This is a genomic window from Phenylobacterium sp. Root1290, assembly GCF_001425305.1.
GTDB lineage: Bacteria > Pseudomonadota > Alphaproteobacteria > Caulobacterales > Caulobacteraceae > Phenylobacterium.
In genome coordinates this window covers 54,179-109,273 of sequence record NZ_LMEE01000005.1, presented here as the reverse complement: position 1 = coordinate 109,273, position 55,095 = coordinate 54,179, and the positions used below count along the sequence as shown (strand labels likewise).

Genomic DNA, 55,095 nt, shown 5'->3' with positions numbered 1-55,095 from the left:
GCTATGAGCCCTCCGACCTCGCCAAGGTCGCCGGCGAACTGGCGGGCCAGGGCTATGGCCTGACGCTGGGGGTGCACTCGCGCATCGACGCCTTCGCCCGCGAGGTGCGCGGCCTGGTCCCCGCCGGCAACGTCTACGTCAATCGCTCGATCATCGGGGCCGTGGTCGGCGTCCAGCCCTTCGGCGGCGAGGGCCTGTCGGGCACCGGCCCCAAGGCCGGCGGTCCGAACTCGCTGTCGCGCTACGCCATCGAGCGGGCGGTCAGCGTCAACATCACCGCCCAGGGCGGCGATCCGGCCCTGCTGAACCTCAGCCTCTGAGCCACGCCGGGAAAGCAAAAAGCCCGGGGCGACGCCCCGGGCTTTTCTGTCTGGCGATGGTACCACCTCTCGGATTCGAACCGAGGACCTCTAGAGCCACAATCTAGCGCTCTAACCAACTGAGCTAAGGCGGCGCATCGCAAGGCGGCTCTTCTAGTCGCACAGCGCCACGCGATCAAGGGTCCGTGCCTGCGGCCAAGCGAACTTCCGAAAGATTTTCGAGGCCCTGCTCGAACGGGCAAAGAAAAAGCCCCGGAGCCGAAGCTCCGGGGCCTGATCTTTAGGTCGGGTCCTGAGGGCTTTAGCCCTTCGGAAGCACGAAGCGGATCGGGATCCGCACGGTGCCACCCTCGACGGGCGCGCCGTCTTGGGTCTTCGGACGCATCCTGAACAGCTTGCTCAGGCGGATAGCGGCCGATCCGAAGTCCTGGTCCGCCGGCTCTTCCGAGACGACTTCGCAGTTCTCAAGGCTTCCCTTCGCCGTCACCGAGCAGCTGAGCGTGGCTCGGCCCTCGATGTTCATCCGCATCGCACGGTCCGGATAGTACCGCGCGATGTCCTCGCCCGAGGGACGACGAGCCCAGTCCGGGTTCGTAATCACCGACGGACGCGGCGGGGCCGGCGGGGCGGCCTTCGGCGGTTCCGGCGTTTCGATCCGCTTCTCAACCGGCGGAACCGGCAGAGGGGGGATCTGCGGAATGTCAGCCGGCACGTTCACCGGAGGCCGCGGTTGCAGCTTCGGCGGAGGCGGCGGCGGCGTGTTCGGCGGCGGCGGCGGGGGCGGCGGAGGCGGCGGCGGCGCGGGCTTGATGATAGCCACGTCCGTCACATCATCCGAATACTCCCGATACTTGGGCTCGAACCTCGACTTGTACAAATAGTAGCCAAGTGCGGCGTGCACGATGATGGAGCCAACAATGGCGATGGTGACGCCAGTGTTACGCTTCTTCTTCGGCTCGTCGAAGACACTGCGCTCGTGATGTTCGTGGGTAGTGTCGGTGGTTTCAGCCATTCGTCACCCCCTTCTAGTTCTTGTCTTCGCCGATCAGGGCCACGCTGTAGAAACCGTTGTCCTGAAGCATATTCATGACGCCCATGAAGTCCCCGTAGAGGACGTCCTTGTCGGCGCGAATGAAGATGCGTTCCTTCTCCGGATTACGTTGCCCGATCGTGCTGCGCAGATTGTCTCCGATATCCGACATCTCCACGCGGGTGTCACCGATGTAGATGGTGCCGCCAGCCTGGATGCTGATGTAGACGGGTTTCGGAGGGTTCGTAGATGGTTTGGCGACCGCGGGCGGAAGATTAACTTGCACGGTCACGGCGGCCATGGGCGCCGCAACCATGAAGATGATCAGGAGCACCAACATAACGTCCACGAAGGGCGTAACGTTGATTTCGCTGTTAGCGTCGACCGCGTACCTGCCACCCCCAGAACCTGAGAGTTTGGCTCCCATGTGGGTTACGCCCCTTTGTCGAGCTGCCGCGAGATGGCGTTCATCAGTTCAGCAACGAAGCCTTCCGTACGCGCGCCGTAAGCCGAGATGCGGGTCTGGAAGTAGTTGTAGAAGATAACGGCCGGGATAGCGGCGAACAGACCAATACCGGTGGCGAGCAGCGCTTCGGCGATGCCGGGGGCGACGACGGCCAGGTTGGTCGTGTTGGTGTTCGCGATGCCGATGAAGGAGTTCATGATGCCGTAAACGGTACCGAACAGACCGATGAACGGACCACCCGAGCCGACCGAGGCCAGGAACTGCATGCCGCTCGACAGACGCTTGCCGAGGTTGGCTTGAACCGCGCCGACCGCGGCTTCAGCCCGGTGCAGCGTCGTTTCGCGGTGCGTGGTGTTGACGGCCAGGCCAGCCTGACGCGACAGCTCGACTTCTTGGGTCGCCGCGGCGGCCATGTCGGCCAGCGGGTTGCCTTCGAATTCGTCCGACAGGGCGATACGGCCCATTTCGTTGACCGACTTGGCGCCGCGGAAAGCTTCGACGAAGCGGTCCGAGGATTTGTTCAGCGAGCTGAACTCGAGCAGCTTGGTGACCAGCAGGGTCCAGGAAAGGATCGAGGCCAGGACCAGGCCGATCATGACGACCTTAACGACCGGTTCGGCGTCAAGGAACATCTGCATGACGGTCAGCTTGCCGGCATGTTCGATTTGAGCCGGGGCGACGTCTTCGCCCGTGGCGGCGGCGGCGTCGGCGGCCGGAGCAGCCGTAGCAGCGGCGTCAGCCGCGGGGGCGGCCGGAGCGGCCGCAGCGTCGGCGGCGGCCGGAGCGGCCGGAGCGGCGGCTTCCTGCGCGAACGCCGGCGCGCTCGCCATCAGCGCAACGGCGCCAATGAGAGCGATGAAAGGGGTCTTTCGTTTGTTGTCGAGCATCTGTCGCCAGTTCCTGATTGGTCTAGCACGTTTGGACCGAAGGGTCGTCGCGCGAGAGCGTCTCCCACCCTAACTAAATAGCCCGTCGCCCTGTCTGGTCGCCCAGTCAAAGCGCGAGAGCCGCTTCGCTGCGCCCGACCCTGGCGCCGTCTTCCACCTGCGTGAAACCGGGCGTTCGGATACGGGAGCGAGATCGAGCTTCCCGAGGGGAACCCGAAATCTTACCGCAATGTTAGACGTGCGGCAGGGGTCCTTTGGCAACCCCTATTCCAAGCGTCAAGAGGCCATGCTGAGGGGTGCGACCCCAAGAAGTCTGGGGGAATGCGCGGTATGTTGCGCCGCACAACGCGCTAGCCAAGTAAAGCGCGGCGAATTTCTACTTCTGGCGCACAAATAATGCTGCATCGCAGCATGCGCGGCGGAACGTCGGTCTTAAAATAACCGTCGGCAGCCCGGTCATTCGGCGCCGGTGCGCTTCAATTTCAGTCATCGACCTGTCGCGCCGGGGAGATGAGAGTCAGCGCCTCCCGAGTCAACCAACGTTCGGCGTTTGCAGGCCTAAGACCCGCCAGGCGTGTCGCCGGCGCCATGGCCCAGCCGTCAGTCGGCGCTGGCCCGCCCGATGCAGATTCGGCCCCATAACCGCAGGGCTTGGCCCCATTCCGAAAAAGAAGCGGCCCGCGCGGCCGTCGAAACGCAAAAAATGGCGGCGAAATCGCCGTCGCGGCCTTCCAGACCGCATCGGAGGGGGAATCGCCGCCGGCTGGTCCAGGCGCCGCGCCTGGGCGATCATGGGCGCCATGCCCGCGCCTCCAGCCGCCCCTCGCAAGGCCTCCTTCGCCCCCGTCGCCGACCAGCGCACCCGCCTGCTTGTGCTGGGCAGCCTGCCCGGAGAGCGCTCGCTGGCCGCGGCCCAATACTACGCGAACCCGCAGAACCAGTTCTGGCGGCTGATGGAGACGGTCGTCGGCGGCCAGCTCGTCGCCCGCCCCTATCCCGAGCGGCTTGAGGCCCTGCTCGCTGGGGGCGTGGGGCTCTGGGACGTGGTCGGCTCGGCGGTCCGCGCCGGCAGCCTCGACACCGCGATCCGCGACCACCAGTCGAACGCCCTGCCCGAGCTCTGCGCCCGCCTGCCCGCCCTGCGCGCGGTCGCCTTCAATGGCGGCAAGGCGGCGAAGCTCGGCATGACGATCCTGGCCGGCCGCACGGACCTCGCCCTCATCGCCCTCCCCTCCAGCAGCCCAGCCCACACCATCGGGTTCGCGAAGAAGCGTCAGGCCTGGGAGGTGCTGGGCGGCTATCTATCCTGAGCGCCCCAGTGCGACGTCGAAGGCCTACGCCTCCAGCGCCGTGATCATCTCCACCCGCGGCGCATGCCGACCGCCCTCGAACTGCGCGGTCAGGAACGCACCGACGATATCGAGCGCCAGCCCCTCGCCGACCACGCGCGCGCCGATCGACAGCATGTTGGCGTCGTTGTGCTGGCGGATCATGCGGGCCGAGAAGGTGTCGGCGCAGACGCCGCAGCGGACGCCCCTTACCTTGTTGGCCGCCATCATGATGCCCTGGCCCGTGCCGCACAGGATGATCCCGAACCGGCAGTCGCCCGACACGACCAGCCGCGCCGCCGCTTCGCCGTGCTGGGGATAGGGCGTGCTCTCGGCCGTCGCCGGGCCGATGTCGACCGCCTCCCAACCCAACGTCGCAATGTGAGCGGCGATCGCCTGTCGGAGCTGAATGGCGCTGTGGTCGCTGGAGAGGACGATGCGATTGTTGGCGGTCATCGAAGTCGTCCCCTCTGGCGCAGCGGTCAACCGCTCGGCCGCCTTGGACCAGACAGCCTAAGCGCAGTCAATTTCCGGACGCGCGCAGATAGATCCCAGACAGCAAGCCACGTGCTGCGTGAACCATCGAAATCATTGAGGGGAAAGTGGTGCCTGGGGGCGGATTCGAACCACCGACACGCGGATTTTCAATCCGCTGCTCTACCAACTGAGCTACCCAGGCCCGAGCCGTTCCGATCAAATCGGAGGGCGAAAGCAGGTCCCGCCTGCGCGGGAGCCGCGTCTATAGAAGAGGCGTCCGCGCCTGTCCAGCGGCGGATTCAGTCTTCTTCGCTTCCGTCGCCCTGCGCGTCATCGTCCGCCGACGGAATGGCGTAGCGGCCGCTCAGCCAGCGCTGCAGATCGACGTCCGCGCAGCGCTTGGAGCAGAACGGGCGATACTCCTGTTCGGCGGGCTTGCCGCAGATCGGACAGGGCGCACTCATGCCGCCCTCACCTCGATCCGGGTTCGGGCCAGGCCCTCCTGCGGGGAAATCTTGAACCGCGCGCCGATCTTGCCGGCCAACTGTTCGGCATACGGCGCGGCCGCCTTGGCGACCGACGGGGCGCAGGTCGCCTCCAGCCGCGCGCCTGGCTGGCTGGCGCCTTCCGTCTCGATCGCGCGGATCAGGCGCAGCGCCAGCGTCAGGTCGCTCAACGCCCCGCTGGCGTCACAGAGAATATCGGTCAGCGGCGGGGTGCGCCGCGGAATGGTCATCTCCATGGTGCCGAACCGCCCGACCGGACCGATCGCGACACCTGGATTGTCGGGCCCGAACGCCGCCCGCGCCGCGGTCAGCAGCGCATTGCCGTCGTGGCCGCGCCCGACCAGGTCGAACACTACGATGCCGCCCAGGCCTTTCAGCCGCAGCAGCCGTGCGCCCTGCGCCAGCGCCGCATGGTTCGCCGCGCGAGTGACCCGCTTGACGTCGTTGCCCTTGCGCTCGCCGATATCGACGTCGATGGCGACCAGCGCCCGCGTCGGCTCGATGGCGATATCGCCGCCGCCGGGCAGCTTGTGAACCACCTGCAGCGCCTCGTCCTGCGCCTCGTCGGCGGCCAGCCGGGCCTGCCGTCCTTCGATGATTTCGACGTCGCGGGCGAAGGCGGCGAGCTGTTCGGCCAGGCTCGGCGCCGCGCTCAGCAGCTTGGGCGGGCCCTGCGCCGGGCCGATCGCCCGCACGGTCGCCAGCTTGCCGTCGCGCGGCTCGCTGCGAATCTCGACCTCCAGCGAAGCGCCCTCGACCGGCCGCGAGTCGGGCTTGAACGACAGCAGCGCCTCGACGCCGCCCAGGTCGACGAAGGCCGACGCAAAGGCCGGCTCGACCTTGCGCACGCGTCCAATGTGCCGCGCGCCTAGCCGGGTGCGCGTATCGCCGCCGTCGCGCTCGATCAGCAGCCGCTCGGGCGCGCCGTCCAGCATCACCACGCCGCGGCTCTCGCCAATCCCGCGATCAAGAAAGAGGGTGCGCTCGCTCATGCCCGCACAAATCCCACGCCGCGCAGAAGGTTCAGCGTCTCATAGAGCGGCAGCCCGACGACCGCCGGATACGATCCCTGGATCGACATCACGAATGCTCCAGCATGGCCTTGGATGCCATAGCCGCCGGCCTTGCCCAGCCCCTCGCCGCCGTCGAGATAGGCCTCGATCTCGGCGTCGGTCAGCCGCTTGAAGTGCAGGCGGGTCTCGACCAGCCGGCTGGCGGACTTGCCGCCCGGCCCGTGCGCGGCCACGCCGGTCAGCACCTTGTGGGCGCGGCCCGACAGCAGCTCCAGGCAGCGGCGGCCCTCTTCGCGGGTCTCCACCTTGGGCAGGATGCGGGTCCCCACAGCGACCACCGTGTCGGCGGCCAGCACAAAGTCGTCCGGGCGAGCCTGCGCGACCTTCGCGGCCTTGGCGACCGCGAGGCGCAGCGCCGTCAGGCGCGGGGTCTCGGTCTTGAGCGGGGTCTCGTCGATCTCCGCGGCGATGATCTCGTCGGGCTCGAGCCCGACCTGGCGCAGGAGATCCAGCCGCCTGGGACTTGCTGAGGCCAGCACCAGGCGCTGCGGCGTCATCTTGGCCAAGCGGCCTCTAGCGGACGCGGAAGGTGATGCGGCCCTTGGTCAGGTCATAGGGCGTCATCTCGACCAGCACCTTGTCACCGGCCGAAACGCGGATGCGGTTCTTGCGCATCTTGCCGGCGGTGTGGGCGATGATCTCGTGGTCGTTCTCGAGTTTCACGCGGAAGGTCGCGTTGGGCAGGACTTCACTGACCACGCCCGGAAACTCCAAAAGCTCTTCTTTAGCCATGCAGGCTCCCAAGTGGTGTTTATCGAATCACCAACGGCCCGCGCAGTGTGTCTCGGCGCGAGCCGTGGCGTGCAATCCAATTATAGCGCAGAGGCCTTTACGCTCTCAGCGCCCAGAAGGCTAGCGCGGGAAGCGCTCGGCGATTCTCTTGGCCAGGTGGTCGCGCACCTCGCGATAGGCCGCCATCCGCGCCTCGCGCGAACCGTCGGCCAGCGTCGGATCGAAGGTCGGCCAGTACTCGATCTCGGCGGCGCGGCCCCGCGTCATCTCCACGGCCCGGTGCTGCGCTTCCGGAGTCAGCGAGATCACCAGGTCGAACGAAGCGTCCTCCAACTGGTCGAAGGTCTTGGGCGCGTGGCTCGCCAGGTCGACGGAAATCTCTTCCATCACCGAGCGTACGAAAGGGTCGGCCCCCTCGCCCGGCTCGCCCGGCTCGCGCTTCAGGCCGCAGCTGTCGACATAGACCCGGTCGCCCACCGCCCGCTTCAGCAGCGCCTCGGCCATCGGGGAGCGCACCCGGTTGAAGTTGCAGGCGAAGAGGACGGCGCCCGGAAGCGGGGCGCGCGGCGCTTGCGAAGCCATCCAGCCTAGCCCCGCCAGTGCAGCGCGCAGATCAGCGTGAACAGCCTGCGAGAGGTGTCGAGGTCGGTCTCGACCTTGCCGTTCAGCCGCACCCTGAGCAGCTCCGAGGCTTCGTTGTGCAGGCCCCGGCGGCCCATGTCCAAGGCCTCGATCTGCTGGGGTGAGGAGTTGCGGATCGCCTGGTAATAGCTCTCGCAGATCATGAAGTAGTCTTTGATCAGCCCGCGGAACGGCGACAGCGAGAGGATGTGGCGCTTCTCGTAGGTCGGGCCGTGCACGTCCAGCACCAGCCGGTTCTCGATCAGCCCCATGCGCAGGTCATAGGGGCCGCCGTCCGCGCCCTCTGGATGGAAATAGTTTTCCTCCAGCAGGTCGAAGATTGCGATCTGCCGCTCCTGTTCCTGGTCGCGCGAAACCGCAGCGAGGGACTCCTCGTCGATCTCAACGGACTGCAGGCGGTGCTTGATACGGTCTTCGTCGGCCATGGCGCTGCGAGAGAGGCTTGCCGGAGCTTTATTGCAAACCGCCCCCTAACGTCATCCTGCCAAGTGCGATCTTGCGCCCTGCGCACAAGAAAAGACGCCCGGCGTGTTCGCCGGGCGTCAGTGGCTCCATGTTTCTGGGCGCCTCAGCCCTTAGTAGCGGGCGTACTGGTATCCAGCGGGCCGGACATAGGCGCCGTGGACATAGCCTACGCCGACGCCGCCCTGGCCGACCAGGATCCATTCGGTGCCGCGCACCCGGGCCAGGGCCTGGAAGCCCTCGCCGGCCCGCAGCGACCCGACGCGGGCCGAGTTGGTGGTCGGCGCGGCCCGCAGGTTCAGCGTCGAGCTGGCGACGAACGAGCCGCCGTCACGCTGGAAGGTCGCCGGAGCGATGTCCCCGTTCAGGCGATAGCCGTTCTGGGTATAGGTCGCCGGGCGATAGCTGGGCTGCTGGGCGTAGCCCTGGGCCGCCTGGTCGCGCTGCATCTTGCAGCCGACATACGAACCGGTGGCCGCGCCGGCGACGGCGCCGATGGCGGTGCCGGTTCCACGGTCGTTCTTGGCCAGGTTCGAACCGGCCGCCGCGCCCAGCAGGGCGCCGATCAGCGCGCCGCCGACCTGCTTGTTGCCCTGCGCGTCGCAGCTGACGATCGAGCCGACCCCGCCGCCGGTCGGCGTGCGGTATTGCTGGGCGTTGGCGGTTCCGACCGCGCTCGCCGCGATCACGCCGGACAGGGCGACCACAGCCAGCTTGCCGTTCATCAGATTGCGCATTGCTGGTCTCCGTCTTTCATCTCTTGGAGGCCGGTGCGGCCCCGATGACGGACAACTTACAGAGCGCTACCTGAACGGCCTCCGGGACGGAATTGACAGGAACTGTTCAGCTTCGGGAACGGCGCGAAGCGCTACTGCCCCAGCCGGATCGCAGCCGAACGCGCGTGGGCCGGCAGGCCCTCGGACTCGGCCAGCGCCACGGTGTGCGGCCCCAGCACCGCGAACGCGGCGGCGTCGCACTTCACGATCGAGGTGCGCTTGATGAAGTCGTACAGCGACAGCCCCGACGAGAACCGCGCCGCGCGGCTGGTCGGCAGCACGTGGTTCGATCCGGCCACATAGTCGCCGATCGCCTCGGGCGTCACCCGGCCCAGGAAGATCGCCCCGGCGTGGCGCACGCGGTCGGACAAGCGCTCGGGATTGTCCATCGCGAACTCGACGTGTTCGGGCGCGATCAGGTCGACCAGGCGCGGGGCCTCGTCCAGCGGCGCGATCACCACCGCCCCGTGGTCGCGCCAGGACGCCGCGGCGTCCTCGCCGGTGGTCAGGGTCGCCAGCTGCTCCTGCACCTGCGCCTCGACGGCGGCGGCGAAGGCCTCGTCGTCGGTGATCAGGATCGATTGCGCGGCCGGGTCGTGCTCGGCCTGGCTCAGCAGGTCGGCGGCGATCCAGTCGGGGCGGTTGGCCCCGTCGGCCACCACCACGATCTCCGAGGGCCCGGCCAGGGCGTCGATGCCCACCGTGCCATAGACCCGCCGCTTGGCGGCCGTGACATAGGCGTTGCCCGGCCCGACGATCTTGTCGACCGGCTTGATCGGCCCTGCGCCATAGGCCAGCGCCGCCACCGCCTGCGCGCCGCCTACGCGCCAGATCTCGGTCACGCCGGCTTCCTTGGCCGCCGCCAGCACCGCCGGCTGCAGGCGTCCGGGCGGCGTCACCATGGCGATGCGCTCGACGCCGGCCACCCGCGCCGGCACCGCGTTCATCAGCACCGTCGAGGGATAGGCCGCGCGGCCGCCGGGCACATAGATCCCGACCGCCTCCAGCGCGGTCCAGCGCCAACCCAGCTCGACCCCGGCCTCATCGACGAAGGCCGCGTCCGCCGGACGCTGGCGGGCGTGATAGGCGGCGATGCGGGCGGCGGCGAAGGCGATGGCCTCGCGCACGGCCGGCGGGCACTGGGCCGCGCCCTCCTCGATCTCCTCCGCCGTGACCCGGATGTTGCTCTCGTCGATCTCGACCTTGTCGAACTGCCGGGCGAAGCGCAGCAGCGCCTCCAACCCCTCGGCCCGCACAGCGGCCAGCACGTCGCGCACGGCGGCGTCGACCTCTTCAGGCGTCTCGCGACGCTCGTCGATGAAGGCGGCGAAAGCGGCTTCGAAGCCGGGCTCGGAAAAGGAGAAGCGGCGCATGCCGCGCTCTTTAGACGCCGCGGCGTTGCGGGGCTAGACCTACGCCTCGTGCCTCGGCGTCCGGGGCGTCGGCCAGGGGGCGCTGACGTCGGCCAGCACCACGTCCAGGCACTCCACCTCGGCCCGCAGGTCGCCGCCGCCGGCGAAGGTGAAGGTCACCGCCCCGCCGGGCGCCTCGCCCGGCTCGAAGGCCACGTCCAGCAGCTCGACCACCGCGTCCTTGGCGTTTCGCCGCAGCTTGCGGGCCTGGACCCTCATCACCCCGCCGACCTGGACGGCCGAGCGCACCCGCTCGCCCCCCTTGGCTTCCCAGCGATAGCGGTTGAACGCCAGGGTCAGCCGGCGGCCGGCCGGCTCATAGGAGATGTCGCCGATCTTGCCGACGGCGTCCTGCAACGCCGCGGCGATCACCTTCAGGTCCTCGGCGTCCTGCGCCAGCAGCCGCATCGCTTGCGTCATCTCAATCCTCAGGCTCGCCGTCGCCGGCGATCCGGCGCACGCTCGCGCCACAGGCGCTCAGCTTCTCTTCCAGGCGCTCGAAGCCCCTGTCCAGATGATAGACGCGGCTGACCATGGTTTCCCCACGCGCGGCCAGGGCCGCGATCACCAGGCTGACCGAGGCGCGCAGGTCGGTGGCCATGACCGGGGCCCCCTCCAGCGTCTCGACCCCGCGCACCCGCGCCTCGCCGCCCTGCACGGCGATCTCGGCCCCCAGCCGCGACAGCTCGGGGGCGTGCATGAAGCGGTTCTCGAAGATGGTCTCCTTGATCACGCTCTCGCCGTCGGCCAGCGTCATCAGCGCCATGAACTGCGCCTGCAGGTCGGTGGCGAAGCCCGGATAGGGGTCGGTCTCGATCTCGACGGCCCTCAGCCGCGATCCGTTGCGCTTGATGGTCATGCCGTCGTCGTGGCGCGTCACCTCGACCCCGGCCTCCTCCATCTTCACCAGCAGGGCGTCGACGAAGTCGCAGCGGGTGTTGGTCAGCCGTACCTCGCCGCCGGCCATCGCCGCGGCCAGCGCATAGGTGCCCGTCTCGATGCGGTCGGGAATCACCGAATGCGTCGCCCCGTGCAGGCGCTGGACGCCCTCGATGACGATGGTCGAGGTCCCCGCCCCCGACACCTTCGCGCCCATGGCGTTCAGGCAGTCGGCCAGGTCGCCCAGCTCCGGCTCGCAGGCGGCGTTGGTGAGCACGCTCGTGCCCTTGGCCAGCACCGCGGCCAGCATCGCGTGCTCGGTCGCCCCGACCGAGACGAACGGAAACGCGATCTCCGCCCCGATCAGCCCGCGCGGCGCCTGGGCGTAGACATAGCCCTCGTGCAGGTCGATCGACGCCCCCAGCGCGCGCAGCGCCTCAAGGTGCAGGTCCACCGGCCGCGCGCCGATCGTGCAGCCGCCCGGCAGCGAGACCTTGGCGTGGCCGGTGCGCGCGATCAGCGGCCCCAGCACGTTGAACGAGGCCCGCATCTGGCGGACCAGGTCATAGGGCGCCAGCGCGCTGACGATCTCGCGGGTGTGCAGGATCGTCTCGGGGCCGTTCTCCCCGTCCTGCTCGACGACCTCGGTCCCCAGGCGGCGCAGCAGCCGCGCCAGCAGCCGCGTATCGGCCAGGCGGGGCATGTTGGTCAGGCGTAGCGGTTCGTCGGTAAGCAGACTGGCCGCCATCAGCTTGATGGCGGAATTCTTGGCGCCGCTGATGGGGATCTCGCCCATCAGCCGTGCGCCGCCGGTAATGGCGATGCGATCCAATCGTGTCCCTCGGCGGGTCCTGGCGCGATGGTCGCGCTTGTCGAACCCTTTGGGCGCTATCTATCGCGCTGCTGCGGCGCCGAAAAGCGGCAGGCCCGTCACGAGCCCCGCCCTCACGAAGCCTTGTCCGAATCGTCCGTCGCGGGAGCAGGCTTGTCGGCCGGTTTGGGCGCGGCCTTGCGCCGCCGGAGGTTGGCCCGCAGCGCCGCCGCCAGCTGCGCCTCGCGCTCCTGCGCCGGGGTTTTGTCCTGCTTTCCCATGAAAACGGGGGGTGCGGCGAGACAGCCCACAGGTCAAGCGCAGTTTCTGCATATTGGGGCTTTCCACCGGCTGCGGGTTTGGCTATAGCCCCCGCCTCGCCTTTCGCCGCCGTAGCTCAGTGGTAGAGCGCATCCTTGGTAAGGCTGAGGTCGGCAGTTCAATCCTGCCCGGCGGCACCATGTTTCCCCAACGCTTTCAGGGCGTTGGGGAAACACCACTCCCCCCACATCGCCAGACGAACCGCCGCCGCAAGGCGCAAGCCGCCACGCTTGGGCCGTTCGGCCGCACGCGCAGCATAACGACGATCGCTTGAGCCGATCACGGGTCGGGCGTAGAAGGCGTGATGCGAACGCCTCGCATTCCCATTCGCACCTCTACCGGACAAAGCTCTTGCGCGATCCCGCCCGCATCGTTTCCCCGCCGGCCCTGGCCGCCGGACTGGCCGGCGTCGGCGGCCGCGCCGTGACGTGCAGGGCCTGATGGCCGCCGCTTCCGCGAACGCGGGCGTCGCCTACCGGCTCGCGGTCGCCTGGCGCGCCGTCCTGGCGGTGGGGGCCAACTATGGCCTCTGCGCGCTCGCGGCCACTGCCCTGGCCCGGCTGCTGCCGCTCGCCGGCGTGAGCCGCGTCGAGGCGGCGGTCGCCGGCACGCTCGTCGCCATCATCGCCATGCCCGTGCTCCCAGTCTTCGTCTTCGCCGCCCGCAGCGCGTGGAAGCCGACCCTGGTCATGGCCGCCGGCGCCGCCCTGCTCTGGACGGGCGCCTGGCTTGCGGGCGTTCCGGCATGAACGGCGGCCTGCGCGCATCGATGAGTTGGCTGCATACCTGGACCGGCCTGATCTGCGGCTGGCTGGTGTTCGCCATCTTCGCGACCGGGACAGCCACCGTCTTCCGGCACGAGATCGAGGCCTGGACCCGCCCCTCGCTGAGCGCTCGCTCCGACCCGGCCGTCGGGCTGCAGCGCGCCTACGACCATCTGCTGGTCGCCGCGCCCCAGGCGACCCTGTTCGGCGTCCAGGCGACCAACGGCCAGGAACGCGACATGCTCGCCTTCTGGTCCAACCTCGACGGGACCTACGGCCAGGCCGACCTGGACCCGGCCACGGGCGCCCCCGCCGTCGATCCGCCCACCGGCGGCGGCGAGATGTTCTACCGCTTCCACTTCGAGCTGATGGCCCCCTATCCCTTCGGACGGCTGGCCGCCTGCCTGGCCGCGGCGTTCTTCGCCAGCGCAGTGGTCAGCGGGGTGATCACCCACAAGCGGATCTTCTCGGACTTCTTCACCTTCCGACCAGAGAAGGGCGGCCAGCGCGCCTGGCTGGACGGTCACAACGTGCTCGGCGCCCTGGCCCTGCCGTTCCACCTGTTCATCGCCCTGACCGGGATCGTCACCCTGGCGACGACCTTCATGCCGTTCGGCATGACAGGCGCCTATGGCCAGGACGCCGCGGCCTTCTACGCCGACAGCGCGCCCGAGACCCGCGGCATGCCCGAGCGCGCCGGCAAGCCCGCCGTCATGGCCCCGCTCGCCCCGATGATCGCCACCGCCGAGCGCGAGCTGGGCGGCAAGGTCGGCCGACTGACCGTCAACAATCCGGGCGACGCCTCGGCCCGCGTCAGCCTGCACCGGGACAATCAGGGACGCCTCAGCCGCCCGGTCAGCGGCGCGGTCTTCGACGGCGTCAGCGGCCGGCTGCTGGCGGTCTCCCCGCCGCCCGGCCCGGCCATGGCCACCAACGACCTGCTCTATGGCCTGCACATGGCCGAGTTCGCCGGCCCGGCCCTGCGCTGGCTCTACTTCTTCGCCGGCCTTTCCGGCTGCGGGCTGATCGCCTCGGGCCTGGTGCTCTGGACCGTCTCGCGCCGCCGCAAGCTGGCGAACCCGGCCAAGCCCTATTTCGGCTTCCGCCTGGTCGAGGTGATGAACGTCGGGGCGGTGATGGGCCTGCCGCTGGCCATCGCCGGCTTCTTCTGGGCCGACCGCCTGCTGCCCGCCGGCCTCGCCGATCGCCCCGCAGTCGAGGGCCGCATCTTCCTGGCCACCATCGCCGCGACCATCGTCTACAGCGCCCTGCGCCCCCAGAAGCGCGCCTGGACCGAGACCGCCTGGCTCGCCGCCTTCGCCTTCGCCGCCATCCCCCTGCTGTCGGCGGCGACCGGCGGACGCAATCTCGCCGCCAGCCTCGCCGCCGGCGACTGGGCCATGGTCGCGCTCGACCTGACCTTGGTGGCGCTGGGCGGCGGCTTCCTGTTCATGGCCCGCCGGGCCGGCCGCGTCGCCGCCCCGGCGCCGCGCCGGGCCGCGCGCACGGCGGCGGCGGAGTAGCGTCATGGAACTGCTCGGCTTCGTCAGCGCCCCGCTCGCCTTCGCCGCCTTCATCAGCGCGGCGCTGTCCATGGACCGCCACCATCGGCAGGTGACCGGCCACGCCTGCCCGGCCGAGCGCCGCGCCCGGCTGCGACTGTCCAGCAAGGCGCTGTTCGTCCTGGCGATCCTGGTCGGCGTCATCGGCGGCGGGGTCGGCCTCGTCGCCGGGATCCTCGGCGCTGGTCTGGCCGCAGGCGCCGTGGTCACCACCCTCACCGTCCGCCCCGCCCTGCTCGCGCGGCTGCTGGCGCCCCGCGCCTCCTAGCCCGCCGCGAGGTCCTTGATCCCCTAGGGCGGGAACCGCGGGACCTCCTGGCGAGTCGTCTTGCGGGGCGCCAAGGAGGTCCGATGTCCCGCGAGCTTCACTACATCGGGCGCGCCGATCACGAACCGATCGACGACGCCCGCCACTTTCATGTCTGCGCCACCTGCGGCCAGCCGGTCGACAGGCGCGACGTCGGCGCGGCCGTCCAGCACGCAGCCCGCGGCCATCAACCGTGGATCGTGACGCCGGCCCCCACCGAGGTGGTCATGACCTCGCACCAGACCTGAAAATAGCGGCGCGGACCGTGTCGAATTCCTTGTCGGCGAGACCATGTGAGCATATGCTCAGTGCATATCCCCCGGTCTTGCACCGCGCTCGCGGTGATCGGGGTTGCATGCGCATCTACTCCTTCTCACTGGTCAATCACCTCGGCGAGCGGTTCCGCACGCAGACGGCGCAATGCGACGACGACCAGGCTGCGATCGCCCTGGGCAAGCGCTTTGAAATCGACGGCTACCCGGTCGAGGTTCACCTCGACGGTCGGCGCGTGGCGCTCTCCTCCCTACCGCCCTGGACGCCCGAGCCCTGGCTTCGCCACCTGCTCTAGCGCTCTATCGTCGCTACCGGCAGGTTGGCGGGCCCAAACCTGCCGGTAGCGACGATAGAGGGCCCGCAAACGCCCAACTTCGCCCCCTATCGCGACAGTACCTGGAAGCCGGGCCCGAAAACCTGCCGCTCGGCTAGGCCGGACGCAGCAGGATCTGCACCTGGCCGTTCGGCAACCGGGCCACGCCGCGCGCCCCGCCCGCCAGCAGCAGCGCCTCGTCCAGCGCCGCCGGATCGACCAGCCGCGCACTGACCCGGCCCGCCTTCAGCCCGGCCTCGACGACGTTGCCCGCCCCGCCCAGACCGGCCAGCCAGGGGCCGACGTCGAACGCTGCGCCCGGCGCCGGCGTCGCGGCAACGACCGGCGCGGCAAGCGGTGCGCCGGCCATCGCCGCCCGGATCTCGCCGGCCACCTGATCGGCCACCGGCCCCAACACGACCTGCAGCGCCTTGTCGGACGGGCGGACCATCCCGCGCGATCCCAGGGCCTTCAGCCCCGCCTCGTCGACCGCGGACTGGTCCGCCACCACCAGCCGCAGCCGGGTCGTGCAGGCGTCGACGCTGACGAGATTGCCCGCCCCGCCCAGGGCGGCGACGAAGTCCTCGCCGCGGCGGCCGCTCAAGGGCCGCGGCGCGGCGGCGTCGGGCGCGGCCTCGGGCTCGCGCCCCGGCGTCTTGAGGTCGAACCGCGCGATAGCCCAGCGGAAGACGCCGTAGTACAGCCCGAAATAAGCCAATCCGATCGGCAACAAATACAGCGGGTTAGTCGCCTTTCCGAAGTTCAGCGCATAGTCGAAGAACCCGGCCGAGAACCCAAAGCCCAGCTTTACGTCCAGCAGGCTCATGACGATGAACGACAGCCCCGTCAGCACCGCATGGATCGCGTACAGGACCGGCGCCAGGAACATGAAGCTGAACTCGATCGGCTCGGTCACGCCGGTCAGGAAGGTGGTCAGCGCCATCGAGGCGAGCATCCCGCCGACCGCCTTGCGCCGGTGCGCGGGGGCGGCGTGGTACATGGCCAGGCACGCCGCCGGCAGGCCGAACATCATCACCGGGAAGAACCCGGCCATGAAGGCTCCGGCGCTCGGATCCCCGGCGAAGAACCGGTTCAGGTCGCCCGTCGCGCCGTGAAAGTCCCCGACGATGAACCAGGCGATGTTGTTGAGGATGTGGTGGAGCCCGGTGACGATCAGCGCGCGGTTCAGCACGCCATAGATGAACAGACCCGCCTCGCCCGAACCGACGATGGCGCGGCTGGCGCCGTCCATGCCGGCGTCCAGCCCCTCATAGGTGAAGCCGACGAAGCCGCCCAGGGCCAGGCCCGCCAGGCCGGCGACGATCGGCACGAACCGCCGGCCTCCGAAAAAGGCGAGATATTCCGGTAGCTTGATGTTCGAGAAGCGATTGTAGAACTGGCCGCCCACAAGGCCCGACAGAATGCCAATGGGCACCGAGACCTTGGCGATGGCCTTCTCCTTGAAGGCCGCGGCAGCCAGGCCCACGGCGTCGCCGGTCATGCCCTTCAGCGCCTCGGGCGGCACGTGCAGCAGCACCTCGGCGCTGCGCGAGGCGATCAGGAAGCAGACCACCCCCGCCAGCCCGGCGGCGCCGTTGTTGTCCCGCGCCAGCCCCACCGCGACGCCCGCCGCGAACAGCAGGCCGAGGTTGGCGAAGATCGCCTCCCCCGCCGCGGCGATGAACGCCACGTCGAGCAGGTCGGGCTGCCCCAACCTCAGCAGCAGACCGGCCGCCGGCAGCACGGCGATGGGCAACATCAGCGCCCGGCCAAGGGATTGCAGCGCTTCGAGGGGCGAGGCCATCAGGCTTCTCCGGTCAGGAAGGTGTTCGAGAGCGCCCGCACGGCTTCGGCGGACGGCTGGGCCAGCGCCCGCCGCGCCAGGTCTGCGCACGGCTCGGGCGACAGGGTTCGGATCAGGGCCTTGGCCTCGGGGATCGCCGCCGAGGGCATGGAGAGCTCGCTGACGCCCAGGCCGATCAGGATCGGCACGGCGGCGAGGTCGCCGGCCAGGCCGCCGCAGACGCCGGTCCACAGCGCGTGCTTGCGCCCGCCCTCGCTGGCCTGGGCGATCATCCGCAGCACCGCCGGGTGCAGAGCGTCGATCTCGCCGGCTAGGTCCGGATTGCCGCGATCCATGGCCAGCGCGTACTGCGTCAGGTCGTTGGTCCCCACCGAAAGGAAGTCGGCCTCGGCCGCCAGCAGATCGGCCGTGGCCGCCGCCGCCGGGGTCTCGATCATCACGCCAAGGTCGGTGCGCCCGACCCGGCCCATCTCGCGCCGCGCCTCATCCAGCGCCGCGCGGACGGCCCGCAGCTCGGACAGGCTGGCGACCATCGGGATCATGATCTTGGCGTGCGGCGCCCCGCGCAGAATGGCCCGGAGCTGGGTCTTCAGGACCTGCGGCCGGCGCATCAGAACGCGCACGCCGCGCACCCCCAGGGCCGGATTTTCTTCAGGCCAGATAGGGAGATAGCTCGCAGTCTTGTCACCGCCGACATCGAGCAGGCGGATGATCATCGGCCGCCCGCCCATGGCCGCGGCGATGGCTCCGTAGCGCTCGGTCTGCTCGTCCTCGTCGGGCGCGGTCTCGCGCTCGAGGAACAGAAACTCGGTCCGCAACAGACCGCAGCCCTCGGCCCCCGCCGCCTCCGCGGCCTCGGCGTCGACCAGCGAGCCGAGGTTCGCATAGACCTTGATCCGCGTGCCGTCGGCCATGCGGCAGTCTTCGCGCGACGCGGCCCGCGCCGCCACCCGGCGCTCGGCCCGAACCGCCAGCGTGGTCTGCGCCGCCTCCAGCGCCTTGGCGTCGGGCGCCACGTGCAGCAGTCCCGCGTCGGCGTCGAGGATCAGGCTGGTCCCCTCATTGATCGCCGCCACGCCCGCCCCGGCGGCCACCACCGCCGGGACCCCCATTGAGGCGGCCAGGATAGCCACGTGCGAGGTCGGACCGCCCTTGGCCGTGCAGATCCCGGCCAGCCGCGCGGCGTCCAGGCCCATCAGCTGCGAGGGCAGCAGCTCCTCGGCCAACAGGATCGCGCCGGGCGGCAGGTCGGGGCCCCGGTCCTCCTCGCCGGCCAGGATCAGCAGAACCCGCCGCTCGAGGTCCAGCAGGTCGTCCACGCGCTCGGCGATCCGGCGGTCGCCCAGGCCGCGCAACGCCTCCACATAGGCGCCGATGGCGCTGCGCCAGGCGAACCCCGCGCTCTTGCCCTCGCCGATCAGCCGCGCCGCCTGGCCGGTTAGTTCCGGATCGTCCAGGAACGCGGCGTGCGCGCCCAGGATGGCGCGCCGCGCCTGACCCTCGCCGCTCTCGGCCTCGCGCGCGATCTTGGCGCTGACGGCGGCCAGCGCCGCCTCCAACGCCGCGCGCTCGTGCGCAGCGCCCTGGCCCGCCTCGACGACCTGAAGCTCTTCGACAAACAGCCGCACGGCCTTGCCGACGGCCAGGCCCGGCGAAGCCATCACGCCCTTCAGCTGCGCGAGCGCCGCGCGCTTGGCGAGCGCGATCTCAGGCGCAGGGGGACGGATCGGCGCGCCCTCGCCCATCCCGCCCTCGATCAGCTCGGCCAGCGCCTCCAGCGCCGCGGCGGCGTCGGGACCTGCGGCGGCTAGGGTGGCGGCATCGCCGTGCCGCAGGCCCAGCGACATGATCCCGACCGGACTGCGTGCATTGGCGCGGCGATTGAGCGCCAGCAGCGAAACCTCGGCCTGGAAGCGTTTGGCGACCTCAGCGACGCGCGCCGCGGGACGCGCGTGCAGGCCGTGGACCAGCGGCACGACGATGGCGCGGGTCAGTTCGGGGCCGGCCACAGGGGCCGTCTCGGCCACACGGGCCGGCGGCGACAGTGTCAGCAGCCGATCGCCGACCTTCACCGCCGCGCCTGTGATCCGCGTTGCGATCGTGCGGCCTGCCGCATCGGTGACGACGATCGGCGTGATCAAGCTCTTGGCGTGCTCGGCCAGCACCGCAAGATCGAAGGAAATCAGCCGCTCGCCGACCCGCACGGCCTGGCCTTCGGCGACGTGGACCTCGAAGCCCTCGCCGCCCAGGGTCACGGTGTCGAGCCCGACGTGCATCAGGATCTCCACGCCGCCCTCAGCCCGCAGGCTGACTGCGTGACGCGCGGCGTGGACCGAGATGATCGTGCCGTCACAAGGCGCATGCAGCACCGAGCCGGTCGGATCGACCGCCACACCGTCCCCCAGCATGGCCTGGGCGAACACCGGATCGGGGACCTCGGCCAGCGGCGCGGCCCAGCCGTCAAGCGGCGAGAGCAGGACCAGTTCAGCGGTCATGACCGGCTCCGTGGACCAGGGTCACACGATCGATCACCCACATCGGCTCGACGGCCTTCTGGGTGAAGCTGAAGCACAGTTTGCGGGGGCCGGCCGCGCCGGCGATCTTGCCGGTCAGGACCGTGACGCCTTGCGAACGTGTCGCCGGCGCCAGCGGCAGCGTGGCGACAACCGCGCCTTCGCAGGAATCCTGGCGAACCTCCAGCTCGCCCTCGGGCGTGGCCGGCGGGCGGAATTTGATCTTCTCGACGTCCTTGCCGATCTGGAAGTTGAACGGGATCTGGCCGACCGCGACTTCGATCTGCGAAACGCCCGTCAGATCGGCGCCTTCGTAGATCCAGCAGGGGTTCATGATGTCGACGAGGAAGCGGGCCCGGTCACCCTGGAGCGGCGCGTCGTCCTCAAGGTTCAGCACCAGCGCACCCTGGCAGACCTTCAGTTCCTGGCTGGCCCGCGTGCGGATGCTGCGCGCGTCGATCGTGAGGTCTGACGCTGCCGCCAACGGCTGGCCGCCGCGGAAAGCCTGCGCGCGGACCCGCGTCCCCAAAGGCGCCGCGAACGGTTGGCTGTAGAGCATCGCCCCGGCGCCGGGCGCAGAGCCGTCCAGCGTGTAGCGGATCTCGCCGACCTCCTCGGCTCCCAACAGAGCGACGCGCGCGCCCCCGCCTTGCGGTTCGCTCAGCGCGCGCACCTTGAGCGGCGTCTCGTCGAAAGTCAGGCCGAGCGCGCGATAGCGTCCGAGTTCGGCCGGCAGGCGGTCTGCAAAACTCTTCCAGTCCTTGGCCGCGGCGGGCGACCAGGCCGTCTCGGCCACCGCCGCGACGCGCGGGAACAGCATCTTGGAGACGCGCTCCTCGGTCCGCGCATGTTCGGTCCATATGTTGGCCTGGACGCCGAGCACATGGTGGCGCTCGTCGGCGTTCAGCGCCGTGGGCATCGGCTCGTAGCCATAGACGTCCTTCAGCGTCACGACCGCGCCACGGCCCGGCGGTTCGTCCGGCGCGGCGCTCTGGCGATTGTTGAGATACATCATCGGCTCGGGGCTCAGGATGGTGTCATGGCCCAGCTTGGCGGCGATGATCGCGCCGTCGATCCCGCGCCAGGACATCACCGTGGCGCTCTCGGCGACGCCGCCCTCCAGGATCTCGTCCCAGCCGATCAGCCGCCGGCCCTTGGCCTCCAGCATCTGCTCGACCCGGGAGATGAACCAGCCTTGCAACTGGCTCTCGCTGCCGATGTGAAGTTCCTTCATCCGCGCCTGGACAGCGGGATTTGTCTTCCACTGATCCTTGACCGCCTCGTCGCCGCCGACGTGGATGTAGGTCCCGGGAAACAGGTCGACGACCTCGGTCAGCACGTCGTCCAGGAAGGCGAACGTCCGCTCATCGACATTGTAGAGATAGGGAAAGACGCCCCAGTCCGAGGAGGTGGCGGTCGGCGGCGTGGCGGCGGAACCCAGCTCCGGATAGGCGACGATCGGCGCATGGGCGTGACCGGGCGTCTCGATCTCCGGGACAATGGTGATGTGGCGCGCGGCCGCGTAGGCGACGACGTCGCGGACCTGATCCTGCGTGTAGTAGCCGCCGATGACGCGCGGCTTGCCGGTCGCGGGATCGAAGTCGGCCGCGGGGGCCGGCCCAGCCGGCACGCGCCAGGCGCCGACCTGCGTCAGCTTGGGGTATTTCTTGATCTCCAGTCGCCAGCCCTGATCGTCGGTCAGATGCCAATGCAGGGTGTTGAGCTTGGCGAGCGCCATCCGATCGATGAGGCCCTTCACGTAGTCGACGCTCTGGAAGTGACGGGCGCTGTCGAGCATCACCCCGCGCCAGCCGAACCGAGGGGCGTCGTCGATCTGGCGGGCCCAGATCACCGCCGGCCCCCTGCCGGGCTCGGCGGTCGCAAGCTGCCAGGCGCTGACCGCGCCATAGAACAAGCCCGCATCGCCCGCCGACGCGATGGTGATGCGCTGGCCGTCGACGTCCAGTTTGTAGGCTTCGCCAGTCGGTCCCTGGCGGCTCAGGACGATCGCCCGCTCGCCGGCCTTTGGCGCGCGGACCGCCAGCTTGAGGCCGCGGCTGCGCAACAGCAGATCGGCGAGATAGCGGGCGCTGGCCTGGGCCTGGGCGTCGTTGGTCGGCGCGCTGATCACCGTCCGCTCGTCGAGCTGGAACGCGCCCTCACGCGGGGTGTCGGACACCGGCGCAGGAATGATGGGAGCCGCCGCCCAGCTCGCGCTGGCGAACATCGCCGCTGCGACCGTGGCGAGGAGAAGAGAACGGATCATCGGCCGGACTCGCACAAAATAAGGGCGGAGCGGCAAGCCGCCCCGCCCAGTGGCCTCGACGAGGCGGGGTTGCGGGGAATCTCGGCGCAGCGGGTCATCATGGAAGCATCCTGGACCGGCCTGCGCAGTATGCGAAGGCGCGGACGAGGTCCCCGGGCATGGGTCCCTCGTCCGCCGCGGGCGCAGCTCAGGAGCTGAGCTGTTTCCACGTTCGGCTTCGCGTTCGCGCGGATCAGAAGCTCAGGCTGACCGTCGCCATGTACTTGCGGCCGGTGCGATAGGCGCCGCGGGGCAAGGCCTCGGTGTTGGCGTAGGCGTAGTACTCGGCGTCGGTGAGATTCATGCCCGCCAGGGTGACGCTGACATTGTCGGTGAAGTTATAGGTTCCCGAGATGTCGAGGTTGTCGGAGTCCTTGACGTACATGTTGTCGCCGCGGTCGATGCCGGTGAAGTACTCCGAGCGCCAGGTGTAGGTCGCACGCAGCTGGATCGGGCCGTTCTCATAGAACGGGCTGACGTTGATCTGGTGCTTGGAGTTGTAGGGCAGATCCTGACCGTCGCTGCCGTTGCCGTCAGCATAGGTGTAGTTGGCCAGAAGGCCGAAGCCGTAGGCGTAGTTTTGCTGATAGGCGATCGAGACGCCTTTGATGTCGGCCGTGCCGGCGTTGTGCGGACGGCTGATCTGGTAGGTCGTGACCCGGTTCTGCGACTGGTTGAAGTACTGCTCCGGCGCGGTCTGCTGCAGGATGTAGTTGCTGATATCCTTGTAGAAGAACTCGACCGCCACGATGGCCTGCGGTTGGAAGTACCACTCCGCCGCCATGTTGAAGTTGCTGGACTTGTAGGGGTCGAGGTTCGGGTTGCCGCCCGAACCGGTGAGGATGCCGTCCGACAGCTGGAAGAAGTTGGTCATGTCGGCGTAGTTCGGCCGCGCGATCACCTGGGCGGCGGCGAAGCGCAGCAGCAGGTCCTCACGAACGCTGTAGACCAGGTTCACGCTGGGCAGGAAGTTGTCGTAGCTCTTCTGCGTGGACTTCCAGGTCCAGTCGGACGGAGCCGCGCAAGGCGAGCCGGGATTGCAGACGTAACCGGCGCTATCGACGTCGGTGTAGACGTAGCGGACACCGAAGTTGCCGCGCAGTGCGCCAGCGTCGATCTCGCCCTGAGCGTAGAGGGCGTTGATGTCCTCCTGGATCGCCCAGTTGCCGGCGGTGAACTCTGGCGCCGCAAAGATCGACGGCGTCGGCATCGCCCGTCCGGGCGCCAGCCAGGTGCCGCCCTCGACGTAGCTGACCATCGCCCCGCCATCGATGCGGAAGCGGTTCGTCATCTGCTGATTGGAGCCGAAGCCGTCGAGGTAGTTGCCCGGCACGGTGCTGGGGCCAAACAGGCTGGCCGGCGCCGCGACCCCGGTGACGGCGATGCCGGCATACTCCTGGGTCGTCTCATGACGGCGGAACTTGTAGCCGACCTGGACGCGCTTGATGACGCCGTCGAGGTCCATGCCGAAGTCGGCCTGGGCGTACTTCTCTTCGTCGGTGGTCGGCTTCTCCACCAGGTTGCCGCTCCAGCCCGGATCGGTGGCGAAGGCGGCCGGATCGCCCTGGACGTTGTTGGCGTAGGTCAGCTGGCCTGGGTTGCCCGGCGCGCCGCTGATGTCGACCGTGTAGTCACCCCAGTTGAGGAACTCGAGGAACACCTGCTTCTTGGTGCCGCCGTCGGCCTTCGAGAAGCCGACGTTGCCGGACACGTCCCATCCGTCGCCCTGGTACTTCCCGCGGAAGTCATAGGTGTCGGAATTCATCTCGGCTTCGCGGGACTGGACATCCAGGACGCTGAGGGCGTTGCGGAAGGTTGCGGAGGTGACGACGCCGTTGTTCACCGTCAGTCCGGTGAGAGCGCCCAGGCTGTTCCAGGTGTTGCCCTGGAAGGCGTACATCGACTGGTTCAGGTTGTCGTAGTTCGCCTGGATCTTCAGCCAGTTGAACTCCAGTTCGACTTCCTCGGTCGGGCGGAACTGCAACGAGGCGGTGTAGCTGGTGCGGTCGCGCTCCTGCTCGAAGAACGAGGTGCCAAAGGCGTTCGGGCTGCGGGCGTTGAGGTTATTGCCCAGCGTCGTCGCGCAGGTCCCGGTGCATCCGAAGTTGCGCGAGTCGACCGGGTTGTCGGCGTTGCCGCCCGCCCAGTTGCTGGCCGCCATGGTGCCATAGGTCTCGATGCCGTCGCGGCGCAGCTGGTCGGTGGCTTTCTGGACAGATAGGGCGATGCCGAAGGTCTCGGCCTCGTTCTTCCAGCTGCCCATGAGAGCGCCCTGAAAGTCGCCCTCCTCCGAGCGGTCATTGTAGAGGTAGCCGATCGAACCGGCGGCCAGCATCGGCTTCATGTCGAGCGGACGGCGGGTGATGACGTTGACCGTGCCGCCGATGCTGCCTTCGTCGATGCGCGCTTCCGGCGTCTTGTAGATGTCGACGCGGCCGACGATCTGCGGCGCCAGCAGCGCGTAGTTGAACGTCCGGCCCGGCGAATCGAGGATGAACCAGTCGGCGGACGCGACGGTCTGGCCATTGAGCAGCGTGCGGTTCAGCGCCGGGTCGGTGCCCAGGATGCTGACCTTCTCGCCTTGGCCGAACTGACGGTCGACTGTGACGCCGGGAACCATGGTCAGGGCTTCGGCGACGTTGGTGTTCGGGAACTTGCCGACATCCTCGGCGGTGACCGAGTCGACAATGGCGTCGGCGGCGCGCTTGGTTTCCAGCGACTGCTGCAATGAGGCGCGGATGCCGGTGACGACGAACTCGTCGACCTGGGTGTCCTGCGCGAAGGCCGGGCCCGCGACGGCGACGGCCAGAAGACTCGCCGAAGCGATCAAAATGGATTTGCGATGTTGGTTCACTCGGCTTCTCCCCTATTTCCGGGCCTTGTTTCCCCCGGAGCCGACGCGAGCCCAATGTGATACCAATTCTTCGCATAGACCTGCGAGACCGGCGTTACATTGACCCTGCGGAGCCGATCTGTGCGCAGTTTCACAAAATTGACAAGCCCAAAAAGAGACCAATTGCGCTACTGGTACATATTGGTATCTAAATGGTCTCAAGACACGTCGGCGGTGCACAAGCCGGCGATCGACGCGGAGAAACGCCTTTGACCTTTTCCGAGCGCATCGGCCAGTTGGACGCGAAAGATCACGCGCCGCTGTATCGCCAGCTCCAGCGGGTGCTGCGCGATGCGATCGCCAACCGCCTGCTGGGGCCTGACGACGCACTGCCGGCCGAACGAGACTTCGCCGAAGAGCTGGGCGTATCCAGAATCACCGTGCGCAAGGCGCTGGACGGCCTGGTCAGCGAAGGACTGCTGGTCCGCCGCCAGGGCGCGGGCACGTTCGTCGCCGCGCGGGTGGAGAAGAACTTCTCCAAGCTGTCGTCTTTCACCGAGGACATGATCGCCCGCGGGCGGATTCCCCATTCAGCGTGGTTGTCGCGAACCGAGGGCCAGGTGACGCCTGAGGAGTCGCTGACACTGGGCCTGTCGCCGGGCGCGCCGGTCTATCGCTTCAACCGGATCCGCTATGCCGACGGCGCGCCGATGGCGCTGGAGTATTCGACCTTGGCGGCGTTCTGCATGCCCAGCCCCGACTTCGTGGAGACCTCTCTCTACGAAGCCCTGGAGAAGACCGGCCATCGCCCGGTCCGGGCGCTGCAGCGGCTGCGGGCCGTCCTCTTCACGCCCGAGCAGGCCGAGTTGCTCGCTGTAGCGCCGCGCGACGCGGGACTGCTGATCGAGCGGCGCGGCTTCCTGAAGGACGGGCGGACGGTGGAAGTGACCCAGTCGTACTATCGCGGGGACGCCTATGACTTCGTCGCCGAACTGAACGCTCTTTAAGACAAGACCTGTGCCCCGGAGAAAACGCGTGACCCTGAAGCCCCCTGCCCTGCGCCCCGAGGCTACGCGCATGTTCCAGGAGGCCGCCGAGGCGCCCGCCGTCGTCGCCCGGATGCTGGCCGCCAACCACGAGGCGGCCCAGGCGCTCGGCGCGGAGCTGCGGGCCCATCCGCCCAGGGCGGTGGTGACTTGCGCCCGCGGTTCCTCGGACCATGCGGCCACCTATGCCAAGTACCTGATCGAAACCGGCACGGGCGTCGTCACGTCGTCTGCGGCGCTGTCGGTCAGCTCAGTCTATGCGACCGAGCCGAAGCTGGACGGCATGCTCTATCTGGCGATCTCGCAGTCGGGGAAGAGCCCAGACCTGCTGGCCGCCGTGGAGGCCGCAAAGCAGGGCGGCGCGCGGACCGTGGCGCTGGTCAACGATGAGGCTTCCCCGCTGGCGGCCATGGCCGACCGGGTTCTGCCGCTACACGCCGGCCCTGAGGTCAGCGTCGCCGCGACCAAGTCCTATATCGCCGCCCTGGCCGGCATCGCCCAGTTGGTCGCCGCCTGGACGCAGGACGCGGCGTTGGAAAAGGGCCTGCACGACCTGCCGGCCATCCTGGAGAAGGCCTGGCCGCTGGACTGGAGCCCGGCCGCCGAGCGGCTGAAGTCGGCGCACAACCTCTATGTCCTGGCGCGCGGGGTCGGCTTCGGCGTCGCTCAGGAGGCGGCCCTGAAGTTCAAGGAGACCTGCGGCCTGCACGCCGAGGCCTTCAGCGCCGCCGAGGTGCTGCACGGCCCGATGGCGCTGGTGAAGGAAGGCTTCCCGGTGCTGGTCTTTGCGCAGGACGACCAGAGCCAGGAGAGCGTCGTGGCGCTCGCCAAGGATCTGGCCGATCGCGGCGCGGACGTGATGTTGGCCGGCGGAGGCGGCGATCTGCCGACCCTGAGCGCCCATCCGATCCTGGAACCCATAGTGCGGGTGCAAGGCTTCTACCGGATGGCCAACCAGCTCTCGATCCTGCGTGGCCACGATCCCGACCGGCCCCCGCACCTCAACAAGGTGACAGAGACCGTCTGATGACCACCGCGTTCGTCAACGGCCAGGTGCTGACCGAGCAGGGCCTGGAAACCACCAGCGTCGTCATCGACGGCGAGCGCATCGTGGCGCTTGGCGAGACCGCGGCCGACGTGACGATAGATCTCGAAGGCGGCTATCTGTTGCCTGGCTTCATCGACACCCAGGTCAATGGCGGCGGCGGGGTGCTGTTCAACGACGCCCCGACGCTCGAGGCGATCGCCACGATCGGCGCGGCGCACCGCGCCTATGGCACCACGGGCTTCCTGCCGACCCTGATCAGCGACGACCTCTCGACCGTCGCCAAGGCCATCGCCGCCGTAGACGCGGCGATCGAGGCCGGCGTGCCCGGCGTGCTGGGAATCCACATCGAAGGCCCGTTCCTCAGCGAGCAGCGCAAGGGCGTGCACGACGCTTCCAAGTTCCGCACGCTGGACGAGGCGGCGCTGGAGCTGCTGACCTCGGCCAAGCGCGGCCGGACCCTTGTGACCCTGGCGCCCGAGACCACGACGCCGGAGATGATCGGCCGGCTCGCCAAGGCCGGCGTGACCATCGCGGCTGGCCACACCAACGCCACCTACGAGCGGATCACCGAGGCGCTGGAAAGCGGCGTGACCGGCTTCACGCATCTCTTCAACGCCATGTCGCCGCTGACCAGCCGCGCGCCGGGCGCGGTCGGGGCGGCGCTGGAGAACCAGGACAGCTGGTGCGGGGTCATCGTCGACGGCCGCCACATCCATCCGGCCGCGCTGCGGATCGCCTTCGCCGCCAAGCGGCGAGACCGCTTCATGCTGGTCACCGACGCCATGCCCAGCGTCGGCATGGTCGACAAGAGCTTCACGATCCAGGGCCGCCCGATCCGCGTCGTCGACGGCGTCTGCGTGGACGAGAACGGAACGCTGGCCGGCTCGGACCTCGACATGGCCGGCGCGGTCGCCAACGCGGTGCGGATGGCGGGCCTGAGCCTCGCAGAGGCGGCGCGCATGGCCTCCGCCAACCCGGCGGCATTTATCGGACTAAAGGGAGGATACGGGGCGATCGCGGCGGGCGCGCGGGCCGACCTGGTCCTGCTGGATCAAGACCTCAAGGCGCGGCGGACCTGGATCGCCGGCGCCGAATGACACTGCGAGTCGCTCGCAACTGCCTCTGACGCTTGGACAAGAGTTCGCTAAATCTGGGCTATTGGCGCCAAGGCCGGGCCCTGGACTAGTCCTCGTCCGCGAACGCGCCGAGCAGGTTCAGCCCCTCGATCCAGGTCGCGCCTTCCCGCTTGGTCACCGTACGGACCTTGCCCGATCCGGTCGCGGCGATGGCGTCGGCCAGCGGCTGGGAGTGGGTCACCAGCCACACCTGCGAACGCTCCGCCGCCTGGGTCACCAGGCGCGCGAGCGGAACCATCAGGTCCGGATGCAGGCTGGCCTCGGGCTCGTTGAGGGCGATGAACGGCGGCAGCCGATAGGCCAGCAGCGCCCCGGCCAGGCCGAGAAACCGCAGCGTGCCGTCAGACAGTTCGTCCGGCTCGAACACCCGCTGGGGGAACTCGGAAAACACCATGCCGAAGGTCGCCGCGCGCTCGGGCCTGGGCACGATAAGCTGCGCACCCGGAAACGCCGCGCCGATGACCGCGTCCAGGTCGTGGGTGTCCTGGCGGATATGGGCCAGGGTGGCGAACACCGCCGCCAGGTTAGCGCCGTCCGAGGCCAGTGTCGGGGTCGCCACCGCCGGGCATGGCCGCCGCATCGGCGACCCGGCGTCGGTGCGCAGGTCGTGATAGAAACGCCACTCCAGCAGCGTCCGCCGGACCATGTCGAGCATTGGGAAGCGGCTGGGATCTTCGAGCCGTCCCAGCACCGTCTCGGAGGCCAGCAGGTCGATGTCGATCTCGACCGGCCGCCCCGCCTCGTCCCTGACCATCACCGAGGGACCGCGACGATCCACCAGCCGGACCTGACGCCCGCCGCCGTCATAGGAGAGCCACTCCTCCTTGATCTGCGGTTCGGCGGCGAAGGCGGCGGCGGTCGGCTGGGGAAAGCCGACGGAGACATGATAGCGATAGGCCCCGCGCGCAGCGCCCCTGGCCTGGGGATCGGAAAGCCTCACCTCCAGCTCGATCCGGGGTGAACCGGACCCACGGCGACCGGCCCAGAAGGCGGCCTCCATGCCCTCCTGGGCAAGCTCCAGCCCCAGACTGTTGGTCGCCGCCGCCCGAACCAGCTCCAGCGCCCGATAGAGGTTGGTCTTGCCGACCCCGTTGCCGCCGACGAACACCTCCAGCTCTGAGACCGGGCAGGTGATCTTCCGCAACGAACGGTAGCCGGTGGCGGAGAATTCTCGGACGCGAAGCAAAGGCATTCCCGGGCGGCTGGCGAGGCTCCGGAAGCCTAGCCACTCGCCGTTTCGAAGTCTCCCGAGACTTGTGGCGGGGAAAGCCGTCGGGTGGCTACTCGCTGAACACCGCCGCCATGTCGGCCGCCAGGGCGTCCACGCGGTCCATGTCCGCATCCCAGGAGAACATGAACCGGGCTCCGCCGCCGATGAAGGTGTAGAAGCGCCAGCCTCGCGAACGCAGCGCATCGAGCCGATCCTCCGGCGCGGCGACGAAGACGGCGTTGGCCTGGACCGGGAACATCAGCGAGGCGCCGGACAGCCCCTCGATCTGGTCGGCCAACCGGCGGGCGCAGGCGTTGGCGTGGGCCGCGTTGGCGAGCCAGGCGCCGCCCTCCAGCATGCCGATCCAGGGCGCAGCCAGGAACCGCATCTTCGAGGCCAGTTGCCCGGCCTGCTTGCAGCGGTAGTCGAAATCCTCGGCCAGGGCGCGGTCGAAGAACAGGATCGCCTCGCCCACCGCCATGCCGTTCTTGGTTCCGCCGAAGCAGAGCACATCGACGCCGGCCTTCCAGGTGATGTCGGCCGGATCGCAGCCGAGGTGGGCGCAGGCGTTCGCGAAGCGCGCGCCGTCCATGTGCAGGCGCAGGCCGAGTTCGCGGCACACAGCCGAGATCGCCCGCACCTCGTCGGCCGAGTAGACCTGTCCGGTCTCGGTCGGCTGGGTGATCGTGACGACGCGCGGCTTGGGATAGTGGATGTCGCTGCGCTTGCCGGCGATCTCGCGGATGGCGGCGGGGGTCAGCTTGCCGTCCGGGCTGGGCGCGACCAGCAGCTTGGAGCCGTTGGAGAAGAACTCCGGCGCGCCGCACTCGTCGGTCTCGACGTGGGCCGACTCCGCACAGATCACGCTGTGATAGGACTGGCAGAGCGCGGCCAGGGCCATGGAGTTGGCCGCCGTGCCGTTGAAGGCGAAGAACACTTCGCAGTCCGTGGCGAACAGGGCGCGGAAAGCGTCGGCCGCGCCCTGCGTCCACGCATCTTCGCCATAGGCCGGCGCGTGGCCGCGATTGGCGGCGTCCATGGCCGCCCAGGCCTGCGGACAAATGCCGGCGTAATTGTCGCTGGCGAACTGCTGGATATTGGACATGCGCCCCTCGGGAATGCGGTTTGCGCATCGGGAGGCTGAATGACGCTGAGGCTTCGTCCCGTTTGGTTGCCGGACCGGCCACATCCCTCCTTGCGGAAGCGCCACCTTGCTCGGGAGCAGGTTGGCGTTTGAGCGTCGGCTCAAACTCTTGATGCTTTTGCGCGCTGGGTAGCGGGGATCGCGGCGGAGGGCAAGGGGAGCCGCCCTCTCCCTCACCCCTCGGTGTCATCCCGGCTGAAGCGAAGCGGAAGGCCGGGTAGCTCCAACGAGGTGGGCGCGATCTGCGCCAACCGCCGCCGGATCTGGTGCTCATGGGTCCCGGTCTTCGGCCTACGGCCGAAACCGGGATGACACCAAATTCAAAAGCCCTGCCCCCAGGTTGGAAAGGTCGCGCGAGCCTCCCCTACTTGCGGAGGATGTCCTTCCGCTTGCGCTCGTATTCGGACTTGCTGATCACGCCTTCATCCAGGGCGCGCTTGAGGTCGATGAGTTGCTGACCGGTGGTCGCGGTGTCGACCTGAGTGGTCGCGGTGCTGCCGCAGGCGGTGAGCGGCGCGGCGGCGAGGCTGAGAACAAGGGCGGCGGCGAGCGTACGGGTCATAAGCATCCTACTGTTTTGAGCCCCCGCCCCATCTTGGCTCGGAGCGCCGGGCGCGCGCAACCCTGCGTCGCGTGCGCCCGGGCCAGATCAGAGCGCGGCGAAGGCCTGTTCGAGGTCGGCGATCAAGTCGGCGACGTTCTCAATGCCGACCGAGAGGCGGATGACATCGGGGCCGGCGCCGGCGGCAATCTGGTTCTTCTCGTCCAGCTGACGGTGGGTGGTGGAGGCCGGGTGGATGATCAGGCTGCGCGTGTCGCCGAGATTGGCCAGGTGCGAGAACAGCTTCACGCCGCCGACCAGCTTGATGCCCGCCTGGTAGCCGCCCTTGAGCCCGAACGAGAACACCGAGCCGGCGCCGTTGGGCGTATAGCGCTTGGCCAGCGCATTGTACGGATTGCCGTCCAGTCCGGCGTAGGACACCCACGCCACCTTGTCGTTGGCCTCCAGCCACTTGGCGACCGCCAGGGCGTTGTCGACATGGCGCTGCATGCGCAGCGGCAGGGTCTCGATGCCGGTCAGGATCATGAAGGCGTTGAACGGCGAGATCGACGGGCCAAGGTCGCGCAGGCCGAGCGCGCGGCAGGCGACGATGAAGGCGGCCGGGCCGAACGCCTGCGTGAACACCTTGCCGTGGTAGCTGGGGTTCGGCTGCGAGAGGTAGCCGAACTTGTCGCTGGCGGCCCAGTCGAAGCGGCCGGAGTCGATGATCGCCCCGCCCATCGAGTTGCCGTGACCGCCGAGGAACTTGGTCAGCGAGTGGACGATGATGTCGGCGCCGTGCTCGAACGGCCGGCAGAGGTAGGGCGTGGCCAGGGTGTTGTCGACGACCAGCGGCACGCCGGCGTCATGGGTGACCTTGGCGATGGCGGCGATGTCGGTGATCACGCCGCCGGGGTTGGCGATCGACTCGACGAAGACGGCGCGGGTCTTGTCGTTGATGGCCGCGGCGTAGTCGGCCGGGTTGTCGCTGTCGATGAAGGTGGTTTCCCAGCCCATCCGCTTGAAGGACTGGCCGAGCTGGTTGATCGAGCCGCCATACAGCTTGCGCGAGGCGACGATGTTGCAGCCGGGCTCCATCAGCGAATGGAAGGCCAGGAACTGGGCGGCGTGGCCGCTGCCGACGGCGAGCGCCGCGACGCCGCCTTCCAGGTCGGCCAGGCGCGCTTCCAGCACGCCCGTCGTGGGGTTGCCCAGGCGGGTGTAGATGTTGCCCGGCGCTTCGAGATTGAAGAGGTTGGCCGCGTGATCGGCGTCGTCGAACACGAAGGCCGTGGTCTGGTAGATCGGAGTGATCCGGGCCTTGGTCGTGGGATCGGGCGCGGCGCCGGCGTGAATGGCGCGGGTCTCGAAGTTCTGGGTCATGCGGGCGTCCTCTACGTCTCGTTGCATGCGACCTAGCCCGCCATGTGCGGCGTGGTCCAGCCTGGGAGACTACGGAGCGCCATCAGAATTGCTGTCGCGAGGCCCAGCGGCCGAAGGTGTCATCCCGGTTTGCGCAGCAAGACCGGGACCCATGAACACCTGATCGGGCGGAAGTTGGCGGACGCCGCGCGACATCCGCGGGCGCGGCGCGAATGGGTCCCGGCCTTCCGCTGCGCTACAGCCGGGATGACACGCGTTGGAGCTAGGCGGTTTTCAGCCAGCCGTCCTCGACCGCCACTGGCCAGGCTCTGAGAGAGGCGCCGGCGCAGGGGCCGCCGACGCAGGCGCCGCTGTCGATGTCGAACAGAGCGCCGTGCCAGGAGCAGGCGATCAGGTCGCCGGCTGGGGTCAGGTAGTCGTCGAGTTTCTGGGCCAGCGGCAGGCCGGCGTGTGGGCAGCGGTCGACATAGCCCCTCACCTGCTCGCCGCGGCGGACCACGAAGCCGTGGAAGAAGCCCTCGCCGATCTGCAGCACGAAATTGCGGGCTGCGCCGTCGGCGATCAGCTCCAGCGGGCCGAGCTTCACGCCCGCGGGGGTGGAGAACAGCCGCGCGGGAAGCTGGGGCGTTTCCTCGCTCACCCGAGGACGATTCCGGTGCAGGGGCCAAAGCCGATGGCGACATAGCCGTCGGCGCGGGCATGGCCGGCGATGGCCAGCTCGTCGCCGTCCTGCAGGAAGGTGCGGGTCTCGCCGCCCGGCAGGGCGATCGGCTGCGCGCCGCCGCGGGTCAGTTCCAGCAGACTGCCGAGCCCGCTGTCGTCGGGCGTCGAGATCGTGCCGGTGCCGAGCAGGTCGCCGGGATTGAGGTCGCAGCCGCCGACAGTGTGGTGGGTCACCATCTGTGCGGCGGTCCAGTAGAGGTGGCGCGCGGCGCTGGCCGAGATGCGGACCGGGGCGCTTCCCTGCGCGCGCATCTGGGCGGTGGACAGGAAGACCTCGAGATCGAGGGCGTAGGCCCCCGAGGCCTGGTCCGCCTCGTCGGCCAGATAGGCCATCGGCGCCGGGTCGCCGTCCGGCCGGGCCGGCTGGGCGATGCGGAACGGGGCCAGGGCTTCGCTGGTGACGATCCATGGCGAGATCGTGGTCATGAAGTTCTTGGCCAGGAACGGACCGAGCGGCTGGTATTCCCATGCCTGCAGGTCGCGGGCCGACCAGTCGTTGAGCAGGCAGAGGCCGGCGATGTGGGTGGACGCCTGGCCGATGGGGATGGGCTGGCCAAGTTCGTTGCCCTGGCCGATCCAGACGCCGAGCTCCAGCTCGAGGTCGAGGCGGGCGGAGGGTCCGAAGGTCGGCGCCGCGGCGTCGGGGGCCTTCTTCTGGCCGCTGGGACGGCGGACCTGCGCGCCCGAGACGCGGATCGACGAGGCGCGGCCGTGGTAGCCGATCGGCACGTGCTTGTAGTTGGGCAGCAGCGGGTTATCGGGACGGAACTGGCGACCGACGTTCAGCGCGTGATGAATGCCGGCGTAGAAGTCGGTGTAGTCGCCGATGGCGGCCGGCAGGTGCAGGGTGCAGGCGCCGGCGGGGTAGAGCCAGGTCTCGACCTCGGCGCGGTCAGGCGCGCCCTGGGCCAGCAGCGCCGACAGGCGGCGGCGCAGGGCGCGGCGGGCCGAGGGCGCAAGGCCCAGCAGCGGGTTGAGCGTGGCGCCGGCGCCGGCCTCAGCGGCGGCCTTGGCCTCGCCGCTCAGCAGCGGCGAGCGCGCGGCCAGCGACAGGTCGAGGATCAAGTCGCCGATGGCGACGCCGCCGCGCGGGGCGCCTCCGTTCGGCGAGAAGACGCCCAGCGGCAGGTTCTGGATCGGGAAGTCGGCATGGCCGTTGGCGCTGGCGACCCAGCTGGTACGCGCCGGGTCGTGGGTCTCGTCGATCATGTGCCGCTTAACTCAGGAAGAGGGAACTTGGGCCTTGGCGAAGCCGGTCCAGCAGTCGTCGTAGTCGAGCTGGTGAAGCGGGGTTTCGACGGCGAACTTCGTGGGCCGGATCACCCAGCGGCTCTCGAACATGAAGGCCATGGTGTTCTCGATCTTGTGCGGCGCCAGGTTGGAGGCGACCGCCTTCTCGTAGCTCTCGCGGTCGGGGCCGTGGCCGCTCATGCAGTTGTGCAAGCTGGCGCCGCCGGGCGCGAAGCCGCCGGCCTTGGCGTCATAGGCGCCGTGGATCAGGCCCATGAACTCGCTCATCACGTTGCGATGGAACCACGGCGGGCGGAACGTGTGCTCGGCCACCATCCAGCGCGGCGGGAAGATCACGAAGTCGCAGTTGGCGACTCCGGGGATCTCGGACGGCGAGGTCAGGACCGTGAAGATCGACGGATCGGGGTGGTCGTAGCTGACCGTGTTGATGGTGTTGAAGCGGTCCAGGTCGTACTTGCAGGGCGCGAGCGTGCCGTGCCAGGCGACGACGTCGAGGGGGCTGTGGTCGAGCGTCGTCGTCCACAGCGCGCCCTGGAATTTCTGAACGACTTCCGTGGGTTCGTCGCGATCCTCAAACCATGCGGCGGGGTGGAGAAAATCGCGGGCGTTGGCCAGGCCGTTGGCGCCGATGGGGCCGAGCTCCGGCAGACGGAACGGCGCGCCGTAGTTCTCGCAGACATAGCCGCGGGCCTGCGGACCGGTCAGTTCGACGCGAAAGCGCAGGCCGCGCGGGATCAACGCGATCTCGCCCGGCTTCAGCTCCAGGCGGCCGAGTTCTGTGGCGATCAGCAGTTCGCCGTCCTGGGGCACGATCAGCAGCTCGCCGTCGGCGTCGTAGAACACGCGGCCCTGCATCGAGCGGTTGGCGGCGTAGAGGTGGATGGCGATGCCGGCGAAGGTCCCGACGTCGCCGTTGCCGGCGTAGGTCACCAGGCCGTCGACGAAGTCGGTCGGCTCGGCCGGGACCGGCAGCGGGTCCCAGCGCAGGCGGTTGGGGCTGGGCGGGGCTTCGTCGAACGGACCCGAGCGCAGCAGCTTGCCGCCGGCATAGGGCGCGAACGGCGGATGGCTGGCGGTCGGGCGCAGGCGGTAGAGCCAGGAGCGCTTGTTCTCATGGCGCGGCGCAGTGAAGGCGCTGCCCGACAGCTGCTCGGCGAACAGGCCGAACGGCGTCTTCTGCGGCGAGTTCTGGCCGACCGGCAGCGCGCCGGCGACGGCTTCGGTTTCGAAGCCACCCCCGAAGCCGGACATGTAGTTCAGCGGCATGGTCTTCTCCACGGCCGGTTTCCCCCTCGAACCCTAGGTGTCATCCCGGCTGAAGCGAAGCGGAAGGCCGGGATGACATCGCTTGGTCTACTCGGCCGCGTCGACCTTGATGACGCCGCGGCGGATCTGGTCGAGCTCGATAGACTCGAACAGGGCCTGGAAGTTGCCGTTGCCGAAGCCCTCGTTGCCCTTGCGCTGGATGATCTCGAAGAAGATCGGGCCGAACAGGTTCTCGGTGAAGATCTGCAGCAGGATGCCTTCGTCGCCGACATTGCCGTCGATGAGGATCCGGTTCTTGCGCAGGCGCTCGAGGTCCTCGCCGTGGCCGGGGACGCGCTTGTTCACCAGCTCGTAGTAGGTCTCGATGGTGTCCTGCAGGTTCACGCCGCGGGCGCGCAGGGCCTCGACGGTGTCGAAGATGTTGTCCGTGGTGAAGGCCAGGTGCTGGATGCCCTCGCCGTTGTACTCGCGGATGAACTCTTCGATCTGGGACTTGTCGTCCTGGCTCTCGTTCAGCGGGATGCGGATGGCCTTGTCGGGCGCGATCATCGCCTGGCTGAAGAGGCCGGTCGCCTGGCCCTTGATGTCGAAGTACTTCTGCTCCTCGAAGCCGAAGATCTGGTTGTAGAAGCTGGACCAGGTGCGCATCTGGCCGCGCTTGACGTTGTGGGTCAGGTGGTCGAGCAGGTCGAGGCCGACAGCGTTTTGGGCCTCGGCTTGCGCCGCGCCGGGGATCTGCTCCCAGGCGTCGTAGATCGTGCCTTTGTCGCCGTGGCGATCGACCAGATACAGCAGCGAGCCGCCGATGCCCTCCAGCACGTAGGCGTCCGATAGCGCCGAGGCCGAGGCGTCGGCCGGCTTGGCGCCGCGCGAGACAGCGAGGTCATAGGCGGCCCTGGCGTCAGCGACGCGGAAGGCCATGCCGTTGGCCGAGGGGCCATGAGCCGCGCGGAACTCGGCGGCCTGGCCGGTCGGCTCCTGGTTGACCAGCAGGTTGGTGCGGCCCTGCTTGTAGCGAACGATCGCCTTGGTCGGGTGCTTGGAATAGGCGGTGAAGCCGAGCTGCTCGATCAGGGCGGCCATCTTGGCAGGATCGGGGCTGGTGAATTCGACGAACTCGAAGCCGTTGAGGCCGATCGGGTTTTCCGGGGTCACGGTCATGTCAGGCGTCTCCCTTGAGGCAGGCGTCGAGCGCCTGCACGAATGGCTGGACGGTGTCGGCCGTCAGGCCAGCGATGTTGATGCGGCCGGAACCGGCCATGTAGACGGCGTGGTCGCGGCGCATGGCCTCGACCTGGGCCGGGCTCAGTGGCAGCAGGGCGAAGAGGCCGTGCTGATCGCGCAGCGGCTCCAGGCGCGGATCGGCCTTTGCCAGCGCCGCGCGCACCTGGTTCAAACGCGTGCGCATGGCGTCCAGTTCGGCCCGCCACTGGGCGGTGAGAGCCGGATCTTCGAGGATCACGCGGACCGCGGCGGCGCCGTGATCCGGCGGCATCGACCAAGCGCAGCGCGCCAGTTGCAGGATGTTGGAGCGAACCACGTCCTCATGGCCGCGGGCGCGGACGAACAGCGCGCCGGTGCGCTCGCGGTAAAGTCCGAAGTTCTTGTCGCAGGAATAGGCGACGATGGCGGTGTCGGACGCCTCCATCACCAGCCGCATGCCAGCGGCGTCCTCGTCGAGGCCCGCCCCAAGGCCCTGGTACGCCAGGTCGATGAGCGGCACGGCGCCGCGCGCGCTGAGCAGGGCGGCGACTTCGGCCCACTGGACCAGCGACAGATCGGCGCCGGTCGGGTTGTGGCAGGCGCCGTGCAGCAGCACGAGGTCGCCGGCCTCGACCCTGGCCAGGGCGGCCATCATCTCGTCGAAGCAGATGCGCTGGGTCGCCGCGTCGAAGTAGCGGAAGGTCTCAACCGCCATCCCCGCCTGGCGGAAGATCGGCGCGTGGATCGGCCAGGAGGGCGTGCCCATCCAGATGCGCGCGCCGGGCGTGCCGGCGTTGGCCAGTTCGGCGGCCAGGCGCAGGGCGCCGGTGCCGCCCGGGGTCTGGACCGCGAACAGCCCCTCGCCCGCCGCACCGCCGCCGAACACCACCGGGGCGATGGCTTCCAGGAAGCCGAAGTCGCCTTCGGGGCCGAGATAGGCCTTGGTGGGCTGCGTCTCCAGCAGCACGCGTTCGGCCGCCTTCATGGCGCCGAACACCGGCGTGTCGCCGGCCGCGTCGCGATAGACGCCGACGCCGAGGTCCAGCTTCTGGGGGCGCGGGTCGTTCTTGTAGAGGGCGATCAAGGACAGCAGCGGATCGGGCGCCTGGGCCTTCAGCCCGGCGAACAGCGAGCGCGCGGGGGCGATCACAGCGGTCATGCAGCGTCCTCCTTCAGTTGCGAAGAAAGTTACGCGCTGCCGGCGATGAACGGCTTTCAATCTCGCGGCGTTTTGGCGATCATCTGGTGAAACGTTTCACCAATGGGCCAGTTCATGAAAGAGACGCATCAGCTCGACGAGATCGACCGGAAGTTGCTCCGCGCGCTACAGGCGGACGCCTCCCAGAGTCATGCCGTGCTGGCTGAGCAGGTCGGCGCGTCGCCGGCCTCTTGCTGGCGCAGGATCAAGGCGCTGGAGGCGGCCGGCGTGCTGCGCGAAGCGGTTCGGCTGGTCGACGCCGAGCGGGTCGGCCGCGGCGTGAACGTCATGTGCCAGCTGCGCATGAAGTCCCACGCGACAGCGCAGCGCCAGGAGTTCGAGTCCTTCCTGCGCACGCGGCCTGAGATCATGGAATGCCACTCCATGTCCGGCGAGTGGGACTATCTGATGCGCGTGGTCGTCTCCGACGTGGCGGGCTACGAACGGTTCCTGATGGGCGTGGTGCTGAACCACCCGAACGTGGCGACGGCGGCCTCGCACTTCGCGTTGAACCAGGTGAAGTACACCACGGCGATGCCGGTCTGAGCGATCGGAAAGCGCCCTAGGCGCAGCAGGAGGCGACGCATGGCGCGCGAAACGTCGAACAAGGCCGATGAGACGCCGGCCCCCGTCAAGCTGCTGTCGGGCGGCAACCCCCAGATCCCCAAGGGCGACGGCGATGCGCCGGTGCAGGCCTATATCGCCGCGATGCCGGGCTGGAAGAGCGATCTGGGCCGACGGCTGGACGCCCTGATCGCGGAGGCCGCGCCGGACGTGCGCAAGGCGGTCCGCTGGAACTCGCCGTTCTATGGGGCCGAAGGCAAGGGCTGGTTCGTGTCGTTCCACGTCCTCACCCGCTACGTCAAAGTCACCTTCTTCGACGGCAAGTCGCTGAAGCCGATCCCGCCGGGCGGGACGCCCAAGAGCGGCGAGTCGCGCTGGATCGACATCTATGAGGACGACGACCTGGACGAGGCGCAGATGATCAGCTGGATCAAGCAGGCCGCCGCCCTGCCCGGCTGGACGCCGTAGCCTAGGGCGCCGGGGGGCGTGGGGCGCGCCAGCCGCCCGGAGCCTGAGGCGCCGTTGCGCGCGGCTCCCAGGGATCGGCGACCCGGCCCCAGGCCTCGCGCCGCAAGATCGGCGAGTTGCGGATTATGGCGTCGGGCGGCGTAATGCCCCGGCCATGCCCGTCGCTGGTTCCCCAGCTTCGCGGATCGGTCGAGGTCGTGCGCGCGCCGCCGCCGCCTTCAAGGGGCCGGCGCTCGCGGACATGGCCGTCGGCTTCCGTGCAACGCCAACCTCCGTCGGGCAGCGTCCTGCACCCTGGAGACTCTGCGCTGGCGGTGGACGCGAGGGCCAAGAAGGCTGCGATCAGCAAGACGCGCATGGGTCGCTCCATTCCGGGGCGCGCTGGAACACTGCGCCCGACTGGAGTTTAGCCGCTAGCTTGCGGAGCGGTCACGTTCTGAGTTCGCCGAACATTGTTGTGAAACCGCCGGCCGGTCGTGTCATATCGAAGCGGCGGTGCGCCGAGGCAGCGAAAGGTCGCCTGTCTCAAAGCGTGACGGCTCGGACGCAGCATGCTCTCCGACGCCGAGCGTGCCGGCATGGCCAGGGAGGCTACCGATGAGCGATGCGCGCACGCCCGAAAAGATCATGCAGCTGGGGTGGGGGTTCTGGGGCTCCAAGGCCCTGCTCAGCGCCGTCGAGCTCGGCGTGTTCACCGCCCTGGGCGGGGGGCCGCGATCGCTCGATGAGCTCACCAGGCAGCTGAAGCTGCACCCGCGCTCGGCCCGCGACTTCCTCGACGCCTTGGTGGCGCTGGGGGTCCTGGAGCGTGGCGAGGACGGGCTCTACGCCAATACGCCGGAGACGGGCCTGTTCCTGGACAAGGCCAAGCCGTCCTATGTGGGCGGCATCCTGGAGATGGCCAACAAGCGGCTCTACCGCTTCTGGGACGGGCTGACCGAGGCGCTGCAGACCGGCCAGCCGCAGAACGAGGCCAAAGACGGGGGCGAGGACCTGTTCGGCGCCATCTACGCCGACCCGGTGATCCTGGAGAGCTTCCTGCGCGGCATGACCGGGGTCAGCCTGCCGGCGGCGCTGGCGATGGCCGAGCTGTTTCCCTGGAAGGAGGCGGCGTCGTTCGTGGACGTCGGCTGCGCCCAGGGCGGCGCGACCGCGGCGATCGCGGCGGCGCATCCGCACCTGGCGGCCATCGGCTTCGACCTGCCGGCCGTGCAGCCGGTGTTCGAGGCCTATGTGAAGGAAAAGGGCCTGGAGGGCCGCGTGCGCTTCGAGGCCGGCGATTTCTTCGCAGGCGGACTACCGGCCGCGGACGTCATCATCATGGGCCACATCCTGCACGACTGGAACCTGGACCAGAAGCGCGCCCTGCTGGCCAAGGCCTATGCCGCCCTGCCCGACGGCGGGCGGCTGATCGTCTATGACGCGATCATCGACGACGAGCGGCGGCACAACGCCTTTGGCCTGCTGATGAGCCTGAACATGCTGATCGAGACCAACGGCGGCTTCGACTACACCGGCGCCGACTGCGTCGGCTGGATGAAGGAGGCCGGGTTCCGCGAGGCGATCGTGCAGCCGCTGGCCGGCCCCGACTCCATGGTGATCGGGACGAAGTAGCGGTCAGGCCTCGGCGCGGCCGGCGGCGAACTTCGCCATCAGCGGACCGTACGCCTCGACCGGCGGAAACCCTTCGAAGCTGGCGACGGCCGGGGTGACCGCCCACGGCAGTTTCTCGGCGGTCATGGTCTCCATGTAGGGGTCAAGGCCGCTCGGGTCGTCGAGCAAGGTCGTGCGCACATTGACCAGGTGATCGGCCCCGTCCGGGCGGGTGAACATCCAGCTCTTGCAGTGTGGACAGAAGAAGTGCCGCGTAGCGCCGTGCAGGCCGCCGATAACAGGCTCGCCCTCGGTGACAGCGAAACCGGCGCTGGTGGTCAGCACGCTGAGCGAAAAGGCGCTGGAAGTCATCTTCTGGCAGCCGGTGCAGTGGCAGGCCATGGTGATCAGCGGCGGCGCGGAGATCGTGAACCGCACCTGGCCGCAACGGCAGCCGCCGTCCCGCGTGAACTCGCCCATGATCGCTCTCCGCCCTCTATGTTTCGAGGCGCCGGTTATGGCAGCTTCGCGCCGGGTCTCCAATGCGAGGGACTTTTGCTCATAGTTGAGCACAGGCACCTATGAGACGATTACGAAGTGCGTCCGGGGGGAGAAGTCGGATGAAGATTCTATTGGCGGCGGCCGCGCTTGGCGCGGGGCTCGGCGGGCCGGCTTTGGCCCAACCTCTGTCGATGAGCCAGTGGCAGGAGTGCGACGGCTTCAGCGAGGCCACGAAGAAGACGGACGGCATAACGCTGGACAACTACAGCTTCGTGGGCCTGACGACACAGGCGCCGCCGCCGCTGCGCCAGAACCCGCCTGCGAGCCCGGACGCAATCGCGGCATGCGACGCTGTCCTGGCCCGTCCCGAACTGGCCGAGGCGTACTGGCAACGGCGCGCGAACCTGCTGAAGAGCCGCGCGATCCACAGGCTGTCCGCTGGCGACGCCGCCGGCGCGCTGGCGGACCTGGACCGAGCCGAGGCGGCGGTGAGGTCGCCCGACGATCCCTACTATCAGCGCGGGTTGAAGCTTGGGATCGAACTGGCGCGTGCCTACGCCTATCTGCTGGCGGGCGACAAGCCGGCGGCTCGAGCCCTGGCCCAGAAGGCGGGGGACCAGCGCCCTTACCTGCGATCACCAACCCTGGCCTCGGCGCTGATTATGGCGCGCGCGAGCGACCGCAAGGACGTAGACGACGCCCTGCACGCGCGGGGCCGGCTGGACCCGTCGGATATCGACCTGCTGTTTCTGACCGAGATGCAGGACGGCCGCTTCGCCGACGCGATCGCTCTCTATCCGCAGCTGTCGCCGCCCAAGACCTTCGACAGCCAGCGCTGGCCCTTCCAGATCGTCGAACAGGACCTGAAGAACCGCGCGGTGGGCGAGGTCTACTGGGCCGCGCGCACCGGAATGTACGCCATCGCGATGGACGGCCTTGGGCGGACGGCCGAAGCGCGAGCAGCCATGGACGGCGGTCGGGCGCGCCTGGCCAGCGCCGCGGCGACGACTCCACCGTTCATGGCCAACGGCTATCCGGTCAAGTCCAAGTACCTGCCGGAACTGGCTGCGCTGTTGAACCAGGAGATGGCGATCCAGGGTGGAACGGCGCTGGACAAGGCCGAAGCGGCCTTCGGCAAGGTAGCCAAGACGTCCACCTCGCCGCGGCCGTTCGATCGACCCGAGGAGGAACTCAGGGTGATCCTGAACCAGCTGCCGGATTCGGACGTGGCCGGGCTCATCCCTGCCTACAAGCCGGCGAAGGGGACCTTCTGGGGCCCGGCCGAGGACGACGTCGAAGGCTATCGGGAGCGTACCGATTCAAAGAGCGGCCTGACGACCGTGCGGATGCGCCTGCGCCTGGGCTCGGCCGCTGTCGGCGAGGAAATGGCGCTGTTGCGCGCGGCCGAACTGGCGGCCGCAGCCGGCCGCGACGGGATCGTGATCATCGAACGCCGCGACTTTCACCACACCTTCGCGACAACCTACAACAACATCCCCGGCGCGGCGGTCCCCACGGGGTACTCGACTGAACTGGACGTCGCTTTCGTCGATCGCTCGAACCTGCCCGAACCCTATCGGCAGGCGGCATGGCGGGTGCTGGACGCCAATGACGTGCGACGGACGCTGACCCCGCTTTATCCGCCGCCGGTGCCGAAGACGCGGTAGCACGCTTGACCGCGGCCGGCGGCCCTTGGCATGGCTGAGCCCACACCACAGACGCAAGGAGGGCGCCCGTGAATCCGTTCCCCGACGACATCTTCACCGAGCCGGCGGACGTGGATCCTGACGGCCTGGCGAACCTGGGGCCGCTGCGGCGGCTGGCCGGCGTCTGGGAAGGCCGCAAGGGGGTGGACGTGAACCCCAAGGCCGACGGACCCGAGCAACGCGAGTATGTCGAGCGCATCGTCATGCGGCCGATCGATCCGCAGGCCAACGGGCCACAGCTGTTCTATGGGCTGCGCTACCATGTGCGCGTGATCGCGGTGGACGAGGAAACGACCTTCCACGATCAGGTCGGATACTGGCTGTACGAAGCCGCCACCGGCCTGATCCTGCAGTCGCTGGCGATCCCTCGCGGGCAGACGGCGCTGGCCGGCGGCGGCGCCACCGACACCGGCATCGTGGTGAAGGCGACGCGCGGCGACACGCAGCACGGGATCAGCTCGACCGCCTTCCTCGAGCACGCCTTCCGGACCGACAGCTACCAGCTTGAGATCACCTTCCACGGCGATGGAAGCTGGAGCTACGTCTCCGACACGATGCTGGCTGTGCGCGGCCAGGAGGGGCTGTTCCGGCATCGCGACCGCAACACCCTGATCCGGGTGGCCGAGCCGACCGGAAATCCGCTGATGCGGCGCGAGAGCGGGCTGGACCTTTAGGCGCGGCGCGTTTCAGCGACGCGGCGGCGCGCTTGGGCGACGGGCGCGCGCAGACGGCGCGGGATTGAGGCATGGGGCGCGGGCCTTCGAAGGAGCCCGACATGCGCCGCTTGCTGATCCCCGCCGCCATCGCCCTGCTGGCCCTGTCCGGCGCGACGGCGGCGGCCCAGACCCTGCCCACCGACAAGCATGCTCCGCCGCACCTGCTGAAGTACTGGCGTAGCCATGGACCCGGCTCGACGCTGGGGATCGACGCGTCTGAAACCGCGCCAGGCGCCTATCCGGCCGCGCCGGCGATGTTCGTCCACGGCGTCTATGGGGGAAAACTGCCCGCGCCCCAGGCGGACCTGCTGCGCCGCCGCCTCGATGTGGTCTTCAAGGCGCTGATGAGCCAACCCTCGCTGGCCGACATCCACGGCGCGAGCCTGGACGTGGCGATCAACATCAGCCGCGCGCAGACCGAGGAGGAAGGCGTGCTGCCGGTGACGGCGAACCTGACCTTTCGCGCCAAACGGATCCTGAAGGACGATCCGAAGACGATCCAGAAGAACGGCCGCTATGTGACGCCTTGGCTGGAGGGGGCGGTGCTGGAGGTCATGCTCAACCCCTACGACTTCATCGCGCGCCGCAGTGTGGTTGCGGCCGCGCCGCCGCAAGGCCGGCTTCAGGCGCTGAACGCGGGCACGACGATGGCGCTGTTCGTCTCGGACAAGCCGCAGCCCGCAGAGTTCGACAGCCATGCCCTCGCCCGCGCACTGGCGCACGACTCATCGTGGCTTGGAGGTCCCGGAAATCGGCCGATCCTCGTGCGCGTGTCGGGCGCGCGGCACGAAAACCTGGCCGCATGGGACAAACGCACGCCGACCACCGAGCCGCTCGGGCGGCTCATCGCCGCCGTCTACATGACCGATTGGGAGAAGGTGCAGCGCGACGTCGCGGCCGTCCGTTAGCCGCGGATCGAGGCGTACGCCTCCAGCGCGCGCTCACGCGCCACGGCGTGGTCGACAATGGGCGCCGGGTAGTCGACGCCAAGCCGGACGCCAGCGTCGGCCAGCTCCAGCGGCGTGGCCTTCCACGGCGCGTGCAGAAGCTTGTCCGGCAAGCCGGCGAGCTCGGGCGCCCAGCGACGGACATAGGCGCCGTCCGGGTCGAACTTCTCGCCCTGGGTGACCGGATTGAACACCCGGAAGTATGGCGAAGCGTCCGCGCCCGAGCCGGCCACCCACTGCCAGCTGGCGGCGTTGTTGGCGAGGTCGGCGTCCACCAGCGTGTCCCAGAACCAGGCTTGGCCGGCGCGCCAGTCCACTAGCAGGTCCTTGATCAAGAACGAGGCGACGATCATCCGCACGCGGTTGTGCATCCAGCCGGTCGCCCAGAGCTGGCGCATCCCGGCGTCGACGATCGGATAGCCGGTCAGGCCGCGCGTCCAGGCGGCCAGCCCGTCGGGGTCGCGCCTCCAGGGGAAATCCGCGAAGTCCGGCCGCAACGGCCGGTCCGGCAAGGTCGGCGTGTGGAACAGCAGATGGTGGGAGAACTCGCGCCAGGCGATCTCGGACAGATACACCTCCACGCCCGACGGCATCAGATCACCGGTTTCGGCGAGCGCGGCGGCCGTCTGCGCGCGCCAGACCTGTCGGGGTCCGATCTCACCGAAATGGAGGTGCGGCGACAGGCGCGAGGTGCCTTCGCGGCCCGGCAGATTGCGCGCTTCTCCGTATTGCAGGCTGAGGGGACCGGCAAAGGCGTCCAGCCGCTCCAGAGCCCCTGCTTCCCCCGGGGTCCAGGCCGCGCGCAAACCTCCGGCCCAGTCCGGACGCGACGGAAGCAGCGCCCATTCGGCGAGCGCGTCGCTGCGCGGCCACTCTGCGGGCGCCGGTATCCCGGCGGGCGCGGCGACGGCGGCGGGAAGCTGCAGGCCCGCGCGCAGCGCTTTCCAGAAGGGGGTGAAGACGCGATAGGGCTCGCCCTTGCCGCTCATCACCTCCCATGGCTCGCGGAGCAGCATGGCGTTGAAGCTGCGCACCGAGACGCCCTTGGTCTTGAGCGTCGCCTTCAAGCGCTCGTCGCGGGCCGTGGCCCACGGCTCGTAGCACCGGTTCCAGACGACCGAGCTCGCCTGCAGCTCCCCGGCCAGCCGTTCGATCTCGGCCGCGGCTCGGCCGCGCCGCAGGACCAACCGCGAGCCTCGCGCCTCCAGGTCGCGAGCCAGGGATTGGAGCGAGTGGTGCAGCCACCACCGCGAAGCGCGCCCCGCCTTCCACTGGCCGGCGTCCTCGTCGTCGAGCACGAAGACGGGCACGACCGGGCCGCCCTGCTCAAGCGCCGCGGCAAGGGCGGGATTGTCGGCCAGGCGAAGGTCGCTGCGGAACCAGAGAAGCGTCGTCATGCCTGCGACTTCGCGCGCAGCGGAGACGTTGGCAAGGTCAGGAAAAGTCGATCACCACCGCCGTCGCATCGTCGCGCGGCTTGCCCCTGGGCCGATCGACGCCATCAGGATCGGCATCCTCCATCGCGCGCAGTTCGTCATAGAGCGGCGCGAGCCCGCGGGTTCTGGCGGCCTCCATCAGGCTGTCGTCGTCATATCGCCCGAAGACATCGACCAGGCGATAGAACCCGTCAGACATGAGCATGACTTGCGCAGGCCCCCTGACCCGCGCCGTCTGCACGTGGGGTGTTCCGATCCCCGACAGGTCGAGGATCCAGTAGCCCTCCGGCGTGTTCATCAGCGTCCGATGGCGCCGCGCCATCGCGGTCTGCGCCTGGCGAAGGTCATCCAGCGGCAGCCCTTGCGCGAGCCCTGTCGCGAAGGCCGCCGCAAGATCTGCATCCAGGCGGGTCACGCCGCAAGATCCGAACCGCTGCGCACGGCCGCCGAGCCCCCGCCAGAGCAGGATGCAGTCGCCGAGGTTGGCGAACTCGACCTCCTCCCCCTGCGCACGCACCGCGACGAAGCTGGCGGACGGAAGCTCGAAGGGCGCGCAGCCGGCGAGGTCGCAGATGGCCGCGGCCTTTTCGTGCGCCCGCGCCGCCGCGGAGGCCAGCAGCGGGGCCCAATCAGCGTTGGCGCTGTCGAGCGATCCCAGCGCGGCGTCCAGCTCCGCCACAAGCCAGGCCGCGTCGCTGGCGCCTGCGAGGCGCTGCGTGGGCCAGAGGCCCGTCGCGCCGTCCATGACCCAGACGCAGCCGCCGACGCCGCCGCAAAGGTCCTCGTTGTTGCGGCTGCCGGGCTGCGACAGCGACTCGATGATCTTCGGCGTCATCCGCGCGATGGTCCGAAGCGCGCGACGAGGTCATAGGCTTCGCCCGGAAACAGCTGGCGGACCCGTGTGACGCCGACTCCGCCGCGCCAGGTGCGGCGCTCGACAGCAAGGCAGGCGGTCTTCGTCGGGATCGCCAGCAGGCGCGCGTCCGCCGCATCGACGGACATGGCTGCGATGCGGTTCTCCGCCTCGGTCCAAGGAATGTGCTCGAGCAGCCAGGCGCCTGGCGAGATCTCGCCGAAGTCGACGCGCGCGGCCTCAGGAGCTGCGCGCAGGCTGATCAAGCGGTCTTCCAGGGCGAAGGGCCGCGCGTCGGCATAGTGCACGCCGCGCAAGGCCAGCAGCGTCCTGCCGCCCGCAAGCTCGACCTCGGCGACGCCATCGGGCGCCCGCTGGACCGTCGAGATCAGTTCGAACCGATAGTCCTGGCCGCGGCCCTCGATCTCCGAACGGAGATCGGGAATGTCGAGCACGGCCGAGTGAACGCGCGGCCTGGCCACAAAGGATCCCGCGCGGCGGCGGCGCTCGATCAGGCCGGCCTCGGCAAGCGCGGAGATCGCCTTGCTGACCGTCATCCGCGAGCAGCCGTAGAGCTCGGTGAGCTCATGCTCGAACGGAATGCGATCCCCGGGTCCGAGCTCGCCCGAGAGGATCTTCGCCTCGATGTCCGTGCGGATGCGCTGGTGGAGCGCGGCCGGCGCTTCAGCTTCCACGATGGGAGCGGGCTTGTTCACGCGAGCACGTTCTCCAGGACCTGCCGATAGCGGGCGGCGATTTCCGCGCGCCTGCGGTGGCGCCCATTTGTGACCAGCTTCGCGCCGGCCCGCCAGACGCCGTCGATCAGATCCTTGCGGCCCGCGAACACGAAACTGTCGAGCAGCACGTCGCCCGATCGCCCGGCGAGGGCGGGGTGCGACGGATCGAGACTGACGATGTCGGCGGGCGCGCCCTTTCGCAGGCCAGCGATCGGCTGGCCAAGCGCCTGCGCGCCGCCGGCCGCCGCCGCCCGATAGAGATCTGCGCCGGTGGACCCGCCCGCTTCGAGAGCAAGGACGTTGCGGGTCCTGCGGGCGAGGCGCTGGCCGTACTCCAGCACGCGCAGTTCCTCAGCCGCGTCGATGAGGACGTTGGAATCCGAACCGATCCCGAAGAGACCGCCAGCGTTCTGGAACTCCAGGGCGGGAAAGAGCCCGTCGCCCAGATTGGCCTCCGTGATCGGGCAAAGCCCAGCGACCGCGCCGCTGCGCGCCAAGGCCAGGGTCTCGTCAGGCGTCATGTGCGTGGCGTGGACCAGGCACCACCGCTCCCCCACCTGCAGATTGCCCAGCAGCCACTCCACCGGTCGGGCGCCGGACCAGACGACGCAGTCTTCGACCTCCCTGGTCTGTTCGGCGATGTGGATGTGGATCGGCGTCTCGCCCGCCAGCGCCGACAGAGCCGTGAGTTCCTCCGGCGTCACCGCCCTCAGGCTATGAGGCGCCAGCCCCACCACCGCGCCGGGCAGATCGGCGACGGCCTTCCGGCTGGCCTCCAGCAGACGGGCGAAACCATCGAGGTCGTGGATGAAGCGGCTCTGGCCCTCAGTCGGCGCAACACCGCCGAAGCCTGCGTGCGCATAGAACACCGGCAGCAAGGTCAGGCCGAGGCCCGTCTCATCGGCTGCCTCGGCGATCGCCACGGCCATTTCCGCCGGGTTGGCGAAGGGCGCGCCATCGACGTCGTGGTGGAGATAGTGGAACTCGCCCACGCGCGTGAAGCCCGCCTCGAGCATCTCGACATAGGCCTGAGCGGCGATCGCCTGGAGGTCCTCGGGACCCAGACGCCGGAGAAACCGGTACATGACTTCGCGCCAAGTCCAGAAGCTGTCGGATGACGGACCGCGAACCTCCGCCAGCCCGGCCATGCCGCGCTGGAACGCGTGGCTGTGCAGATTGGGCATGCCCGGCAACGCAGGGCCGTGCGCCTGCTCGCCGCTCGCACGAGCGACGCCGATCTGCACCTCGTCGATCACGCCAGAGCGCAGCGTGAAGCGGACGTCGCGCGCCCAGCCCCCCTCCAGCAACGCACTATCGAACCAGATCGTTTGAGAGTGGTCAGACACTGGACAAGCCTCCGCGCTCGGACTTATGTCTATACATATTAGCGGCCATGGGGAAGGAGGCGGACATGCGATGTGATCGACTCTGGGTGAACGCCCGGCTTGCGACCCTGGCCGCCGACCTACCCGGCCTGGGCGTCGTCGAGGACGGCGTGATCGCGGCCCTTGACGGCAAAATCCTGTACGCCGGCCCTGTCGCGGAGGCCGGTTCGCTTACGGCGACGCAGACCATCGATTGCGACGGCCGCTGGATCACGCCGGGCCTCATCGACCCGCATACCCATCTGGTGTTCGGCGGCGACCGCGCGCAGGAATTCGAACTGCGGCTGGCAGGCGCGTCCTACGAGGAGATCGCACGGTCCGGCGGCGGAATCGTCTCGACGATGTCGGCCACCAGGGCCGCGAGCGAGGATGACCTTCTCACCGCCGCCCTGCCCCGCCTTGACGCGCTGATCGCCGAGGGGACCACCACCGTTGAGGTGAAGTCGGGCTACGGACTGTCGCTTGAGCATGAACTGAAGAGCTTGCGCGCCGCGCGCCGGCTGGCTGCCGAAAGACCGGTACGGATCCGGACGACTTTCCTTGGGGCGCATGCCTTGCCCCCGGAGCACTCCGGCGATCCAGACGGTTACATCGACGTCGTCTGCCAAGAAATGATCCCGGCGGTCGCCGCGGAGGGGTTGGCGGACGCCGTCGATGCGTTCTGCGAAGGGATTGGTTTTACTGCAGCTCAGACCCGCCGGGTGTTTGAGGCCGCGCGCGCCCACGACCTGCCTGTCAAGCTTCACGCCGAACAGCTCTCAAACCAGCATGGCGCAGCCCTGGCGGCGGAATTCGGCGCCCTGTCCGCGGACCACCTGGAACACCTCGACATGGAAGGCGTCGCCGCGATGGCTCGCGCGGGCGTCGTGGCCACCCTGCTGCCGGGCGCCTACTATTTCGTGCGCGAGACGAAGCTGCCGCCGATCGAGGCGCTCCGGGGCGCCGGCGTGCCGATCGCGCTGGCCACCGACTGCAATCCCGGCACCTCGCCGCTCACCTCGCCGCTGCTGACGATGAACATGGCCGCTACCCTGTTCCGCCTGACGGTCGAGGAATGCCTGGCTGGCGTCACGCGCGAAGCCGCGCGCGCGCTTGGGATGCTGGGCGTGGCCGGGACGCTGGAGGCCGGAAAGGCCTGCGATCTCGCCATCTGGGACATCGAGCGCCCAGCAGAGCTTGTCTACCGCATGGGGTTCAACCCCCTCCATGCGCGCGTGTGGAGTGGAAAATGAAGAGTGTGATGCTGCGTCCGGGCGAGGTGAGCCTGAGCGAATGGCGGGCGGTCTACCGCGGCGCGGACGTTCAGCTCGACCCGGCTTCAGCGCCGCGGATCGCCGAAAGCGCGGCGGCGGTGGAGCGCATCCTCGCCAGGGGCGAGCCGGTCTATGGCATCAACACCGGCTTTGGAAAGCTGGCCAACGTCCGCATCGACACGGGCGATCTTGAGACGCTGCAGCGGAACATCGTCCTCTCGCATGCGGCCGGCGTCGGAGAACCCTCTCCGGTCCCCGTCGTGCGCCTGATGCTTGCGCTCAAGCTGGCCAGCCTAGCGCAAGGCGCTTCCGGCGTGAGGCCGGCGACGATCGAACTTCTCGAAGCGATGTTGGCCAAGGGGCTGACGCCGGTCGTGCCGGCGCAAGGCTCGGTCGGCGCCTCGGGGGACCTGGCGCCGCTGGCGCACATGGCGGCCACGATGATCGGGGTCGGGGAGATCTTCGTCGGCGAAACAATCCGTCCTGCCGCCGAAGCCCTGGCCCAAGTAGGCTTGAGTGCGCTCGCCCTGGGCCCCAAGGAAGGCCTCGCCCTGCTGAATGGGACGCAGTTCTCCACCGCCAACGCCCTGGCGGGCCTCTTCGAGGCTGAACGCCTTTTCCAGAGCGCATTAGTGACGGGTGCGCTGTCCACCGAGGCGGCGAAGGGCTCGGACACGCCGTTCGATCATCGCATCCACATGCTGCGCCGACACGCAGGCCAGATCGAGACGGCGCATGCGCTGCGCTCTCTGATGGCGGGCTCGGCGATCCGCGCCTCGCACCTGAAGAACGACGAACGGGTTCAGGATCCCTACTGCCTGCGCTGCCAGCCCCAGGTGATGGGCGCCACGCTGGACATCCTGCGCCAAGCCGCCACGACGTTGGGCACGGAGGCCAACGGCGTCTCGGACAATCCGCTGATCTTCCCCGAAACTGACGAGGCCCTGTCCGGCGGCAACTTCCATGCGGAACCCGTCGCATTCGCGGCCGACATGATCGCGTTGGCTGTCTGCGAAATTGGCTCGTTGTCGGAACGGCGCATCGCCATGCTCGTGGATCCGGCCCTGTCGGGGCTGCCTGCGTTCCTGACGCCCAAGCCTGGACTGAACTCAGGTTTCATGATCCCGCAGGTCACCGCCGCAGCGCTTGTCTCCGAGAACAAGCAGAGGGCGTATCCGGCCAGCGTCGACTCCATCCCGACCTCGGCCAATCAGGAAGACCACGTCTCAATGGCCGCCCATGGCGCGCGCCGCCTGTTGTCGATGGTGGAGAACGTCGTCGCCGTCCTGGGGATCGAATTGCTGGCGGGAGCGCAGGGCTCCGACTTCCACGCCCCGCTCGTCTCGAGCGCGCCGCTGGAGGCGGTCCGCGGCCTGCTACGCGCCCACGTGCCGCGCCTCGACGACGACCGACACTTCCATCCGGACATGCAGGCGGCGAACGCCCTGGTGCGTTCGGGCGCCGTCATCGCGGCGGCGCAGGTCGTCGACTTGCCAGGAGTGGGATGATGGGCTGGCTGGAGGTTCGGCGTGGCTCGGCGCCGCTGATCGTAACCTTCCCGCACACAGGAACGGAAATTCCGCCCGCCATCGAGGCGCAGCTTGTCTCCCCCTGGCTGGCCAGGAAAGACGCCGACTGGTGGATCCATCGGTTGTATGACTTTGCGGAGGAATTGGGCGCGACGACTGTGCGCACCGCGATCAGCAGAAGCGTCGTCGACGTCAACCGCGACCCGTCCGGCGCCTCGCTCTACCCGGGCCAGGCCACAACCGAGCTGTGCCCGACGACGACCTTTGACGGGGAACCGCTCTACCGGGATGCGGCGCCGCGAGCAGGCGAGATCGCGCGACGTCGAGCAGATTACTTCGAGCCCTATCACGCCGCTCTCGAAGCGGAGATCGCCCGGTTGCGGCAAGTTCACGACAAGCTCGTGCTATACGAAGCCCACTCGATCCGCTCGCGCATACCTCGACTATTCGACGGCGACCTGCCCAACTTCAATCTGGGCACGAACTCCGGCGAAAGCTGTTCCGCGGACCTGACCGCCGCGGTCGAAGCAGCCTGCGACGATGCTCGCTACAGCCGCGTGACCAACGGGCGCTTCAAGGGCGGCTGGACGACCCGCCACTACGGACGACCGCAGGCCGGCGTCCATGCGATCCAGATGGAGCTGGCCTGTCGGGGCTACATGGACGATCCGGCCAAGCCGCCGACGCCAGCTACCTGGCCCTCGCCCTACTCCCCGGTTCAAGCCGCGCCGCTTCGCGCCGTGCTGATCGAGATCCTGAAGGCCTGCATCGCCTTCGCCGAAGCCTGAGACACCCATGACCCGCATCGACAAGACCCGCGTGATCCGTCCAGCCGTCGGGACCAAGCTGTCAGCCAAGAGCTGGCTGACCGAGGCCCCGCTGCGGATGCTGATGAACAACCTGCATCCCGACGTGGCCGAGCGCCCGGAGGAACTGGTCGTCTACGGCGGCATCGGCCGCGCGGCCCGAGACTGGGAAAGCTACGACAAGATCGTCGAGACTTTGCGTCGGCTGGAGGACGACCAAACGCTGCTGGTTCAGAGCGGCAAGCCAGTCGGCGTCTTCCGCACCCACCCCGACGCACCGCGGGTGCTGATCGCGAACTCCAACCTCGTGCCGCGCTGGGCGACCTGGGATCACTTCAACGAACTCGACCGCCAGGGGCTGGCCATGTACGGCCAGATGACCGCCGGATCCTGGATCTACATCGGGGCCCAGGGCATCGTACAGGGCACCTACGAGACCTTCGTGGAGATGGGGCGCCAGCACTACGGCGGCGACCTCTCCGGTCGCTGGCTGCTGACCGCGGGCCTCGGCGGCATGGGCGGGGCGCAACCGCTTGCAGCCGTGATGGCGGGCGCTTCCTGCCTTGCGATCGAGTGCCAGCCTTCAAGCATCGAGATGCGTCTTCGCACCGGATACCTCGACCGCTCGACTGACAACATTGATGAAGCGCTGGCCTGGATCGACCAGGCCTGCGCCGAGAAGCGGCCGGTCTCGGTCGGCCTGCTTGGCAATGCCGCGGAACTCCTGCCTGAGCTCTACCAGCGCGGCGTCAGGCCCGATCTGCTCACTGACCAGACGTCGGCCCACGATCCGGTGAACGGCTACCTGCCGAAAGGCTGGAGCTTGGAGCGTTGGTACGCCATGCGCGACCAGGATCCGAAGCAGGTCGAAGAGGCCGCTCGCGCCTCCATGGCGGAGCACGTGCAAGCGATGCTGGACTTCCAGGCCGCCGGCGTGCCGACCGTGGATTACGGCAACAACATCCGCCAGATGGCCAAGGAGCAAGGCGTCGCCAACGCATTCGCCTTCCCCGGGTTCGTCCCCGCCTATATCCGCCCGCTGTTTTGCCGCGGCATCGGCCCGTTCCGCTGGGCGGCGCTGTCGGGCGATCCCGAGGACATCTACAAGACCGACGCCAAGGTGAAGGAGTTGATCCCCGACAACGCCCACCTGCACAACTGGCTGGCCATGGCGGCCAAGCGGATCAAGTTCCAAGGCCTGCCGGCGCGCATCTGCTGGGTTGGATTGGGCGATCGGCACCGCCTGGGTCTCGCCTTCAACGAGATGGTTGCGAAGGGCGAACTAAAGGCGCCGGTGGTCATCGGCCGCGATCACCTGGACTCGGGCTCCGTGGCCTCTCCCAACCGGGAGACAGAGGCTATGCGCGACGGCTCCGATGCCGTTTCAGACTGGCCGCTGCTCAACGCCCTCCTCAACACCGCCTCGGGCGCGACCTGGGTCTCGCTGCATCACGGCGGTGGGGTCGGAATGGGTTTCTCACAGCACTCGGGCATGGTCATCGTCTGCGATGGTTCCGACGCCGCAGCGCGTCGGCTAGAGCGCGTCCTGTGGAACGATCCGGCCACAGGCGTCATGCGCCATGCGGACGCCGGCTATGAAATCGCCCTCGAAGTGGCGCGAGAGAAGGGCCTCGATCTTCCGGGCATCCTGTCCTGATGCGCGTCCTTCGCGCCGCAGATCGCAAACCCACGGCCTGGAAGAATGGCGGCGGGACCACTTGGGAGGTTGCGGCATCGCCGGCCGGCTCGACCTTGGACACCTTCGGCTGGCGAATGAGCATCGCGGAGGTCGCCACTGACGGCGCCTTCTCGAACTTCCCTGACGTAGACCGCGTGCTCACGGTGATCGCCGGGAACGGCCTTGAGCTTAAGCTCAAGGACACGACGACGATGTCGCTTGGCGAGAAGTCGGAGCCGTTTGAGTTTCCTGGCGATGCCTCATGCGAGGCGGTATTGGCCGCCGGTGCGATACGCGACTTCAACGTCATGACGCGACGCGGAGCTTGGTCGGCGAAGGTCCGTCGCGCTACGCCGCCCGACCCGTTTCAGACGCAGGCCGATATGACGCTGCTGCTGGCGTGCGCGCCGCTCGATCTCGGCGCCCTGCAGTTGCTCCCCGAGGACGCAGTCCTGCTCGAAGGACCCGCCACTATCGAGTTCTCTGGAGGCTCGCTGATCATCGCCGAGCTTCGTCGCCTCTAGTCCAGAACCTCGACCAGTTCGATGCGGAACTCGAGCGGGGTGTTGGCGGGAATGATGTCCTTGCCCGCTGGCCCATAGGCGTACTCCGGCGGGAGGTAGATCACCCACTCGTCGCCCGGACGCATCAGCGGAAGCACCGTCACCCAGCCCGGGATCAACTTGCCCAGCGGGAAGGTGACCGCCCCGTCAGGGTCGTTCTTTGAGGAGTCGAACACCTTCCCATCTAGGAATTTGCCCTCATAGCGGACCTTGATCGTTGAAGACCTGCTTGGATGACGACCATCCTCGGGGCCGGACTTCAGGACCTTGTATTGGATGCCGGGGATCGTCTTGACGCCCGGCGCTTGGGCGTTGCGCGTGAAGAACTGCGCATTGGCGTCCTGTGCCGCCACCGGCGCCGCGAGCGCCAGCGATAGACATGCTCCTGCGAGTATCCGCATCTGCTTCTCCAATC

General features: G+C 68.8%; 54 protein-coding genes, 3 tRNA genes and 1 riboswitch (1 of these 58 running past the window's edge). Of the genes, 22 read left to right on the top strand and 35 right to left on the bottom strand.

All coding sequences use genetic code 11. The features are described 5' to 3' along the window. Positions 1–320, top strand: the 3' portion of a protein-coding gene (putA, locus tag ASC79_RS19805; protein ID WP_056026436.1) for a bifunctional proline dehydrogenase/L-glutamate gamma-semialdehyde dehydrogenase PutA. Its footprint begins 2,758 nt before the window's first position; the window shows 320 of its 3,078 coding nt (coding positions 2,759–3,078); the start codon falls outside the window, past its left edge; its stop codon occupies positions 318–320. A 57-nt stretch (positions 321–377) separates the two neighbouring features. Here putA and ASC79_RS19800 read toward each other — a convergent pair. The 4 genes from ASC79_RS19800 to exbB form a co-directional block, all read right to left on the bottom strand. Continuing rightward, positions 378–454, bottom strand: a tRNA-His gene (locus ASC79_RS19800). 167 nt (positions 455–621) lie between these two features. After that, a complete protein-coding gene (locus ASC79_RS19795) occupies positions 622–1,332 on the bottom strand; it encodes an energy transducer TonB (RefSeq protein ID WP_056026433.1) in 711 nt (236 codons plus the stop codon). Positions 1,333–1,345: 13 nt separating this feature from the next. Next, positions 1,346–1,777, bottom strand: a complete 432-nt coding sequence (locus tag ASC79_RS19790; protein WP_056026430.1) for a biopolymer transporter ExbD — start codon at positions 1,775–1,777, stop codon at positions 1,346–1,348. A 5-nt stretch (positions 1,778–1,782) separates the two neighbouring features. Continuing rightward, on the bottom strand, positions 1,783–2,703 hold the full coding sequence (gene exbB / locus ASC79_RS19785) for a tonB-system energizer ExbB (RefSeq protein WP_056026427.1): 921 nt from the start codon (positions 2,701–2,703) through the stop codon (positions 1,783–1,785). A 791-nt stretch (positions 2,704–3,494) separates the two neighbouring features. Here exbB and ASC79_RS19780 point away from each other — a divergent pair. Continuing rightward, on the top strand, positions 3,495–4,013 hold the full coding sequence (locus ASC79_RS19780) for a DNA-deoxyinosine glycosylase (protein WP_056026424.1): 519 nt from the start codon (positions 3,495–3,497) through the stop codon (positions 4,011–4,013). Between the two features lie 24 nt (positions 4,014–4,037). Here ASC79_RS19780 and rpiB read toward each other — a convergent pair whose 3' ends face one another. From rpiB to murA, 12 genes are all read right to left on the bottom strand, one after another. Next, the gene (gene rpiB, locus ASC79_RS19775; RefSeq protein ID WP_056026421.1) at positions 4,038–4,487 is read right to left on the bottom strand and encodes a ribose 5-phosphate isomerase B; all 450 of its coding nucleotides are present in this window, start codon (positions 4,485–4,487) and stop codon (positions 4,038–4,040) included. Positions 4,488–4,634: 147 nt separating this feature from the next. Further along, a tRNA-Phe gene (locus ASC79_RS19770) sits at positions 4,635–4,710 on the bottom strand. 97 nt (positions 4,711–4,807) lie between these two features. Next, complete coding sequence (yacG, locus tag ASC79_RS19765; RefSeq protein ID WP_056026418.1) at positions 4,808–4,972, bottom strand: DNA gyrase inhibitor YacG; 165 nt, start codon at positions 4,970–4,972, stop codon at positions 4,808–4,810. Further along, complete coding sequence (locus ASC79_RS19760) at positions 4,969–6,006, bottom strand: ribonuclease E/G (protein ID WP_056026415.1); 1,038 nt, start codon at positions 6,004–6,006, stop codon at positions 4,969–4,971. The genes yacG and ASC79_RS19760 overlap by 4 nt, the downstream gene beginning before the upstream one ends. After that, positions 6,003–6,584, bottom strand: coding sequence for a nucleoside triphosphate pyrophosphatase (locus tag ASC79_RS19755; RefSeq protein WP_056026701.1), 582 nt, complete (start codon positions 6,582–6,584; stop codon positions 6,003–6,005). Before ASC79_RS19755 ends, ASC79_RS19760 begins: the two co-directional genes overlap by 4 nt. Positions 6,585–6,600: 16 nt before the next feature. Next, positions 6,601–6,819 carry a translation initiation factor IF-1 gene (infA, locus tag ASC79_RS19750; protein ID WP_012522747.1) on the bottom strand — a complete coding sequence of 73 codons (219 nt, stop codon included), beginning with the start codon at positions 6,817–6,819 and terminating at the stop codon, positions 6,601–6,603. 120 nt (positions 6,820–6,939) lie between these two features. After that, positions 6,940–7,401: a low molecular weight phosphatase family protein gene (locus ASC79_RS19745; RefSeq protein WP_056026412.1), complete on the bottom strand. Its 462-nt coding sequence runs from the start codon at positions 7,399–7,401 to the stop codon at positions 6,940–6,942. Positions 7,402–7,406: 5 nt separating this feature from the next. Continuing rightward, on the bottom strand, positions 7,407–7,886 hold the full coding sequence (locus tag ASC79_RS19740) for a UPF0262 family protein (protein WP_056026411.1): 480 nt from the start codon (positions 7,884–7,886) through the stop codon (positions 7,407–7,409). Between the two features lie 150 nt (positions 7,887–8,036). Beyond that, a complete protein-coding gene (locus ASC79_RS19735) occupies positions 8,037–8,660 on the bottom strand; it encodes an SH3 domain-containing protein (RefSeq protein WP_056026408.1) in 624 nt (207 codons plus the stop codon). A 131-nt stretch (positions 8,661–8,791) separates the two neighbouring features. Next, a complete protein-coding gene (gene hisD / locus ASC79_RS19730) occupies positions 8,792–10,072 on the bottom strand; it encodes a histidinol dehydrogenase (protein WP_056026405.1) in 1,281 nt (426 codons plus the stop codon). Between the two features lie 39 nt (positions 10,073–10,111). Further along, positions 10,112–10,531, bottom strand: a complete 420-nt coding sequence (locus ASC79_RS19725; RefSeq protein WP_056026397.1) for a DUF2948 family protein — start codon at positions 10,529–10,531, stop codon at positions 10,112–10,114. A gap of 1 nt (position 10,532) precedes the next feature. Further along, positions 10,533–11,822, bottom strand: a complete 1,290-nt coding sequence (murA, locus tag ASC79_RS19720; protein WP_056026394.1) for a UDP-N-acetylglucosamine 1-carboxyvinyltransferase — start codon at positions 11,820–11,822, stop codon at positions 10,533–10,535. Positions 11,823–12,187: 365 nt separating this feature from the next. On the opposite strand from murA, the gene ASC79_RS19715 reads away from it, so the two are divergent. From ASC79_RS19715 to ASC79_RS19690, 6 genes are all read left to right on the top strand, one after another. Beyond that, positions 12,188–12,262, top strand: a tRNA-Thr gene (locus tag ASC79_RS19715). A gap of 300 nt (positions 12,263–12,562) precedes the next feature. Next, on the top strand, positions 12,563–12,871 hold the full coding sequence (locus tag ASC79_RS19710) for a hypothetical protein (RefSeq protein ID WP_056026698.1): 309 nt from the start codon (positions 12,563–12,565) through the stop codon (positions 12,869–12,871). Continuing rightward, positions 12,868–14,409 carry a PepSY domain-containing protein gene (locus ASC79_RS19705; RefSeq protein WP_056026391.1) on the top strand — a complete coding sequence of 514 codons (1,542 nt, stop codon included), beginning with the start codon at positions 12,868–12,870 and terminating at the stop codon, positions 14,407–14,409. Before ASC79_RS19710 ends, ASC79_RS19705 begins: the two co-directional genes overlap by 4 nt. Positions 14,410–14,413: 4 nt before the next feature. Beyond that, positions 14,414–14,716, top strand: coding sequence for a DUF3325 family protein (locus ASC79_RS19700; protein WP_056026388.1), 303 nt, complete (start codon positions 14,414–14,416; stop codon positions 14,714–14,716). 83 nt (positions 14,717–14,799) lie between these two features. Next, a complete protein-coding gene (locus ASC79_RS19695; RefSeq protein ID WP_056026385.1) occupies positions 14,800–15,003 on the top strand; it encodes a hypothetical protein in 204 nt (67 codons plus the stop codon). A 107-nt stretch (positions 15,004–15,110) separates the two neighbouring features. Continuing rightward, positions 15,111–15,323: a hypothetical protein gene (locus tag ASC79_RS19690; protein WP_056026377.1), complete on the top strand. Its 213-nt coding sequence runs from the start codon at positions 15,111–15,113 to the stop codon at positions 15,321–15,323. A gap of 133 nt (positions 15,324–15,456) precedes the next feature. Here ASC79_RS19690 and nagE read toward each other — a convergent pair whose 3' ends face one another. From nagE to ASC79_RS19670, 4 genes are all read right to left on the bottom strand, one after another. After that, positions 15,457–17,145, bottom strand: a complete 1,689-nt coding sequence (gene nagE, locus ASC79_RS19685; protein WP_056026374.1) for an N-acetylglucosamine-specific PTS transporter subunit IIBC — start codon at positions 17,143–17,145, stop codon at positions 15,457–15,459. Continuing rightward, positions 17,145–19,640, bottom strand: a complete 2,496-nt coding sequence (gene ptsP / locus ASC79_RS19680) for a phosphoenolpyruvate--protein phosphotransferase (RefSeq protein ID WP_056026371.1) — start codon at positions 19,638–19,640, stop codon at positions 17,145–17,147. The genes nagE and ptsP overlap by 1 nt, the downstream gene beginning before the upstream one ends. Continuing rightward, positions 19,630–21,924 (bottom strand): family 20 glycosylhydrolase, encoded by a 2,295-nt coding sequence (locus ASC79_RS19675; RefSeq protein WP_056026368.1) that lies wholly within the window; start codon positions 21,922–21,924, stop codon positions 19,630–19,632. Before ASC79_RS19675 ends, ptsP begins: the two co-directional genes overlap by 11 nt. Before the next feature lie 232 nt (positions 21,925–22,156). After that, positions 22,157–24,817 (bottom strand): TonB-dependent receptor, encoded by a 2,661-nt coding sequence (locus tag ASC79_RS19670; RefSeq protein ID WP_056026365.1) that lies wholly within the window; start codon positions 24,815–24,817, stop codon positions 22,157–22,159. Between the two features lie 248 nt (positions 24,818–25,065). Between ASC79_RS19670 and ASC79_RS19665 the strand changes: the two genes are divergently transcribed. From ASC79_RS19665 to nagA, 3 genes are all read left to right on the top strand, one after another. Further along, positions 25,066–25,803, top strand: coding sequence for a GntR family transcriptional regulator (locus ASC79_RS19665; RefSeq protein WP_056026362.1), 738 nt, complete (start codon positions 25,066–25,068; stop codon positions 25,801–25,803). Positions 25,804–25,873: 70 nt separating this feature from the next. Continuing rightward, on the top strand, positions 25,874–26,869 hold the full coding sequence (locus ASC79_RS19660) for an SIS domain-containing protein (protein WP_056026359.1): 996 nt from the start codon (positions 25,874–25,876) through the stop codon (positions 26,867–26,869). Then, a complete protein-coding gene (nagA, locus tag ASC79_RS19655) occupies positions 26,869–27,987 on the top strand; it encodes an N-acetylglucosamine-6-phosphate deacetylase (protein WP_056026356.1) in 1,119 nt (372 codons plus the stop codon). Before ASC79_RS19660 ends, nagA begins: the two co-directional genes overlap by 1 nt. Before the next feature lie 85 nt (positions 27,988–28,072). Here the strand turns inward: nagA and ASC79_RS19650 are convergent, their stop codons facing one another. From ASC79_RS19650 to ASC79_RS19610, 9 genes are all read right to left on the bottom strand, one after another. After that, a complete protein-coding gene (locus ASC79_RS19650; RefSeq protein ID WP_200937249.1) occupies positions 28,073–29,212 on the bottom strand; it encodes an AAA family ATPase in 1,140 nt (379 codons plus the stop codon). Positions 29,213–29,306: 94 nt separating this feature from the next. Next, positions 29,307–30,341, bottom strand: coding sequence for a low specificity L-threonine aldolase (locus ASC79_RS19645; RefSeq protein WP_056026350.1), 1,035 nt, complete (start codon positions 30,339–30,341; stop codon positions 29,307–29,309). A gap of 52 nt (positions 30,342–30,393) precedes the next feature. After that, a riboswitch (SAM-I-IV-variant riboswitch) is annotated at positions 30,394–30,501 on the bottom strand. A gap of 243 nt (positions 30,502–30,744) precedes the next feature. Next, positions 30,745–30,942 (bottom strand): SHOCT domain-containing protein, encoded by a 198-nt coding sequence (locus ASC79_RS19640; RefSeq protein ID WP_056026347.1) that lies wholly within the window; start codon positions 30,940–30,942, stop codon positions 30,745–30,747. A gap of 87 nt (positions 30,943–31,029) precedes the next feature. Further along, positions 31,030–32,331 carry an O-acetylhomoserine aminocarboxypropyltransferase gene (locus tag ASC79_RS19635; RefSeq protein WP_235528841.1) on the bottom strand — a complete coding sequence of 434 codons (1,302 nt, stop codon included), beginning with the start codon at positions 32,329–32,331 and terminating at the stop codon, positions 31,030–31,032. Positions 32,332–32,566: 235 nt separating this feature from the next. Further along, entirely contained in the window at positions 32,567–32,944 is a 378-nt protein-coding gene (locus ASC79_RS19630) for a Rieske (2Fe-2S) protein (RefSeq protein WP_056026342.1), read from the bottom strand. Beyond that, positions 32,941–34,236 (bottom strand): fumarylacetoacetase, encoded by a 1,296-nt coding sequence (fahA, locus tag ASC79_RS19625; protein ID WP_056026339.1) that lies wholly within the window; start codon positions 34,234–34,236, stop codon positions 32,941–32,943. The genes ASC79_RS19630 and fahA overlap by 4 nt, the downstream gene beginning before the upstream one ends. A gap of 12 nt (positions 34,237–34,248) precedes the next feature. Then, positions 34,249–35,544 (bottom strand): homogentisate 1,2-dioxygenase, encoded by a 1,296-nt coding sequence (gene hmgA, locus ASC79_RS19620; protein WP_200937255.1) that lies wholly within the window; start codon positions 35,542–35,544, stop codon positions 34,249–34,251. Positions 35,545–35,631: 87 nt separating this feature from the next. Beyond that, a complete protein-coding gene (gene hppD, locus ASC79_RS19615) occupies positions 35,632–36,705 on the bottom strand; it encodes a 4-hydroxyphenylpyruvate dioxygenase (protein WP_056026336.1) in 1,074 nt (357 codons plus the stop codon). A gap of 1 nt (position 36,706) precedes the next feature. Beyond that, complete coding sequence (locus tag ASC79_RS19610; RefSeq protein ID WP_056026333.1) at positions 36,707–37,906, bottom strand: amino acid aminotransferase; 1,200 nt, start codon at positions 37,904–37,906, stop codon at positions 36,707–36,709. Positions 37,907–38,020: 114 nt separating this feature from the next. On the opposite strand from ASC79_RS19610, the gene ASC79_RS19605 reads away from it, so the two are divergent. From ASC79_RS19605 to ASC79_RS19595, 3 genes are all read left to right on the top strand, one after another. Further along, a complete protein-coding gene (locus ASC79_RS19605; RefSeq protein ID WP_056026691.1) occupies positions 38,021–38,491 on the top strand; it encodes an Lrp/AsnC family transcriptional regulator in 471 nt (156 codons plus the stop codon). Between the two features lie 39 nt (positions 38,492–38,530). Further along, the gene (locus tag ASC79_RS19600; protein WP_056026330.1) at positions 38,531–38,977 is read left to right on the top strand and encodes a DUF1801 domain-containing protein; all 447 of its coding nucleotides are present in this window, start codon (positions 38,531–38,533) and stop codon (positions 38,975–38,977) included. 597 nt (positions 38,978–39,574) lie between these two features. Beyond that, positions 39,575–40,591 (top strand): methyltransferase, encoded by a 1,017-nt coding sequence (locus ASC79_RS19595; protein WP_056026327.1) that lies wholly within the window; start codon positions 39,575–39,577, stop codon positions 40,589–40,591. 3 nt (positions 40,592–40,594) lie between these two features. Here ASC79_RS19595 and ASC79_RS19590 read toward each other — a convergent pair whose 3' ends face one another. Then, the gene (locus ASC79_RS19590) at positions 40,595–41,050 is read right to left on the bottom strand and encodes a GFA family protein (protein ID WP_056026324.1); all 456 of its coding nucleotides are present in this window, start codon (positions 41,048–41,050) and stop codon (positions 40,595–40,597) included. A 140-nt stretch (positions 41,051–41,190) separates the two neighbouring features. Here ASC79_RS19590 and ASC79_RS19585 point away from each other — a divergent pair, with 140 nt between their 5' ends. From ASC79_RS19585 to ASC79_RS19575, 3 genes are all read left to right on the top strand, one after another. Continuing rightward, the gene (locus ASC79_RS19585; protein ID WP_056026321.1) at positions 41,191–42,738 is read left to right on the top strand and encodes a hypothetical protein; all 1,548 of its coding nucleotides are present in this window, start codon (positions 41,191–41,193) and stop codon (positions 42,736–42,738) included. 68 nt (positions 42,739–42,806) lie between these two features. Continuing rightward, positions 42,807–43,451 carry an FABP family protein gene (locus tag ASC79_RS19580; protein WP_056026318.1) on the top strand — a complete coding sequence of 215 codons (645 nt, stop codon included), beginning with the start codon at positions 42,807–42,809 and terminating at the stop codon, positions 43,449–43,451. Between the two features lie 101 nt (positions 43,452–43,552). After that, positions 43,553–44,401, top strand: coding sequence for a hypothetical protein (locus tag ASC79_RS19575; protein WP_056826604.1), 849 nt, complete (start codon positions 43,553–43,555; stop codon positions 44,399–44,401). On the opposite strand, the gene ASC79_RS19570 is transcribed toward ASC79_RS19575, so the two are convergent. From ASC79_RS19570 to ASC79_RS19555, 4 genes are read right to left on the bottom strand one after another with little or no spacing between them, the layout of a single operon-like run. Then, positions 44,398–45,837: a deoxyribodipyrimidine photo-lyase gene (locus ASC79_RS19570; protein WP_056026314.1), complete on the bottom strand. Its 1,440-nt coding sequence runs from the start codon at positions 45,835–45,837 to the stop codon at positions 44,398–44,400. The two genes, ASC79_RS19575 and ASC79_RS19570, sit on opposite strands and share 4 nt — an antisense overlap. Before the next feature lie 37 nt (positions 45,838–45,874). Beyond that, entirely contained in the window at positions 45,875–46,711 is an 837-nt protein-coding gene (locus ASC79_RS19565; RefSeq protein ID WP_056026309.1) for a protein phosphatase 2C domain-containing protein, read from the bottom strand. Then, positions 46,708–47,445, bottom strand: coding sequence for a histidine utilization repressor (hutC, locus tag ASC79_RS19560; RefSeq protein WP_235528840.1), 738 nt, complete (start codon positions 47,443–47,445; stop codon positions 46,708–46,710). The genes ASC79_RS19565 and hutC overlap by 4 nt, the downstream gene beginning before the upstream one ends. Then, positions 47,442–48,812 carry a formimidoylglutamate deiminase gene (locus ASC79_RS19555; protein WP_056026307.1) on the bottom strand — a complete coding sequence of 457 codons (1,371 nt, stop codon included), beginning with the start codon at positions 48,810–48,812 and terminating at the stop codon, positions 47,442–47,444. Before ASC79_RS19555 ends, hutC begins: the two co-directional genes overlap by 4 nt. Positions 48,813–48,877: 65 nt before the next feature. Here ASC79_RS19555 and hutI point away from each other — a divergent pair, with 65 nt between their 5' ends. The 5 genes from hutI to ASC79_RS19530 are packed head-to-tail and all read left to right on the top strand — an operon-like array spanning position 48,878 to position 54,641. Beyond that, the gene (gene hutI / locus ASC79_RS19550) at positions 48,878–50,083 is read left to right on the top strand and encodes an imidazolonepropionase (protein WP_056026305.1); all 1,206 of its coding nucleotides are present in this window, start codon (positions 48,878–48,880) and stop codon (positions 50,081–50,083) included. Beyond that, entirely contained in the window at positions 50,080–51,612 is a 1,533-nt protein-coding gene (gene hutH / locus ASC79_RS19545) for a histidine ammonia-lyase (protein ID WP_056026303.1), read from the top strand. Before hutI ends, hutH begins: the two co-directional genes overlap by 4 nt. Then, the gene (gene hutG / locus ASC79_RS19540; protein ID WP_056026301.1) at positions 51,609–52,421 is read left to right on the top strand and encodes an N-formylglutamate deformylase; all 813 of its coding nucleotides are present in this window, start codon (positions 51,609–51,611) and stop codon (positions 52,419–52,421) included. Before hutH ends, hutG begins: the two co-directional genes overlap by 4 nt. Before the next feature lie 7 nt (positions 52,422–52,428). After that, positions 52,429–54,096, top strand: a complete 1,668-nt coding sequence (hutU, locus tag ASC79_RS19535; RefSeq protein ID WP_056026300.1) for a urocanate hydratase — start codon at positions 52,429–52,431, stop codon at positions 54,094–54,096. Next, complete coding sequence (locus tag ASC79_RS19530; RefSeq protein ID WP_056026298.1) at positions 54,096–54,641, top strand: HutD family protein; 546 nt, start codon at positions 54,096–54,098, stop codon at positions 54,639–54,641. Before hutU ends, ASC79_RS19530 begins: the two co-directional genes overlap by 1 nt. Here ASC79_RS19530 and ASC79_RS19525 read toward each other — a convergent pair. Beyond that, positions 54,638–55,081, bottom strand: coding sequence for an FKBP-type peptidyl-prolyl cis-trans isomerase (locus tag ASC79_RS19525; protein ID WP_082532278.1), 444 nt, complete (start codon positions 55,079–55,081; stop codon positions 54,638–54,640). The genes ASC79_RS19530 and ASC79_RS19525 overlap by 4 nt on opposite strands. Positions 55,082–55,095: the final 14 nt, after the last annotated feature.

Coding starts and splice junctions, on each gene's coding strand:
- hutH (WP_056026303.1), top strand. CDS start 50,080: ATGAAGAGTGTGATGCTGCGTCCGGGCGAGGTGAGCCTGAGCGAATGG.
- hutG (WP_056026301.1), top strand. CDS start 51,609: ATGATGGGCTGGCTGGAGGTTCGGCGTGGCTCGGCGCCGCTGATCGTA.
- ASC79_RS19735 (WP_056026408.1), bottom strand. CDS start 8,660: ATGCGCAATCTGATGAACGGCAAGCTGGCTGTGGTCGCCCTGTCCGGC.
- ptsP (WP_056026371.1), bottom strand. CDS start 19,640: ATGACCGCTGAACTGGTCCTGCTCTCGCCGCTTGACGGCTGGGCCGCG.
- rpiB (WP_056026421.1), bottom strand. CDS start 4,487: ATGACCGCCAACAATCGCATCGTCCTCTCCAGCGACCACAGCGCCATT.
- ASC79_RS19760 (WP_056026415.1), bottom strand. CDS start 6,006: ATGAGCGAGCGCACCCTCTTTCTTGATCGCGGGATTGGCGAGAGCCGC.
- ASC79_RS19795 (WP_056026433.1), bottom strand. CDS start 1,332: ATGGCTGAAACCACCGACACTACCCACGAACATCACGAGCGCAGTGTC.
- ASC79_RS19605 (WP_056026691.1), top strand. CDS start 38,021: ATGAAAGAGACGCATCAGCTCGACGAGATCGACCGGAAGTTGCTCCGC.
- hutU (WP_056026300.1), top strand. CDS start 52,429: ATGACCCGCATCGACAAGACCCGCGTGATCCGTCCAGCCGTCGGGACC.
- ASC79_RS19600 (WP_056026330.1), top strand. CDS start 38,531: ATGGCGCGCGAAACGTCGAACAAGGCCGATGAGACGCCGGCCCCCGTC.
- hppD (WP_056026336.1), bottom strand. CDS start 36,705: ATGACCGTGACCCCGGAAAACCCGATCGGCCTCAACGGCTTCGAGTTC.
- ASC79_RS19570 (WP_056026314.1), bottom strand. CDS start 45,837: ATGACGACGCTTCTCTGGTTCCGCAGCGACCTTCGCCTGGCCGACAAT.
- nagA (WP_056026356.1), top strand. CDS start 26,869: ATGACCACCGCGTTCGTCAACGGCCAGGTGCTGACCGAGCAGGGCCTG.
- ASC79_RS19740 (WP_056026411.1), bottom strand. CDS start 7,886: ATGGCCGACGAAGACCGTATCAAGCACCGCCTGCAGTCCGTTGAGATC.
- hutI (WP_056026305.1), top strand. CDS start 48,878: ATGCGATGTGATCGACTCTGGGTGAACGCCCGGCTTGCGACCCTGGCC.
- ASC79_RS19780 (WP_056026424.1), top strand. CDS start 3,495: ATGGGCGCCATGCCCGCGCCTCCAGCCGCCCCTCGCAAGGCCTCCTTC.
- ASC79_RS19700 (WP_056026388.1), top strand. CDS start 14,414: ATGGAACTGCTCGGCTTCGTCAGCGCCCCGCTCGCCTTCGCCGCCTTC.
- ASC79_RS19725 (WP_056026397.1), bottom strand. CDS start 10,531: ATGACGCAAGCGATGCGGCTGCTGGCGCAGGACGCCGAGGACCTGAAG.
- ASC79_RS19595 (WP_056026327.1), top strand. CDS start 39,575: ATGAGCGATGCGCGCACGCCCGAAAAGATCATGCAGCTGGGGTGGGGG.
- hmgA (WP_200937255.1), bottom strand. CDS start 35,544: ATGCCGCTGAACTACATGTCCGGCTTCGGGGGTGGCTTCGAAACCGAA.
- nagE (WP_056026374.1), bottom strand. CDS start 17,145: ATGGCCTCGCCCCTCGAAGCGCTGCAATCCCTTGGCCGGGCGCTGATG.
- ASC79_RS19790 (WP_056026430.1), bottom strand. CDS start 1,777: ATGGGAGCCAAACTCTCAGGTTCTGGGGGTGGCAGGTACGCGGTCGAC.
- ASC79_RS19565 (WP_056026309.1), bottom strand. CDS start 46,711: ATGACGCCGAAGATCATCGAGTCGCTGTCGCAGCCCGGCAGCCGCAAC.
- ASC79_RS19690 (WP_056026377.1), top strand. CDS start 15,111: ATGCGCATCTACTCCTTCTCACTGGTCAATCACCTCGGCGAGCGGTTC.
- ASC79_RS19640 (WP_056026347.1), bottom strand. CDS start 30,942: ATGACCCGTACGCTCGCCGCCGCCCTTGTTCTCAGCCTCGCCGCCGCG.
- fahA (WP_056026339.1), bottom strand. CDS start 34,236: ATGATCGACGAGACCCACGACCCGGCGCGTACCAGCTGGGTCGCCAGC.
- ASC79_RS19695 (WP_056026385.1), top strand. CDS start 14,800: ATGTCCCGCGAGCTTCACTACATCGGGCGCGCCGATCACGAACCGATC.
- infA (WP_012522747.1), bottom strand. CDS start 6,819: ATGGCTAAAGAAGAGCTTTTGGAGTTTCCGGGCGTGGTCAGTGAAGTC.
- ASC79_RS19660 (WP_056026359.1), top strand. CDS start 25,874: ATGTTCCAGGAGGCCGCCGAGGCGCCCGCCGTCGTCGCCCGGATGCTG.
- ASC79_RS19705 (WP_056026391.1), top strand. CDS start 12,868: ATGAACGGCGGCCTGCGCGCATCGATGAGTTGGCTGCATACCTGGACC.
- ASC79_RS19590 (WP_056026324.1), bottom strand. CDS start 41,050: ATGGGCGAGTTCACGCGGGACGGCGGCTGCCGTTGCGGCCAGGTGCGG.
- ASC79_RS19710 (WP_056026698.1), top strand. CDS start 12,563: ATGGCCGCCGCTTCCGCGAACGCGGGCGTCGCCTACCGGCTCGCGGTC.
- ASC79_RS19575 (WP_056826604.1), top strand. CDS start 43,553: ATGCGCCGCTTGCTGATCCCCGCCGCCATCGCCCTGCTGGCCCTGTCC.
- yacG (WP_056026418.1), bottom strand. CDS start 4,972: ATGAGTGCGCCCTGTCCGATCTGCGGCAAGCCCGCCGAACAGGAGTAT.
- ASC79_RS19745 (WP_056026412.1), bottom strand. CDS start 7,401: ATGGCTTCGCAAGCGCCGCGCGCCCCGCTTCCGGGCGCCGTCCTCTTC.
- ASC79_RS19675 (WP_056026368.1), bottom strand. CDS start 21,924: ATGATCCGTTCTCTTCTCCTCGCCACGGTCGCAGCGGCGATGTTCGCC.
- ASC79_RS19610 (WP_056026333.1), bottom strand. CDS start 37,906: ATGACCGCTGTGATCGCCCCCGCGCGCTCGCTGTTCGCCGGGCTGAAG.
- ASC79_RS19645 (WP_056026350.1), bottom strand. CDS start 30,341: ATGTCCAATATCCAGCAGTTCGCCAGCGACAATTACGCCGGCATTTGT.
- hisD (WP_056026405.1), bottom strand. CDS start 10,072: ATGCGCCGCTTCTCCTTTTCCGAGCCCGGCTTCGAAGCCGCTTTCGCC.
- ASC79_RS19585 (WP_056026321.1), top strand. CDS start 41,191: ATGAAGATTCTATTGGCGGCGGCCGCGCTTGGCGCGGGGCTCGGCGGG.
- ASC79_RS19525 (WP_082532278.1), bottom strand. CDS start 55,081: ATGCGGATACTCGCAGGAGCATGTCTATCGCTGGCGCTCGCGGCGCCG.
- ASC79_RS19635 (WP_235528841.1), bottom strand. CDS start 32,331: ATGCAACGAGACGTAGAGGACGCCCGCATGACCCAGAACTTCGAGACC.
- ASC79_RS19755 (WP_056026701.1), bottom strand. CDS start 6,584: ATGACGCCGCAGCGCCTGGTGCTGGCCTCAGCAAGTCCCAGGCGGCTG.
- exbB (WP_056026427.1), bottom strand. CDS start 2,703: ATGCTCGACAACAAACGAAAGACCCCTTTCATCGCTCTCATTGGCGCC.
- ASC79_RS19530 (WP_056026298.1), top strand. CDS start 54,096: ATGCGCGTCCTTCGCGCCGCAGATCGCAAACCCACGGCCTGGAAGAAT.